The 57,671-nt window shown below is 38.1% G+C and carries 52 protein-coding genes (1 of these 52 running past the window's edge); 48 read left to right on the top strand and 4 right to left on the bottom strand.

The genetic code is table 11. From position 1 onward, the window contains the following. The 23 genes from CVS92_RS00930 to CVS92_RS00820 form a co-directional block, all read left to right on the top strand. Positions 1 to 1,214, top strand: the 3' portion of a protein-coding gene (locus CVS92_RS00930; protein ID WP_107788192.1) for a nucleotide sugar dehydrogenase. Its footprint begins 19 nt before the window's first position; 1,214 of the gene's 1,233 nt are visible here — the last part of the coding sequence; its start codon lies off the left edge, out of view; its stop codon occupies positions 1,212 to 1,214. Between the two features lie 8 nt (positions 1,215 to 1,222). Further along, positions 1,223 to 3,349 carry an STT3 domain-containing protein gene (locus CVS92_RS00925; RefSeq protein ID WP_107788191.1) on the top strand — a complete coding sequence of 709 codons (2,127 nt, stop codon included), beginning with the start codon at positions 1,223 to 1,225 and terminating at the stop codon, positions 3,347 to 3,349. Then, the gene (locus tag CVS92_RS00920) at positions 3,349 to 4,866 is read left to right on the top strand and encodes an MATE family efflux transporter (RefSeq protein WP_107788190.1); all 1,518 of its coding nucleotides are present in this window, start codon (positions 3,349 to 3,351) and stop codon (positions 4,864 to 4,866) included. Before CVS92_RS00925 ends, CVS92_RS00920 begins: the two co-directional genes overlap by 1 nt. Next, on the top strand, positions 4,867 to 5,628 hold the full coding sequence (locus CVS92_RS00915) for a glycosyltransferase family 25 protein (protein ID WP_107788189.1): 762 nt from the start codon (positions 4,867 to 4,869) through the stop codon (positions 5,626 to 5,628). Continuing rightward, complete coding sequence (locus tag CVS92_RS00910; protein ID WP_107788188.1) at positions 5,629 to 6,561, top strand: glycosyltransferase family 2 protein; 933 nt, start codon at positions 5,629 to 5,631, stop codon at positions 6,559 to 6,561. It begins immediately after the preceding gene. Continuing rightward, positions 6,558 to 7,616: a glycosyltransferase gene (locus CVS92_RS00905; protein ID WP_107788187.1), complete on the top strand. Its 1,059-nt coding sequence runs from the start codon at positions 6,558 to 6,560 to the stop codon at positions 7,614 to 7,616. Before CVS92_RS00910 ends, CVS92_RS00905 begins: the two co-directional genes overlap by 4 nt. After that, positions 7,613 to 8,656, top strand: coding sequence for a glycosyltransferase (locus CVS92_RS00900; protein WP_107788186.1), 1,044 nt, complete (start codon positions 7,613 to 7,615; stop codon positions 8,654 to 8,656). Before CVS92_RS00905 ends, CVS92_RS00900 begins: the two co-directional genes overlap by 4 nt. Then, positions 8,653 to 9,777 (top strand): glycosyltransferase, encoded by a 1,125-nt coding sequence (locus tag CVS92_RS00895; RefSeq protein ID WP_107788185.1) that lies wholly within the window; start codon positions 8,653 to 8,655, stop codon positions 9,775 to 9,777. The genes CVS92_RS00900 and CVS92_RS00895 overlap by 4 nt, the downstream gene beginning before the upstream one ends. Then, a complete protein-coding gene (locus tag CVS92_RS00890) occupies positions 9,770 to 11,869 on the top strand; it encodes an STT3 domain-containing protein (protein WP_107788184.1) in 2,100 nt (699 codons plus the stop codon). The genes CVS92_RS00895 and CVS92_RS00890 overlap by 8 nt, the downstream gene beginning before the upstream one ends. A gap of 2 nt (positions 11,870 to 11,871) precedes the next feature. Next, positions 11,872 to 12,987 carry a N,N'-diacetylbacillosaminyl-diphospho-undecaprenol alpha-1,3-N-acetylgalactosaminyltransferase gene (gene pglA, locus CVS92_RS00885; RefSeq protein ID WP_107788183.1) on the top strand — a complete coding sequence of 372 codons (1,116 nt, stop codon included), beginning with the start codon at positions 11,872 to 11,874 and terminating at the stop codon, positions 12,985 to 12,987. Continuing rightward, positions 12,980 to 13,585, top strand: a complete 606-nt coding sequence (gene pglC / locus CVS92_RS00880) for an undecaprenyl phosphate N,N'-diacetylbacillosamine 1-phosphate transferase (RefSeq protein ID WP_107788182.1) — start codon at positions 12,980 to 12,982, stop codon at positions 13,583 to 13,585. The genes pglA and pglC overlap by 8 nt, the downstream gene beginning before the upstream one ends. Then, positions 13,572 to 14,162: a UDP-N-acetylbacillosamine N-acetyltransferase gene (pglD, locus tag CVS92_RS00875; RefSeq protein ID WP_107788181.1), complete on the top strand. Its 591-nt coding sequence runs from the start codon at positions 13,572 to 13,574 to the stop codon at positions 14,160 to 14,162. The genes pglC and pglD overlap by 14 nt, the downstream gene beginning before the upstream one ends. Positions 14,163 to 14,210: 48 nt before the next feature. After that, positions 14,211 to 15,302: a UDP-N-acetylbacillosamine transaminase gene (gene pglE, locus CVS92_RS00870; RefSeq protein ID WP_107788180.1), complete on the top strand. Its 1,092-nt coding sequence runs from the start codon at positions 14,211 to 14,213 to the stop codon at positions 15,300 to 15,302. Then, positions 15,303 to 17,087 (top strand): UDP-N-acetylglucosamine 4,6-dehydratase (configuration-retaining), encoded by a 1,785-nt coding sequence (gene pglF / locus CVS92_RS00865; protein ID WP_107788179.1) that lies wholly within the window; start codon positions 15,303 to 15,305, stop codon positions 17,085 to 17,087. 2 nt (positions 17,088 to 17,089) lie between these two features. Beyond that, positions 17,090 to 17,986, top strand: a complete 897-nt coding sequence (locus CVS92_RS00860) for a PDC sensor domain-containing protein (protein ID WP_107788178.1) — start codon at positions 17,090 to 17,092, stop codon at positions 17,984 to 17,986. Then, complete coding sequence (hisH, locus tag CVS92_RS00855; RefSeq protein WP_107788177.1) at positions 17,983 to 18,594, top strand: imidazole glycerol phosphate synthase subunit HisH; 612 nt, start codon at positions 17,983 to 17,985, stop codon at positions 18,592 to 18,594. Before CVS92_RS00860 ends, hisH begins: the two co-directional genes overlap by 4 nt. Continuing rightward, positions 18,594 to 19,304: a 1-(5-phosphoribosyl)-5-[(5-phosphoribosylamino)methylideneamino]imidazole-4-carboxamide isomerase gene (gene hisA / locus CVS92_RS00850; RefSeq protein WP_107788176.1), complete on the top strand. Its 711-nt coding sequence runs from the start codon at positions 18,594 to 18,596 to the stop codon at positions 19,302 to 19,304. Before hisH ends, hisA begins: the two co-directional genes overlap by 1 nt. Positions 19,305 to 19,367: 63 nt before the next feature. Beyond that, positions 19,368 to 19,733, top strand: a complete 366-nt coding sequence (locus CVS92_RS00845; RefSeq protein WP_002939933.1) for a chemotaxis response regulator CheY — start codon at positions 19,368 to 19,370, stop codon at positions 19,731 to 19,733. Continuing rightward, positions 19,733 to 20,566: a 50S ribosomal protein L11 methyltransferase gene (locus CVS92_RS00840; RefSeq protein WP_107788175.1), complete on the top strand. Its 834-nt coding sequence runs from the start codon at positions 19,733 to 19,735 to the stop codon at positions 20,564 to 20,566. The genes CVS92_RS00845 and CVS92_RS00840 overlap by 1 nt, the downstream gene beginning before the upstream one ends. Then, positions 20,559 to 22,484, top strand: coding sequence for an ATP-dependent zinc metalloprotease FtsH (gene ftsH, locus CVS92_RS00835; protein ID WP_107788174.1), 1,926 nt, complete (start codon positions 20,559 to 20,561; stop codon positions 22,482 to 22,484). The genes CVS92_RS00840 and ftsH overlap by 8 nt, the downstream gene beginning before the upstream one ends. 2 nt (positions 22,485 to 22,486) lie before the next feature. Next, positions 22,487 to 23,113: a phosphatidylserine decarboxylase gene (locus tag CVS92_RS00830; RefSeq protein WP_107788173.1), complete on the top strand. Its 627-nt coding sequence runs from the start codon at positions 22,487 to 22,489 to the stop codon at positions 23,111 to 23,113. Next, the gene (gene pssA / locus CVS92_RS00825; RefSeq protein ID WP_021091822.1) at positions 23,106 to 23,837 is read left to right on the top strand and encodes a CDP-diacylglycerol--serine O-phosphatidyltransferase; all 732 of its coding nucleotides are present in this window, start codon (positions 23,106 to 23,108) and stop codon (positions 23,835 to 23,837) included. The genes CVS92_RS00830 and pssA overlap by 8 nt, the downstream gene beginning before the upstream one ends. A gap of 144 nt (positions 23,838 to 23,981) precedes the next feature. Then, positions 23,982 to 25,496, top strand: coding sequence for a 2-isopropylmalate synthase (locus CVS92_RS00820; protein ID WP_021091757.1), 1,515 nt, complete (start codon positions 23,982 to 23,984; stop codon positions 25,494 to 25,496). A gap of 534 nt (positions 25,497 to 26,030) precedes the next feature. Here the strand turns inward: CVS92_RS00820 and CVS92_RS00815 are convergent. Then, positions 26,031 to 26,678 (bottom strand): ThiF family adenylyltransferase, encoded by a 648-nt coding sequence (locus tag CVS92_RS00815; protein WP_107788172.1) that lies wholly within the window; start codon positions 26,676 to 26,678, stop codon positions 26,031 to 26,033. After that, on the bottom strand, positions 26,668 to 27,444 hold the full coding sequence (gene surE, locus CVS92_RS00810; protein ID WP_107788171.1) for a 5'/3'-nucleotidase SurE: 777 nt from the start codon (positions 27,442 to 27,444) through the stop codon (positions 26,668 to 26,670). Before surE ends, CVS92_RS00815 begins: the two co-directional genes overlap by 11 nt. Positions 27,445 to 27,546: 102 nt before the next feature. Here surE and lpxB point away from each other — a divergent pair, with 102 nt between their 5' ends. The 24 genes from lpxB to CVS92_RS00690 all read left to right on the top strand — a co-directional run bounded on the left by lpxB (position 27,547) and on the right by CVS92_RS00690 (position 52,975). Beyond that, on the top strand, positions 27,547 to 28,581 hold the full coding sequence (gene lpxB / locus CVS92_RS00805; RefSeq protein ID WP_107691412.1) for a lipid-A-disaccharide synthase: 1,035 nt from the start codon (positions 27,547 to 27,549) through the stop codon (positions 28,579 to 28,581). Positions 28,582 to 28,584: 3 nt separating this feature from the next. Beyond that, positions 28,585 to 29,070, top strand: coding sequence for a transcription elongation factor GreA (greA, locus tag CVS92_RS00800; protein ID WP_087579112.1), 486 nt, complete (start codon positions 28,585 to 28,587; stop codon positions 29,068 to 29,070). A 63-nt stretch (positions 29,071 to 29,133) separates the two neighbouring features. Next, complete coding sequence (locus CVS92_RS00795) at positions 29,134 to 29,925, top strand: UDP-2,3-diacylglucosamine diphosphatase (protein WP_107788170.1); 792 nt, start codon at positions 29,134 to 29,136, stop codon at positions 29,923 to 29,925. Beyond that, positions 29,925 to 30,878, top strand: coding sequence for a chemotaxis protein (locus CVS92_RS00790; RefSeq protein WP_054197033.1), 954 nt, complete (start codon positions 29,925 to 29,927; stop codon positions 30,876 to 30,878). Before CVS92_RS00795 ends, CVS92_RS00790 begins: the two co-directional genes overlap by 1 nt. 8 nt (positions 30,879 to 30,886) lie before the next feature. After that, on the top strand, positions 30,887 to 33,241 hold the full coding sequence (locus tag CVS92_RS00785) for a chemotaxis protein CheW (protein ID WP_107788169.1): 2,355 nt from the start codon (positions 30,887 to 30,889) through the stop codon (positions 33,239 to 33,241). 9 nt (positions 33,242 to 33,250) lie between these two features. Next, positions 33,251 to 33,748 (top strand): chemotaxis protein CheW, encoded by a 498-nt coding sequence (locus CVS92_RS00780; RefSeq protein ID WP_072594427.1) that lies wholly within the window; start codon positions 33,251 to 33,253, stop codon positions 33,746 to 33,748. Between the two features lie 8 nt (positions 33,749 to 33,756). Continuing rightward, positions 33,757 to 34,383 (top strand): phosphoserine phosphatase SerB, encoded by a 627-nt coding sequence (gene serB / locus CVS92_RS00775; protein WP_107788168.1) that lies wholly within the window; start codon positions 33,757 to 33,759, stop codon positions 34,381 to 34,383. A gap of 6 nt (positions 34,384 to 34,389) precedes the next feature. Next, positions 34,390 to 35,382: a transaldolase gene (locus CVS92_RS00770; RefSeq protein ID WP_107788167.1), complete on the top strand. Its 993-nt coding sequence runs from the start codon at positions 34,390 to 34,392 to the stop codon at positions 35,380 to 35,382. Positions 35,383 to 35,500: 118 nt separating this feature from the next. Next, a complete protein-coding gene (locus CVS92_RS00765; RefSeq protein WP_087579108.1) occupies positions 35,501 to 36,037 on the top strand; it encodes a 50S ribosomal protein L25/general stress protein Ctc in 537 nt (178 codons plus the stop codon). 11 nt (positions 36,038 to 36,048) lie between these two features. Beyond that, positions 36,049 to 36,597, top strand: coding sequence for an aminoacyl-tRNA hydrolase (gene pth / locus CVS92_RS00760; protein ID WP_107788166.1), 549 nt, complete (start codon positions 36,049 to 36,051; stop codon positions 36,595 to 36,597). After that, positions 36,594 to 37,658 (top strand): LptF/LptG family permease, encoded by a 1,065-nt coding sequence (locus tag CVS92_RS00755; RefSeq protein ID WP_107788165.1) that lies wholly within the window; start codon positions 36,594 to 36,596, stop codon positions 37,656 to 37,658. Before pth ends, CVS92_RS00755 begins: the two co-directional genes overlap by 4 nt. A 55-nt stretch (positions 37,659 to 37,713) precedes the next feature. Continuing rightward, on the top strand, positions 37,714 to 38,937 hold the full coding sequence (gene lysA, locus CVS92_RS00750) for a diaminopimelate decarboxylase (protein WP_107788164.1): 1,224 nt from the start codon (positions 37,714 to 37,716) through the stop codon (positions 38,935 to 38,937). Beyond that, positions 38,921 to 40,000 carry a prephenate dehydratase gene (gene pheA, locus CVS92_RS00745; protein ID WP_107788163.1) on the top strand — a complete coding sequence of 360 codons (1,080 nt, stop codon included), beginning with the start codon at positions 38,921 to 38,923 and terminating at the stop codon, positions 39,998 to 40,000. Before lysA ends, pheA begins: the two co-directional genes overlap by 17 nt. Next, positions 40,000 to 41,097 (top strand): histidinol-phosphate transaminase, encoded by a 1,098-nt coding sequence (hisC, locus tag CVS92_RS00740; protein ID WP_107788162.1) that lies wholly within the window; start codon positions 40,000 to 40,002, stop codon positions 41,095 to 41,097. Before pheA ends, hisC begins: the two co-directional genes overlap by 1 nt. Positions 41,098 to 41,101: 4 nt before the next feature. Beyond that, positions 41,102 to 42,799 (top strand): flagellar basal-body MS-ring/collar protein FliF, encoded by a 1,698-nt coding sequence (gene fliF, locus CVS92_RS00735; protein WP_107788161.1) that lies wholly within the window; start codon positions 41,102 to 41,104, stop codon positions 42,797 to 42,799. Next, complete coding sequence (fliG, locus tag CVS92_RS00730; RefSeq protein WP_021091747.1) at positions 42,799 to 43,830, top strand: flagellar motor switch protein FliG; 1,032 nt, start codon at positions 42,799 to 42,801, stop codon at positions 43,828 to 43,830. The genes fliF and fliG overlap by 1 nt, the downstream gene beginning before the upstream one ends. Further along, the gene (fliH, locus tag CVS92_RS00725) at positions 43,827 to 44,690 is read left to right on the top strand and encodes a flagellar assembly protein FliH (protein WP_107788160.1); all 864 of its coding nucleotides are present in this window, start codon (positions 43,827 to 43,829) and stop codon (positions 44,688 to 44,690) included. Before fliG ends, fliH begins: the two co-directional genes overlap by 4 nt. Further along, positions 44,683 to 46,509 (top strand): 1-deoxy-D-xylulose-5-phosphate synthase, encoded by a 1,827-nt coding sequence (gene dxs / locus CVS92_RS00720; RefSeq protein WP_107788159.1) that lies wholly within the window; start codon positions 44,683 to 44,685, stop codon positions 46,507 to 46,509. The genes fliH and dxs overlap by 8 nt, the downstream gene beginning before the upstream one ends. A gap of 72 nt (positions 46,510 to 46,581) precedes the next feature. Then, complete coding sequence (locus CVS92_RS00715) at positions 46,582 to 46,992, top strand: Fur family transcriptional regulator (RefSeq protein ID WP_054197019.1); 411 nt, start codon at positions 46,582 to 46,584, stop codon at positions 46,990 to 46,992. Between the two features lie 140 nt (positions 46,993 to 47,132). Further along, positions 47,133 to 48,539 (top strand): CHAD domain-containing protein, encoded by a 1,407-nt coding sequence (locus CVS92_RS00710; RefSeq protein ID WP_234398672.1) that lies wholly within the window; start codon positions 47,133 to 47,135, stop codon positions 48,537 to 48,539. A 12-nt stretch (positions 48,540 to 48,551) separates the two neighbouring features. Next, positions 48,552 to 49,274 carry a bifunctional demethylmenaquinone methyltransferase/2-methoxy-6-polyprenyl-1,4-benzoquinol methylase UbiE gene (gene ubiE, locus CVS92_RS00705; RefSeq protein ID WP_107788158.1) on the top strand — a complete coding sequence of 241 codons (723 nt, stop codon included), beginning with the start codon at positions 48,552 to 48,554 and terminating at the stop codon, positions 49,272 to 49,274. After that, positions 49,267 to 50,433 carry an exodeoxyribonuclease VII large subunit gene (gene xseA / locus CVS92_RS00700; protein WP_107788157.1) on the top strand — a complete coding sequence of 389 codons (1,167 nt, stop codon included), beginning with the start codon at positions 49,267 to 49,269 and terminating at the stop codon, positions 50,431 to 50,433. The genes ubiE and xseA overlap by 8 nt, the downstream gene beginning before the upstream one ends. A 2-nt stretch (positions 50,434 to 50,435) precedes the next feature. Continuing rightward, on the top strand, positions 50,436 to 51,515 hold the full coding sequence (gene serC, locus CVS92_RS00695; RefSeq protein ID WP_107788156.1) for a phosphoserine transaminase: 1,080 nt from the start codon (positions 50,436 to 50,438) through the stop codon (positions 51,513 to 51,515). Beyond that, positions 51,515 to 52,975 carry a class I SAM-dependent methyltransferase gene (locus CVS92_RS00690; RefSeq protein WP_107788155.1) on the top strand — a complete coding sequence of 487 codons (1,461 nt, stop codon included), beginning with the start codon at positions 51,515 to 51,517 and terminating at the stop codon, positions 52,973 to 52,975. Before serC ends, CVS92_RS00690 begins: the two co-directional genes overlap by 1 nt. Before the next feature lie 30 nt (positions 52,976 to 53,005). On the opposite strand, the gene CVS92_RS00685 is transcribed toward CVS92_RS00690, so the two are convergent. Further along, positions 53,006 to 53,746 carry a sulfite exporter TauE/SafE family protein gene (locus CVS92_RS00685; protein ID WP_107788154.1) on the bottom strand — a complete coding sequence of 247 codons (741 nt, stop codon included), beginning with the start codon at positions 53,744 to 53,746 and terminating at the stop codon, positions 53,006 to 53,008. A gap of 152 nt (positions 53,747 to 53,898) precedes the next feature. Between CVS92_RS00685 and CVS92_RS00680 the strand changes: the two genes are divergently transcribed. Continuing rightward, positions 53,899 to 55,170 (top strand): anthranilate synthase component I family protein, encoded by a 1,272-nt coding sequence (locus tag CVS92_RS00680; RefSeq protein WP_107788153.1) that lies wholly within the window; start codon positions 53,899 to 53,901, stop codon positions 55,168 to 55,170. On the opposite strand, the gene CVS92_RS00675 is transcribed toward CVS92_RS00680, so the two are convergent. Then, positions 55,167 to 57,671 (bottom strand): response regulator (locus tag CVS92_RS00675; protein ID WP_159070340.1); only part of this gene is annotated, 2,505 nt, incomplete at its 5' end. The two genes, CVS92_RS00680 and CVS92_RS00675, sit on opposite strands and share 4 nt — an antisense overlap.

The raw sequence follows: 57,671 nt of genomic DNA, 5'->3' as shown, positions 1-57,671 counted from the left end.
GACTTGGATATGTTGGACTTCCATTAGCAGCAGCTTTTAGCGAAAAGTACGAGGTAGTAGGCTTTGATGTAAATGCAAAACGTATAGAAGAGCTTAAAAGTGGTTATGATAGAACGCTTGAGCTTAGCAATGAGCAGATGAAAAAAGCGATCGATAATGGCATGAAATTTAGCCTAAATTTAGATGATATCAGAAGTTGCAACTTCTTCATCGTAACCGTCCCAACTCCGATAGATAAGAACAAACGCCCTGATCTAACCCCAGTGGTAAAAGCGACTGAGAGCGTAGCAAAGGTGCTTAAAAAAGGTGACATCGTTGTCTATGAAAGCACCGTTTATCCAGGCGTTACAGAAGAAATTTGCGTGCCACTTCTTGAAAAAAGTGGGCTTAAATTTAACAAAGACTTCTTCTGCGGCTACTCTCCAGAGCGTATAAACCCAGGTGACAAAGAGCACACAGTGACAAAGATCAAAAAGATCACAAGCGGTTCAACTCCAGAGATAGCGGATAAAGTCGATGAAGTGTATCGCTCGATCATCACAGCTGGTACTCATAAAGCATCAAGTATCAAAGTAGCCGAGGCTGCAAAAGTTATAGAAAACACACAGCGCGATATAAACATCGCATTTATAAACGAGCTTGCGATGCTGTTTGAAAAGCTTCACATCAACACCATAGACGTTTTAGAAGCTGCTGGTACTAAGTGGAATTTCTTAAATTTCCGCCCAGGTCTAGTCGGCGGTCACTGCATCGGCGTAGATCCATATTATCTAACTCACAAAGCTCAAGAGGTAGGCTATCATCCTGAAATGATCCTAGCAGGTCGCCGTATCAACGACGATATGGGCAGATACGCAGCTGATCAGGTTATAAAACTAATGATAAGAAAGGGTGTGCTTATCAACAAAGCGCGCGTGCTTATCCTTGGTATGACATTTAAAGAAAACTGCCCAGATATAAGAAATTCTCGCGTTATAGACGTGGTAGATGAGCTAAAAGACTTTGGCTGCAAGGTCGATGTGACCGATCCTTGGGCTGATAGTGCTGAGGTAAGACACGAGTACGGCTTTGATCTAGTAAAAGAGTACAACCTAGATGACTACAACTGCATCGTGATCGCCGTAGCTCACAATGAGTTTAAAAAGCTAAATTTAAAAGGCCATTTAGTTTACGATATAAAAAATATCTACCCAGAGGCTGACGCTAGGCTGTAAGGAATTTAGTGCACAAAGTAAGCGTAAATTGTAAAATTTTACTTATTTTTCTGGCTGCTTATCTGTTTGGATTTGCGGCCAGGATGCTCTGGGTATTGTGGGCAAAGGATATGCCAGAGTTTTATTTTAATGGCGAATTTATGCTTACGACAAATGACGCATACTATTACGCAGAGGGTGCTAGAGATATGCTGGCTGGTTTTCATCAGCAAAATGACTTTAGCCCCTTTAATCACCCAATCTCAACAATAGTTTTTTATATTTGCAAAATTTTTCATTTTAAGATCGAAAGCGTAATGTTTTATATGAGCATCTTTTTGGCCCCTCTTATAGCGCTTCCAGTTGTTTTGATATCAAATGAGTTTAAGGCGCTAAAAGCTGGGGCTGTGGCAGCGTTTATGAGCGTGATCTTGCCAAGCTATCTTTCAAGGACATCGCCTGGATATTTTGATAGCGACATGTTAAATGTCACATTTGCGCTTTTTATCATCTATTTTTTGATCAGACTTTTAAGCACAAATGAACAAAAATTTATCGTTTTGCCTGGAGTCTTTGTGTCGCTTTATCTTTGGTGGTATCAAAGCTCATATGCACTTATTTTAAGCATTTTCTTTATGTTTTTACTATATACGCTAATTTTTATGCGAGATAGATTGCAAAATTATCAAGCGATATTTTTTATGTTTATAAGCATCGTAAGCTCAAATGTTTTTACTAAAGATCCACTAATAGCAAATAAAATTTTGGTTTTTAATTTAGTGGTTATTGCTTTATTTTTCTCTCTTTTTTGTAAATATAAAAATTTACTCTCGGCTAGAAATTTAGCCATTTTTCTTACTTTAATGCTAGCTATTTTTATCTATTTTGGTGGTTTTGATTTCATTACTTCAAAAATGGGTATTTATGTTTTTAAAGGCAATGAAATTCTTAGCGATAAATTTCACTTTATAAATGAGTATAATTTCATCAGCGAAGTAAAAAGTGCTAGCCATTTGTATTTTATCTATTTCATGTCAGGAAATATTCTTATATTACTGGCAGCTATTATTGGATACTTGCTACTTTGCTTTAAAATTCGTCCATTTTTACTTACTTTGCCAATGCTTGGACTTGGACTCCTCTCTTTTTTTAGCGGAGTTAGATTTGTTATGTACGTAACACCACTTGTTGCACTTGGTTTTGGGTATTTCTTGCATTTTTTTTTAAATTTATTTGATCTTAGAAAATCTATTAAAAATTTATCATTTTTAGTTTTTGCAATAGCTGCCCTTGCTATAAATTTAGATTTTGCTTATTTATATAGGCCAAAGACTGTAATTAGCCGTGATGAAGCAGTAGCGCTTGATAAACTCAAAAAGGTCACAAAGCGCGATGATTATGTACTTTCATGGTGGGATTACGGGTATGCTATAAGGTATTTTGCTGATGTTATGACTTTAAACGATCCTGGCAGGCAAGGTGGCGAAAATAATTATTTTGTTAGCCTTGCTTTGAGAAAAGATGAGGCATTTTCGGCTAGACTTGCAAGAGTGGCAGTTACGTATAATGACATCTCGCTTGAGCAAAATATAAGGCCAATAGATAAAATTTTAAAAGAATACAACACAAGCGATATAAATACTTTTTTAAGCCAGCTTAAAAGTGAAAATTTTAATCCACCGCTGGCAAAAAAGGCGGTTTATTACTATCTTGTGCCAAATATGATTGACATCGCGCCAAATATCTTTAGATATAGCTATATCGACGTCACAACTGGTAAAAGGCAAAAAGAGGATTTTTATCATGTTAGTGCATTAAATGGCGTTAGCGAAGCTGGTATCGACCTTGGAGATGGCTATACTTTGCCTACAAATGAGCAAAAATTTATCATGCATAACGGTGAAAAAATAGCCGTAAAATCATTTTATAAGGTAAAAGGTGCCGGAAGAGATTTAAGAATAGATGAAAAAATCATAGATGAAAACGCCAAAATTTATGTGGTTTTTTTAGAAGATTATACGCGGATATTGTTGCTTGATGAAAATGCTTTTAACTCATCTTTTGTGCAGCTTTTTATATTTGAAAAGGCCGATGAGAGATACTTTGAGCCATTTGTCATCTCAAGTGGTGTAAAAATTTATAGGTTAAAAATCTAATGCTAATCAATCTAATAAGCTCAATCGTTGTTTTTGTCGTATCAATGGGCATAAATTTCTTTCTTACGCCATTTATTCTAAAAAGCCTTGGTAACGAGGCTTTTGGCTTTGTGGGTCTTAGTAACGCGATCGTTAGCTACGCAGCAGTCATAAGTGTAGCCATAAACTCGGTTAGTGGGCGCTTTGTCGCTCATGCGTGGCACAAAAATGACCTAAGCCTTGCAAACACCTACTACTCGTCAGTGCTTGTTGTAAATATCTTCTTTTGCGCCGTTGTCGTGGTGCTTAGCTCCGTTTTTATACTAAATTTGCAAAGCTTTTTAAACGTCCCTGAAAATTTACTCTTTGACGTGAGAATGACCCTTGTTTTTTACTTTATAAATTTCTGCGTTGGGCTATTTAACGGCGTTTTGACTGTCTGCGCCTTTGTGACAAATAAGCTCTATCTACTCTCCATCAGAAATGCCATCTCAAGCGCGATTCTGGCAATCCTCATCGTGGCGCTCTTTTTCTTTTTTAAGCCATTTATCTCATATATCGCCATTTCAGCGCTAGTTGCTAGCTTTTTTGTCTTTTTTAGCACCATTTTTATGTCAGCTCGCATCACACCGGAGCTAAAATTTAGCCTTAGTAAATTTGACTTTTCTAAGATCAAAGAGCTTCTAAGCTCTGGCATTTGGAACAGCTTTAATGCGCTAAACCGCATACTTTTAACAGGCATGGATCTTTTTATCTGTAATATTTTTGTAAATGCAAACGCCACTGGCCTTCTTTCAGTCGCCAAGGCCGCCCCTATCATACTTGAGAGCTTCGTGGCGCAGCTTAGTGGTATCTTTGCGCCAAAATTTGTCGAGCTTTACTCTAAAAATTTGATCACGGATCTCATAAAAGAGGCTAAATTTTCAATGAAGGTGATCGCCTTTGTGATGAGCGCTCCGGCTGCATTTTTCGTCGTTTTTGGGCTTGATTTTTACACGCTTTGGCTACCTTTTAAAAGCGCAGATGAGGTTAAATTTATCTACAACGTCTCGATGATCACGCTTGTGCCTATCGTATTTATAAGCTTTGTTTTTTCGCTTTTTAACCTTGATAGCGCGACAAACAAGCTTCGCCGACCAGCCATTGCCAACACTATCCTTGGCGTTAGCACGATCATAGCGCAGATCGCGCTGCTCAAATTTAGTGACTACGGCGTTTATGGTATCGTCATCGTCGCAGCCATTTTTTATAGCATAAGAATTCTTGGCTTTGATCTCATAAATGCTGCTTTAAATTTGGAGGTAAAACTCACCACATTTTATGGAGTTTATTTTAAAAATTTAGCTGTTTTTGCGCTTTGCGTGCTTGCGATGTTTGCCTGCAAGGACTTTGTGAGCCTAGATAACTGGCTAAAATTTGCTATCTTTGCTGCGATATACGCCGGCGCAGCTTATGTTTTGGGATATTTTTTGTTTTTTAATGCTTACGAGCGAGGCATAGTCTGGCGTAAAATTTTAAAAAAATTTAAAAGGTCTTAAATGGATGAAATTTATCTGATCTCTTTGGCAAAAGATACCAAAAGGCGCGAGCTTTTGCAGCAGAAATTTAGCTCTTATGATAGCTTTAAACTAATAGACGCAGTTGATGGCAGGGAGCTAAATGCAAGGGAGTATTACAAGATTATTTCGCCATCATTTAAAGCTTACGGCAAAATTTTAAGCCCAGCAGAGGTTGGCTGCTCGCTCTCGCACGTGAAGGCTTATGAGGCGTTTTTGGCAAGTGAGGCTAAATTTGCCCTCATCTTTGAAGACGACGTGATCGGAGATGATCAGGCCATAAAAGAGGCCTTTTTGGCAGCTAGCAAGATGCCTGAAAACAGCGTGCTGATATGCGGCATGCAAGATGGGCTAGAGGGCAGGTTTAGCGCCTTTGGCAAAAAGGTGGATACTAGCCTAAGTAAGCCACTTTGGCAGGTCTCAAAGCACTCATTTTCAAGCATTTATAGAGCAGGGGCTTATATGCTAACTAAAAAAAGTGCTAAAAATTTGCTTGAAATTCATAAGCGTGCGCTTTGCACGACAGATGTTTGGGACTATTTGCTCGGCGTTAATGATATGCAGATGTATTTTTGCGATCTCTTTTCGCACCCAACAGATCTTAGTGGCTCAAACATCGAGGGCGAGCGCCTTGAGAGGGGATACAGGGCAAATTTAAAGGCCTATATCAAGACAATTAAATTTATACTTTTCTCACGGCTTGAAAAGCTTCAAGGCTATGAGAGAATTTTTAAAAGGGGCTAAATGAGCGAGCCATTAATCAGCATCGTAACCGCGACCTATAAGCGTCCAGAGCTTTTAAAAAAGGCCATAAAAAGTGCTCTAGCTCAAAGCTATAAAAATTTAGAAATAGTTGTAACCGATGACGGCGATGACGAGAGTGCGAGTGAAATTTGGAAGAGTTTTAACGACGCTAGGATCAAATTTGTAAAAAACAGCACCCACAAAAAGAGCCCAAATGGCAATAAAAATAACGGCTTTGACAACGCAACAGGCGAGTTTGTCTGCTTACTTGATGATGATGATGAGCTTTTGCCAGAGGCGATTGCCCAGTGCTATGAAATTTTAAAAAGTGGCGAGTATTCGTGCGTTTTTGCAGATGCGATCTGCGAAAAAGATGGCGTGATGACCGAGGTGATAGCTGGTAGAAGCCCATATAGCAAGAGCGGGGCGATGAGCAAGGTTGATTATCACTGCGGGCGGATAAATGGCGAGTACTTTAAGCTTTTTTCGCGTGAATTTATAGATGATTTTAGGTTTGATGAGAGCAGTTTTGGCGGCGAAAATGAGCTTTACATCCGCTTTTTTGAAAAAAATGTCTTTTATCTTAAAAAACCACTTTACATCTACCGCATCGCAAGAAGCGATAGTGCGACGCTAAATGCCAGCAAGCACGCGCTAAATGTGGCAAACGCTTACATCAAAACAGCAAACTTGCACTACGACATCGCTATCAAAAATGAGCCAAAATTTCTAGCTATGCAGTATAAAAATGCCGCTTACTACGCCAAAATAGCGGGCGAATATGGCCTTATGCTAAGGTGCATCTTTAAAAGCCTTAGCATTAAATTTAGTAAAGAGGCGTTTATATTTTTGCTGCTTAGCCCACTTCCAAGTGGCATTTTACCAGCACTTTCAAAGCTTAGAGTGAAGATAAAACAAAGGTTTGGCGTATGAGGATATTATTTGTCACATCAACGCTTAGAAGTGGCGGTGCGGAGCGAGTTTGCGCGGTGATCGCGTCAAGGTTTAGCTTGGATCACGATGTAAGCCTTGTTAAATTTGACAAGGACGAGCCATTTTACGAGCTAGCAAGTGGCGTAAAGCTCATAAATTTAGGCGTTGGGGCTGACGAGCTTGGCTTGGTTGGAAATTTAAAAAAGAGAGTTTCAAAGGTGCTTGCCTTAAGAGCGCTCATACAAGAGGGCAAATTTGACGCCGTGATATCCTTTTTAGACGCCGTAAATACCTTGGTACTCTTTAGCTCGGCTGGGCTAAAAACGCCTATAATCATAAGCGAGCACACAAACTATCTTGCGCCAAAAAGAGCCATTTTTAAGGTGCTAAGACGCATAAGCTATCCATTTGCAAATGCACTTAGCGTCTTAAGCGACGAGGATCTAGTACATTACTCGAAATTTTGCAAAAATGTGATGAAAATTTACAACCCACTCTTTGAAGAGGCATGCAGTGAGAGCTTTGCTAAAGAAAATTTAGTCATCTTTGTTGGCAGACTAAATAAGATAAAAAACTGCGAAATGTTTGTAAGAGTGGCTGCAAGCTTAAAGCAAAGCGGCTATAAATTTGCTGTCGCTGGAGATGGCGACGAGAGAGCAAATTTAGAAATTTTAGCCAAAAATTTGGGCGCAAATGTCGAATTCTTAGGCAACGTTAGCGACATCGCCTCACTTTATAAAAGGGCAAAGGTGCTGATCTCTTGCTCAAATTTCGAGGGTCTTGGAAATACCTTGATAGAGGCGATAAACTATGACTGCGTGCGTGTTGCGACAAGAACTAGCGGGGCAAAAGAGCTTATAAAAGATGGCTTTGATGGCTTGCTTTGCGAGATAAATGACGCTGATCAGATGAGCGAAAAGCTTGCAAAAATGCTGCAAGATGAAGCAAAAATGGGCGAATTTGCTAAAAATGCAAGGGCTAGACTTGATGAGTTTAGCGTGGAGCAAATTTATAAAAAATGGCTGGAGCTTTTAAGGCTTGGAGGTGTTAAGTGAAAATTCTTTTTGTCATCGCTGCGCTTAGAAACGGCGGAGCTGAGCGAGTGCTAAATGTGCTTGCAAATGAGCTTAGCAAAGAAAATGAGATCACTATCGCCCTGCTTGAAGAGGATCTTGGGCTATATAAATTTAGTGAAAAGATAAATATCATAAACCTTAACGTCACTGGTTCGGGTGTTGCTTTAAAATTTAAGAAAATCCTAGCTCTTAGAGCGCTTTTTAAAGAGCAAAGAGCTGATCTTATAATGAGCTTTATCGACTGGACAAACGTCGCTTGCGTGCTGGCAAATTTGGGGCTAAAGAGCAAACTAATAGCGACCGAACATCACGAACACAGCTACTTAAAAAGCAAAATCGCAAGCGCTATGCGTGACTTTTCGTATAAATTTGTAGATGGCTTAAGCGTGCTAAGTAAAAGTGACTTCAACTACTATAAATTTGCCAAAAATCGTGAGGTCATACATAATCCACTTTTTATCGACGTGCCTAAAATTTGCGAGAAGCAAAACGTCATCTTAAGCGTGGCAAGGCTGGAGGCGGTAAAGGGCTATGATATCTATTTTGAGGCGCTTAGCAAGGTGGATAAGAGCTTGCTTGATGGCTGGGAGATAAAGATCGCAGGCAGCGGCAGGCAAGAGAGTGAGCTAAAGCAAATGGCGTTAAATTTAGGGCTTAGCGTCAAATTTCTAGGTCACATGAGTGATGTTACGAGCCTTTACAGCGAGGCAAAAATTTTCACTCTTTGTTCACGAAGCGAGGGGCTTTCAAACGTGTTAATCGAGTCAGGCGCCTTTGGCTGCGCTAGACTAAGTAGCGACACCGTGGGTGCAAGAGAGCTTATAGATGACGGCATTAACGGGCTTATCTTTAAAAATGGCGATACAAATGATCTTAAAGATAAACTTGAGATGCTTTTAAAAGATGAAAATTTGAGGCAAAAACTAGCAAAAAACGCCAGCGAAAGTGCAAATTTATTTAGCAAAGAAAATATCATCAAGCAGTGGCGAGAATTTATAAAAAAGGTTGTTAGCAAGTGAAAAAAATAGCCGTTTTTTTATACTCGATGGGGCCTGGTGGGGCTGAGCGAAATGTGGCAAATTTGCTGCCATTTTTGGTTAAAAGATATGAAGTTCATCTCATCTTAATGAGCAAGGTCATCGCTTACGAGATCCCAAGTGAGGTGCAAATCCACTTTATAGAAAATAGCGATCCATACGAGAGTGGGCTAAAGAAGCTTGCAAGGCTCTTTTTAGCGATGCCAATGCTTGCCTTTAAGTATAAAAAGCTCTGTCAAAATTTAGGCATCGACACGCAGTTTGTGCTGATGAACCGCCCTTGCTATATCGCTGGGGTTGCTAGAATTTTAGGGTTAAAGGCTAGGTTAGTTATCAGCGAGCGAAGCTGTCCGTCGATCCTATATAAAAACGATCTAAGCGGCAGGGTTAATAAATTTTTACTCACTCATCTTTATAAAAAAGCTGATCTAATCCTCGCAAATGCAGCCGGCAACAAAGAGGATCTGGTGCGAAATTTTGGCATGAGCGAAGCAAAAACAAAGGTGCTTTATAACGCCCTTGATCTAAAAACTATAAATTTGCTAAAAGATGAGCCGCTTGAGAGCGACTTTAAGCCATTTTTCATAAACATAGGCCGCCTTGATAGCGGTAAAAATCAAGCCATGCTAATAAAAATAATAGCTTTGATTAGCGACCCTCGCGCCACGCTTGGCATCCTTGGCAAAGGGCCTTTAAAGGATGAGCTGCAAAAATTGATAGACAAATTTGGCGTGGGTGATCGAGTAAAGCTTCTTGGCACTGATAAAAATCCTTTTAGGCATATAAAAAACGCCTCTTGCTTACTTTGTGCTTCGCGTTTTGAGGGCTTTTCAAACGTCTTGCTTGAAGCACTAGCATGCGAAAAAACTATCATCTCAACCGAGCACAAGAGTGGCGCAAAGGAGCTTTTGGGCGATAGCGAGTTTGGCATCTTAGTGCCTGTTGATGACGAAAATGCGATGAAAGAGGCGATGATAAAGGTGCTTAACGAGCGTGAAATAAGGCAAAATTTTGAAAATGTTGCGTATAATCGGGCTAAATTTTTTTATAGTGAAAATATAGCGAGCGAGCTTATAAATTTTTTGGAAAATCCTAATGAATAGAAATTTATTTTTTAAAAATTACTCTTTATACTTGATGATATTTGTCGCAGTCCTCTTTGGCATGGTTTGCAGGCTTTACTGGGTCTTTTGGGCGAGCGAGTATCCGGTATTTTTCTGGAACAACGAGCTGATGATCAGCACAAACGACGGCTACGCATTTGCCGAGGGCGCAAGGGATATGCTAGCTGGCTTTCACCAAGAAAACGACCTTAGCTACTATGGCTATCCGCTCTCGACACTTACTTACTGGATCGTGAAATTTCTAGGCGTCAAGCTTGAGACGGCGATGATTTATATGAGCGTCTTTTTCTCGTCGCTTGTGGCTGTGCCTGTTATCTTGATCGCAAACGAATACAAAGCAAAAATGGCTGGCTTCATCGCTGCACTTCTTGCAGTGATCGCAAATAGCTACTACAACCGCACTATGGCAGGCTACTACGATACTGACATGCTCATCATCCCACTTAGCGTCTTTGTCGTTTGGGGACTTGTTAGGGTGCTTGAGAAAAAGGACGCAAAGAGCCTAATAATCGCACCTTTGAGTGTGCTTATTTACATGTGGTGGTATGCGAGTGCCTTTTCGCTTATTAGCATTTTAACTGGGCTATTTTTACTTTACACGCTCATTTTTGATAGGAAAAATCCACTTTTTTACCTTGAAATTTCGCTGCTTTTACTTGCCATTTCAAATCTTGATCTAACGCTTAAATTTATCGCTATCATCGCTATTTATACGCTTTGTCTTTTTAAAAAAGAGATGATAAATTTAAAATTTGCTCTTGCTGTTTTGGTTGTTGTTTTTGCTGTTTTTGTCATCCGTGGCGGACTAAATCCGATTATTTTTCAGCTTAAATTTTACGTCTTTAGAGATGCGCCTGAAGTTGGCGGTATGAGCTTTCACTTTTTTAATGTCAATCAGACTATTCAAGAGTCAAGCATCGTTGATTTTACGCTATTTTGCGAGAGGATTAGCGCAAATGTCATCACATTTTTGATCTCGCTTGCTGGCGTTGCTCTTTTTTGCTTTAAATACCGCTCATTTGCCGTCTCGCTTGGCATGCTTGCACTTGGCTTTTTAGCATTTAAAAGTGGACTTAGATTTACCATTTATGCTGTGCCTATCATGGCACTTGGCTTTGGCTATTTGGTGGAGTTTATACTTTCAAATTTAAAGCTAAAAGGAGCGGTGCTAAATCTTGCGAGAGTCTTTATAACCGTGCTTGCCCTCGCTCCAGCGCTCATTCATATCTATGGTTACAAAGCTGAGCCGGTTTTTGTACACAAAGAGGTTGAAATTTTAAACAAGCTAAAAAGTATCACAGGACGCGAGGACTATGTGGTTGCGTGGTGGGACTATGGATATCCGATTAGATATTACAGCGATGTTAAGACGCTCATTGATGGTGGAAAGCACCTTGGACGCGAAAATTTTGCCGTGAGTTTTGCGCTTGGAAGCGATGAGATGAGCTCGGCAAATATGGCAAGGCTTGATGTAGAATACACAGAGAGAAATTTTAAAGAGCGATTTAATGGCAATTTGGCTCAAATTTTAAAAGAGAGAAATGCAAGCATCGATCAGTTTTTTAGCGATATAAAAGAGGCAAATTTTAGCTTGCCAGCAAAGACTAGGGATATTTACTACTACTTGCCAGATAGGATGCTTAGTATTTTTCCGACCATTTTGCAGTTTAGCAAGATCGATCTAAAAAGCGGTAAAAATTTAAACAACGGACTTTTTATCGTCACAAGAGCGATCTCTCAAAATGAAAATGGCATTAGGCTAAATGGTGGTTTTACGCTCACAAGTGATGTCACAAATTTAATCTATGATGGCAATATCTTGCCTCTTAAATCTTTCATAGAGACTGATTATAACGAGGCTGGCAAGCTAAATGTCAAAGAGTATAAAAATAACGAAAGCTCAAATATTTCTGTCATTTTTATGAGAGATTATGGCAGGTTTATCATACTTGATGAAAACATCTTAAATAGCGCATACATCCAGCTTTTTGTACTTGAAAGGTACGATCCAAAAATTTTTGAGCCAGTTATACTTGACGGGGCGGCAAAAATTTATAAATTAAAGAGGTAGAGATGGCAAGGATAGGGTTTTTAAGCCACGCTGATATGAGTATACACTTTTTTAGACGCCCTGTTATGCAGGCTTTAAAAGATATGGGGCATGAGGTTTTTGCTATCGCTCCAAAAGGTGACTTTACTGATGAGCTTGCTAAAAGCTTTCACGCTGTTACATACGAGCTTGACAAGGCCAGTCTAAATCCGCTAACCGTCATAAATAACTCAAAAAAACTATCTCAAATTTTAGGCGAGCTAAATTTAGACCTGCTTCAAACTGGCGCTCACAAGTCAAATGTATTTGGCACGTTTGCTGCTAAAAACGCTGGCATAAAGCACGTGATAAATTTGGTTGAAGGCCTTGGTAGCTTTTATATCGATGATGATATTAAGACAAAGGCTGTGCGTTTTGTCATGGAGAGCCTTTATAAGCTATCTTTTGCAAAAGCTGATGCTTGCATCTTCGTAAATGACGCAGATCCAGACTATCTGATCTCAAGGAATTTGATAGATAAAAGCAAGGTGTATCGCATAAAAAGTGTCGGCGTCGATACTGCTAAATTTGACCCAGCTATCACGCAGGCATCTAATCTTGGCGATAAAAAGGTGGTTCTCATGATCGCCAGAGCCATGTGGCACAAGGGCGTTCGAGAATTTTACGAGGCAGCTGAAATTTTAAATGGCTACAAAAACTGCGAATTTGTCTTTGTGGGCGAGGGTTTTGCTGGTAATAAATCAACCGCAGACGAGAGCTTTTTAAAAGGTGGCAAGGTACGTTATCTTGGCGCTAGAAACGATATCCCGCAGCTTTTAAAGGCCTCTTACTTGCTAGCACTTCCTAGCTACAAAGAGGGTTTTCCAAGAACGGTTTTAGAGGCGATGAGTATGGCTAAAGCAGTCGTTGCAAGTGACGTAACAGGCTGCAATGAAGCTGTAAAAGAGGGCTACAACGGGCTTTTATGTAAGGTAAAAGACGCAAGTGATCTTGCTGGAAAGATAAAAATTTTGCTTGACGATGAAGCGCTTTGCACTAAACTTGGGCAAAATGGCAGAGACTGGGCAGTTAGTGAGTTTGACGAGAAGCAAATCGCAAAAAGATATATAGAAATTTATAGGAAATTTATAGATGTATAGAAATTTTTTAAAGAGGGTGATTGATATTTTGGGAGCACTATTTTTGCTCATTTTAACATCGCCTATCATCATAGCAACGGCGATCTTTATCTATTTTAAGGTAAGCCGCGATGTTATTTTTACGCAGGCAAGACCAGGGCTAAAAGAGAAAATTTTTAAAATTTATAAATTTAAGACGATGAGCGACGAGCGTGACGCAAATGGCGAGCTATTGCCAGATGATCAGCGTCTTGGTAAATTTGGCAAACTGATCCGCTCACTTAGCCTCGATGAGCTGCCACAGCTTTTTAACGTGCTAAAGGGCGACATGAGTTTCATTGGACCAAGGCCACTTTTGGTTGAATATCTACCCATCTATAACGAAACGCAAAAGCACCGCCACGACGTGCGCCCTGGTATCACGGGTCTAGCGCAGGTAAATGGCAGAAACGCCATAAGCTGGGAGAAAAAATTTGAGTACGACGTCTATTACGCTAAAAATTTAAGCTTTATGCTTGATGTAAAGATCGCATTACGGACCATCGAAAAGGTGCTAAAACGAAGTGGTGTTAGCAAAGAGGGTCAGGCAACGACGGAGAAATTTAATGGCAAAAACTAAGAAAATTTACATCTACGGAGCGAGCGGCCATGGCCTTGTAGTCGCTGATATCGCTAGAAATAATGGCTATGACGAGATAGTTTTTTTAGATGATGCTAGTGAGTTTAAATTTAGCCCAAAGCTTGAAAAAGCAGACATCATAATAGCTATTGGCGAAAACAAAACAAGGCAAAAGATCAGCCAAAGGGTAGAGGCCGCTGGCTTTGAGATAGTAACTTTGATCCATAAAAGCGCGGTTGTGAGTGAGAGTGCTGTTATAGAAAAAGGTGCGGTCATCATGCCAAATGCTGTGATAAACGCAAAGGTACGCATAAAAGAGGGCGCTATCATAAACTCTGGTGCGGTGATAGAGCATGAGTGCGTGATAGACAAATTTGCTCACATCAGCCCAAATGTAGCCCTTGCTGGAAATGTTAGCGTGGGCGAATTTACGCACATAGGTATCGGCTCAAGCATCATTCAAGACATAAGTATTGGCAAAAACTGCATCATCGGTGCTGGAAGCGTGGTTGTTAGAGATATAAAAGATGGCACAAAGGCTTACGGCGTGCCAGCATGCGAGCGCGCTAAGATATAAATTTAAAAATAAGTGCTAAAATCGCCAAAAAATCACGAAAGGGATGAAATGGATAGGGTTTTTTTATCTCCACCAAATATGAGCGGAAAAGAGCAAGAATATATAAAAAAAGTTTTTGAAAGCAACTATATAGCGCCACTTGGCGAGTATGTTAATAAATTTGAAGAAAGTATAAAAAGCTACACCGGAGCAAAAGATGCTCTTGCGCTAAGCGCTGGAACAGCAGCACTTCACCTAGCACTTCGTGTCCTTGGCGTAAAAGAGGGCGATTTTGTGCTGGCTTCTAGCTTTACCTTCATGGCTTCAGTCTCGCCTATACTTTATGAAAAAGCAACTCCAGTCTTCATCGACTGCGACGAGAGCTGGAATTTAAGCCCAGAACTACTTAAAAAAGCGATCTCAAATTTACCTAAAAAGCCAAAGGCATTAGTCGTTACTCATCTTTACGGTCAAGCTTCAAAGATGAAAGAAATTTGTGAAATTTGCCAAAACGAGGGCATCGCTTTGGTTGAAGATGCAGCTGAAGCACTTGGCGGATTTTACGGCGGTAAGGCGCTTGGCACATTTGGCGTGATGGGTGCATATAGCTTTAACGGCAATAAAATAATCACCACTTCAGGTGGCGGTATGCTAGTTGGTGACAAGGAATTTGTAGAAAAAGCTAGATTTTACAGCACTCAGGCAAGAGAGCCTTTGCTTCACTATGAGCATAAAGACTATGGCTACAACTATCGCTTAAGCAACGTGCTAGGCGCTATTGGCGTGGCTCAGATGGAAGTTTTGGAAAAAAGGGTTGAGCAAAAGAGAAAAGTCTTTGAAATTTATGAAAAAGAGCTTGGCGATATTTTAGAATTTATGCCAGAGCTAGCAAATTCTCGTGGCAACAGATGGCTCACAACTGGCGTTTTTGCCAAAAAAGATGCACATTTAAAAGTTATAAAAGCACTAGCTGATGAAAATATTGAGAGTCGTCCACTTTGGAAGCCTATGCATTTACAGCCTGTCTTTAAAGGTGCGTTAAGCTTTACCGATGGATATAGCGAAGATCTGTTTTCAAGAGGAATTTGCTTGCCAAGTGGCAGCGATATGAGCGAGCAGACACAAGAAAGAGTGATAAAAATAGTCAAGGAAAATGCGTAAATGTTTCATGCAACAAAGTTAAAAAGGCTCGTATTTTTCCTTCTTGGCGATGTTTTTATATTTATCTTTTCGATATATGTGGCTTATCTTTTAAGATTTAACGCTGACATCCCAGATATCTACGCACAAGGGCTTTTTGTAACGGCTGGATTTTTGATCGTATTTAAGCTCTTTTTTATGTGGATGTTTAAAATTTACAAGGTGCCGTGGAGGTTTTTTGGATTAAACGAAGCAAGAAAAATTTTTCTTGCTCACGTTTGCTCAGCGGTTTTATTTACGATCATTTTTTTTATTATTCAAGATTTTTTAAATCCATATCCAAGAAGCGTTATTTTCATTGATCTTCTTATTTCATGCTTACTTGTTGGGCTTTTAAGAATTTCAAAACGCATGGTGCTTGACTTTTCAAACAAACCTCACAAAGGTGAGCCTTGTATCGTTATAGGCGCAACGTCAAAAGCGCTTCACGTCTTGCGTGGCTTAAAGCAGGGCTATCTTGACTACTACGCAGTTGGCGTGGTAGATGGCAGAAGTGACCTTGTTGGCACATATTGTGATGGATTTTTAGTTCAAGATAAAAAAGAGATACCAAGCCTTATAAAAGATTATGACGCAAAGACTGCTATCATCGCACTAGCACTTGATCAAGACGAGCTTCAAGCCTTAGTTGATGAGCTAAGCGGATATGGCATAAGAGATATGAAACTCTTTTCGCTTATCGAAAATGAGCCGATCAAAGATATCTCGATCGAAGATTTGCTCGCTAGAAAGCCAAAAGACCTTAATCCAGAGGCTATTTCAAATTTCTTAAAGGATAAAAGAGTGCTTGTCACTGGAGCTGGTGGTAGTATAGGAAGCGAAATTTGCAAGCAGTGCTTAAAATTTGGAGTAAGCGAGCTTGTAATGGTTGAGCACAGTGAGTTTAACCTTTATAAAATAGGCGAAGATACAAAAGATAAAAGGACTGTTAGCAAGCTTGTAAATATCACAAATTTAAAGGACTTTGAAGAAGTTTTTGCTGACTTCAAACCTGAGATTGTTATCCATGCTGCAGCATATAAGCACGTGCCGCTTTGTGAGCTAAACCCTCGCTCGGCTGTCGAAAATAATATCCTTGGTACAAAAAATGCTGTCGATCTTTCAAAAAAATATGGCGTTAAAAAATTTGTCATGATCTCATCAGACAAGGCCGTACGCCCAACAAATATAATGGGCACAACTAAGCGTGTTTGTGAGCTTTATGCTTTAAATTCAAATGAAGCAGGTGTCTGTGAGATAGTTTGCGTTCGCTTTGGAAATGTCCTTGGCTCAAGTGGCTCTGTTATACCGAAATTTAAAGCACAAATCGCTGCAAATAAGCCACTAAGTGTTACTCACCCAGAGATTACAAGATATTTTATGCTCACATCTGAAGCGTGTCAGCTGGTACTTCAAGCTGCCTCTATTGCAGAAGGTGGCGAGCTTTTTGTGCTTGATATGGGCGAGCCGATAAAGATCGTCGATCTGGCTAAAAAGATGCTGCTTCTTTCAAATAAAGAGCATTTGGGTATCGAATTTGTAGGACTTAGGACGGGCGAGAAGCTTTATGAGGAGCTGCTTATCAACAAAGACGATGTTCAAACCAAGTATGAGTCGATCTTTGTGACACATTCACAGCCATATGATTTGACGCTTTTAAATTCGCAGATCAATGAGCTTTTGGAGCTAGAAGATGACAGCGAGATCGCACCTGCACTTAAAAAGATCGTTCCTGAGTTCAATCACGCATTAAATTTAAAAGGTTAAATTTGGTTATTAAAGATATTAAGAGATTTAGCGATACGAGATATAAGGCAAGGGCGTATATTTGCTATTTATTTAGTAGAAATTTGCCAAATAGACTGCCTGGAGTTTGTTTGGAGAACATAAAAGCTGGCTTTGACAAGATCAGTCACGAGATAGAAAATTTTGACGCATTATATATCTTAGACGAAAATGGCGTGCAGATCGAAGACTCGATCAGTCTAAATGAAAAATACAAGATCCCAAAGGGTGAAAACCGTGCAAATAAGGCATACTACTATACCGCAGTGCGTGAGAAAAGGTGTGTTTTAAGCGATCCTTATCCATCAAGTCTAAATGGAAATTTATGCGTCACAGCAAGCGTGCCTATCTATAATGAAAAAAATGAGCTTAAATTTATCGCCTGCATCGACATAAGCTTAGAAAATATCCTAAAAATGGTCGATGGTGGCTTTGTTGAGGAGCACTTTGGTAGATTTTTAAAGACTGTTTACACACTATTTTGCGCCTCACTTTTTATGATCTGTGCCTTTTTGTTTTGGCATGGCGTAAAGAGCTTTATTTCAAAAAGTATCCAGCATATAAATGTTGAAGAAATTTTTGAATCAACCATTATTTTAACGCTCGCTCTTGCCATTTTTGACCTTGTAAAAACGATATTTGAAGAGGAAGTTTTAGGGAAAAATCACGATGAAAATAGTGTGATTTATAAGACGATGGTGAGATTTATCGGCTCAATTATCATCGCACTTGCGATCGAAGCGCTTATGCTTGTGTTTAAATTTGCTATAACCGCGCCCGAAAATATCATAAACGCTATCTATCTAATAGGCGGTGTCGCCGTATTGATGGCCGCACTTAGCATTTATCTTTTTAGTGTAAAAAAGCAGGATGGTAAATGATCGCGATAGTTGATTATGGTGCTGGAAATATTAAAAGTGTGATAAATGCTTTTAATTTTCTTGACAAAAAATGTGTTTTAGTAAGTGATCCTGAGAATTTAAAAGAGCACTCTCACATTGTTTTACCAGGCGTTGGAGCCTTTGGTGAAGCGATGAAAAAGCTAAAAAATAACGGCATGGATAAAGCGATAAAAGAGGCAGTAAAAAGCGGTAAAGCATTTATTGGTATCTGTCTTGGCATGCAGCTTTTATTTGAAAAAGGTTTTGAATTTGGTGAACATGCTGGGCTTGGACTGATAGCTGGCGAGGTCGTAAAATTTAATGAAGCTAATTTCGATAAACCATTAAAGATACCTCATATTGGTTGGAACGCTTTGGAATTTAAGCAAAATAGTCCATTAAATTTAGGACTAAAAGAGCTTGAGTATTTATATTTTGTACATAGCTATCATGTGGTTTGTGATGATAAATTTGCTCTTGCAAAGACGACTTACGGATATGAATTTACAAGTGCGGTTTGGCATGAAAATATCTTTGGCTTTCAGCCTCATCCAGAAAAAAGTCATGAAGCTGGACTTAAAATTTTAGAGAATTTTGCGAGGTTATGATGGAAATTTTTCCAGCGATTGATTTAAAAGAGGGACAAGCGGTTAGACTTAGCAAAGGTCTTATGCAAAGTGCAAAAATTTATAGTAACGAGCCAAGTGAACTTGCTAAGAAATTTGAAGATTATGGCGCAAAATGGATTCATGTGGTTGATTTGGATGGTGCATTTGCTGGAGAGACGATAAATTTTAAAACAATTGAAAAGATTACAAAGGCTACAAATTTAAGCGTCCAAGTGGGTGGTGGCATAAGAGATGAAGAGCGTATAAAGCGCTATTTAGACCTTGGAGTTAGCAGAGTGATTCTTGGCTCAGTTGCTCTTAGAGATCCAGAATTTACAGCAAAAATGGCTGAAATTTATAGAGTTGTAGTTGGTATTGACGCAAAAGATGGCTATGTGGCCGTGCAAGGTTGGGGCGAGATCTCAAATATAAAAGCAGTCGATCTTGCAAGAAAATTTGCAGATGTTGGCGTGGAAGCTGTGATTTGCACCGATATTAATAAGGATGGAATGCTTGGCGGAGTTAATGTTGAGTTTAGCTTGCAAATAGCTAGAAATAGTAAGCTCGAGACGATAGCAAGTGGTGGCGTGAGTGATATAAATGATATTTTGATGCTAAAAGCCACAAATGAGATTAGTGGCGTAATAGTTGGGAAAGCCTACTATGAGGGGTTGCTTGACCTAAAAGAGGCCTTTAAACTACTTAGATAGCGTTAAAGCTTTTATAAATTTAAATTAGCTAGAATAGGGCAATTTTTACTAAAAGGATATTATGTGAAGATTTTGGTTGTAGATGACAGTTCAACAATGAGAAGAATCATAAAAAATACTTTACAAAGGTTAGGACATCAAGAAATTCTTGAGGCTGAGCACGGTCTTGAGGCCTGGAATATCTTAACTCAAAACGAAGGTATCGAAGTTCTTATCACTGACTGGAATATGCCTGAGATGAATGGTCTTGAGCTTGTTAAAAAGGTAAGAGCAGAGCAAAAGTATGTTGATATGCCTATCATAATGGTAACAACAGAGGGCGGAAAAGCCGAAGTTATAACAGCTTTAAAAGCAGGTGTTAATAACTACATCGTTAAACCTTTTACGCCACAAGTTTTAAAAGAGAAGCTTGAAGACGTTCTTGGTTAATGAAAGATAAATTCTACGAATTAAGCATAAAAACATCAAATTTTTATGATGAAATTTTAGAGCTAGTTTTCTCTTTTGAAGTTACCTGTGTTGAAGAGCTAGATCACGAGATCATCATCAGGGAAGAGTATGATCTAAAAGATATAGCTTGGGGTATTGAAGAGTATGCAAAAGGGCTCTCTAGTGTTCGTAAAATTTCAAATGATTTAAAAATTTCTCTTAATTTAAAAGAAAATAAAGACTGGCTAGGTGAATATAAAAAGGCAGTTAAGCCTATTTTAGTTGATAAAATTTATGTTAGACCTAGCTGGGAAGAGCCACTTAATGGCGTAACAAATATCATAATCGACCCAGCTCTAGCCTTTGGCTCAGGGCACCACGAAAGTACAAATTCTTGTTTGCAACTTTTACAAAAATATGCAAAAAGTGGCAATACTGCTTTAGATGTAGGATGCGGAAGCGGGATATTAAGCATAGCTTTAGCAAAGCTTGGCTGTAAGGTCGATGCTTGCGATACAGACGAGCAAGCTACACAAAGTTCACTTAGTAACGCTGAGTTAAATGAGATTAAATTTAATAAAATTTGGACAGGCTCTATCGTAAATTTAGAGCAAAAATATGACATTGTCGTAGCAAATATCATTGCTGATGTCATTTTTATGCTCTCAAATGACTTAAAAAAATCGCTTAAAAAAGGCGGCTACTTGGTATTGTCAGGAATTTTAAACAAATACGAAGATAGGATTAAAGATACATTTAAGGATTTGGAGCTAATTGAGATAAAACAAAGTAACGATTGGAGTAGCTTTGTTTATAAGGAAATAGATGAATAACCAAAATAATAACCAAAATAATGGCAATAATAACGGTTTTTTTAATAAAAATCCTATTTTTATTTTCGCCATTTTTGCAATAGTTATAGTTTTAGCTTTTAGAAGTTTTAGTGGAGACGGACTAGGTGGCTCTTTTGGGCTAAATAGTAATGCTCAGAGTAAAATGGTAGCTTATTCTGAGTTTAAAGATATGTTAAAAAATAAGCAACTAAATGAGGTTGCTATCTCAGAAACTACCATAAAAGGCATAGGTAGTGACAAAACTATCTATCTTGCAAAACGTATAAATGATCCAACGCTCATTGGCATACTTGAGCAAAATGGCATAACTTATAGCGTTTATAGCGAAAATAACTGGTTTGGTGATCTTATATTTTCATGGATCATCCCGGTATTTATATTTTTTGCTATTTGGATGTTTATTGCTAGTCGTATGCAAAAGAATATTGGCGGCGGCATACTTGGCATAGGAAGTGCAAAAAAACTTATAAATTCTGAAAAGCCAAAAGTAAAATTTGACGATGTCGCAGGTGTCGAAGAGGCAAAAGAAGAGGTTCAAGAAATAGTTGATTATCTAAAAAGTCCTGATAAATATCTAAGACTTGGGGCAAAAATTCCAAAAGGAATTTTGCTAGTTGGCCCTCCGGGCACAGGCAAAACGCTTCTTGCAAGAGCAGTTGCAGGCGAGGCTAGTGTGCCATTTTTCTCTATGTCAGCATCAAGCTTTATAGAGATGTTTGTCGGTGTTGGCGCAAGTAGGGTTAGAGATCTTTTTGAAAATGCTAAAAAAGAGGCTCCAGCGATCGTTTTTATAGATGAGATCGATGCGATCGGTAAAAGTAGAAATTCTGGTCCGATGGGCGGCAATGACGAGAGAGAGCAAACGCTAAATCAGCTTCTTTCTGAGATGGACGGCTTTGATGCGGATAAATCACCAGTTATTGTTATAGCTGCTACAAATAGACCTGAAGTTTTAGATGCTGCGCTTTTAAGGCCAGGTAGATTTGATAGGCAAGTGCTTGTTGATAAACCTGATTTTAAAGGACGCTGCGACATCTTAAAAGTTCACATGAAAGATGTAAAGATTGGCAAAGATGTAAATATCGAAGATATCGCAAGGCTTACTACTGGTTTAGCTGGCGCTGATCTTGAAAACATCATAAATGAGGCAGCACTTCTTGCAGGACGTAAGTCAAAGACCTTTGTTGAGCAGGCCGATCTTGTGGAGGCTGTTGAGAGATCGATTGCTGGACTTGAGAAAAAGTCTCGCCGCGTAAATCCAAAAGAAAAAAGAATTGTCACTTATCATGAGTGCGGTCATGCCTTGATAGCTGAGCTAACAAAAGGTGCAAAAAGGGTAACAAAAGTCTCAGTCGTGCCACGTGGTCTTGCGGCACTTGGCTATACTCTAAATACGCCTGAAGAGAATAAATTTATGATGCAAAAGCATGAATTGATAGCAGAAGTAGATGTGCTTTTGGCTGGTAGGGCTGCTGAAGAGGTGTTTATTAAAGAAATTTCAACCGGAGCTAGCAACGACCTAGAGCGTGCGACTGATATCATAAAAGCTATGGTTAGTATGTATGGTATGAGTGATGTTGCTGGTCTTATGGTGCTTGAAAAACAACGTGCTACGTTTTTAAATGGCGGTCAAAGCATCAAAGATTACAGTGATAAGATGGCTGAAAAGGTTGATGAGTTTGTAAAAACACTTCTTCATGAAAGATATACAGCTGTGCTTGGTCTTCTTGAAATTTATAAAGGCGCCATTGAAAATATGGTATCAGCACTTTATGAAGAAGAAACAATCGAAGGAAAAAGAGTTAGAGAGATCATTAAAAACTATGAGATCGAAAATGATCTAGAGAGCAGACTCGTAGAGATGGAAGAAGACGATAAGAGCAAAAAAGAGGAATAAAAATGAGTGGCTATATCGCGAAAGCAGGATATAAATTTATATTATTTTTTTTAACTTTATTTGTTTTATCTTTGCTGTTTGGGATCTTGTCGCTATTTTTTGCTATTTTATTCTTTTTGAGTCTTTATTTTTTTAGAGATCCTGAGAGAGAGCCATTTTCTGATGATAAATTGGCTTTACTATCGCCGATTGATGGCAAGATAAAAGAGATTAGTGCTTCAAATTTTGATAATAATGAAGTAGCTAAGATCGTCATAAAAAAATCTTTTTTTGATGTTGGCACATTAAGGGCTGTAAGTGATATAAAAGTAGCTGAAATACGCAAAAGACATGGCTTATTCTTATGCCAGGCTATGAAAATTTCAGAATTTTTAAATGAAAGAGCTATTATTCGCTTTGAAAAAGAAAATATAAAATTTGTTATGAAAATTATAGCTGGAGTTTTCAGTCGAAGCTTAGAAATTTCAAATGTTACTAGCCTAAAAGCATCTAGAAAATTTGGTTTTTTAGGAAGTGGTGAGGTGATTTTATACTTACCAAGAGAGACTAAAATATGTGTAAGCGTTGGAGAAAGCGTAAAGGCTGCTTCACTTTTGGGATATTTTGAAGAGGGAAAAAGAGATGAATAACATACAAAAGATGCAACTAATGTATATCTTGCCAAATTTATTTACAGCAGCTAGTGCTTTTTTGGGTGTTATTAGCATTATTTCATCTATTCAAGGTAACTATTTTAAAGCCATTATTTATATAATCTTATCGCTTATTTTAGATGGACTTGATGGACGTGTGGCTAGACTTACAAAGACAACTAGCAAATTTGGCGTAGAGTTTGATAGTCTTGCAGATCTTGTTGCTTTTGGTGTAGCGCCAGCGATTTTATTTTATTTGACTATTGGTAAAAATTTTGGCAGATTCGGAGCACTTATAGCTGCTATGTTTGTAGTTTTTGGAGCTATTAGGCTTGCTCGTTTTAATGTCACTACTGGCACATATGAGCCAAATGTTTTTATCGGGCTTCCTATTCCATCAGCAGCTATTGTGAGCGTACTTTGGGTTGGAATTTATATTGACTATACTTTTTTAGAGGGATTTGAGTGGTGCTTGATGTTACTTGAAGCTACTTTGGCAGCTTTAATGGTTAGCAACATCCGCTATCCAAGCTTTAAAAAAATAAATTTAAAACAAACCCATGTGATAAGAATTTTAGTAGCTCTTGTAGTTGCATTTTCGATGCTTTATCTATATCCATTTGAAAGTGCGACTTTGGTTATGAGCATCTATATGCTTTATGGTATAGTAAGAGCTACTATAATGTTTAGTAAAAATTCCAAAAAAAAGGAGAGCGAATGAGTGAAAATGGCGTCATAAAATCACGTAAATTTTTACCTAAAATCGAAATCAAAAACTCTCTACTGCTGCTACTTAGGTAGCAAATTTCTCTTTACTTAACTCATCAAATTTAAAATTTAAATAAAAAAATAAAAAAGGACAAAAATGGATAAGAATAAAATTATAATCTTTGATACAACTTTAAGAGATGGCGAGCAAAGCCCTGGTGCATCGATGAATACAGCCGAAAAACTACAGATCGCACTTCAGCTTGAAAGGCTTGGTGTGGATGTTATGGAGGCTGGATTTGCAGCAGCAAGCCCAGGGGACTTTGATGCGGTAAATCAAATAGCAAAGCAAGCCTCAAATATCACGGTTTGCTCTCTTGCACGTGCAGTTGAGCGTGATATCAAGGCAGCTGGCGAGGCATTGGCTCCAGCTAAAAATAAGAGAATTCATACATTTATAGCAACAAGCCCAATTCATATGGAGTACAAGCTAAAAATGAGCCCAGATGAAGTAATAAAACGTGCAGTCGAGTCTATAAAATACGCAAAAACTTTTTGCGATGATGTGGAGTTTAGCTGCGAGGACGCTTGTAGAAGTGAAATGAGCTTTTTAAAAGAAATTTGTGATGCTGCCATAAATGCGGGTGCAAAAACTTTAAATATTCCTGATACAGTTGGTTATTTATATCCTGAAGAGATAACTGCTCGCATTAGTGAAATAGTAAAATTTGTAGGCGATAGAGCCATAATATCTGTGCATAATCACAATGACTTAGGCATGGCTACAGCAAATTCACTAGCGGCCATAAAAGCTGGTGCAAGGCAGGTCGAAGGCACGATAAATGGCATAGGTGAGCGCGCCGGAAATGCTGCGCTTGAAGAGATCGTGATGGCTATTAAAACTCGCCAAGACGTCTTTGCTCCATTTTATACAGACATTATCTCAAAAGAAATTTATCCAACTTCAAGACTGATTGCTAGTATTATAGGCATTGAGCCTCAACCAAACAAAGCTATCGTTGGTAAAAACGCATTTGCTCATGAGAGTGGCATACATCAAGACGGCGTGCTAAAACACAAAGAGACCTATGAGATAATTAGCGCTGAGAGTATAGGCCTTGAGAAAAATTCCCTTGTTTTAGGTAAGCATAGCGGTCGCCACGCGTTTAAAGATAAGCTTGCTAGCCTTGGATTTGACCTTGATAGCGATGCTCTTAATAAGGCTTTTGAAAAATTTAAAGAGCTAGCTGATAAGAAAAAAGAGATATTTGATGATGATATTAGGGCTCTTGTGGCTGAAGAGATTACAAAAATTCCACAAGCTTATGAGATTACGGCTCTTCTTCAAAGTAGCGGCGGAAGCCTTGCGAGTGCTTCAATTAGTATAAAACACAATGATGAGATTATTAGCGACTCAGCTCTAGGAAATGGTACTGCTGATGCGATATTTAAGGTGGTTGATCGTATTAGTGGCATTAGCGGCACGCTAAAAGACTATAAAGTGGCGTCTGTTTCTCAAGGCAAGGATGCACTTGCAAAGGTTGATGTAAAGGTCGAGTTTGAGGGTAAAACGGCTGTAATAGGCCATGGACTTGACATAGATACTATGATGGCAAGCGCAAAAGCCTATGTTGGCGCACTAAATAGCTACCTTCGCATACATAAAAACTAAAATTTTAGCCGGCTGCTAAATTTGCAGCTGGCTATTTTAAATTTAATCCAAAAAATATATAAATTTTTAAAATTTAAAGTCCTTATTTAAAAAATAGAATTTTACTATCTTTGCAAATTTTAAAATCTTACTCACTCACCTTAGCAACTTACTAATTTTAGGGCTCATAAATATTCGCCACTAAATTTATAAGCGTGATATGCCCGCTCGTAAATTTTTAAAATTTGATAAGGTTTAGACCGCATGCAGTGTAAAGCACTAGTGTATGCCTCTTGAATGTGCGAGGGATTTGGGGGATTTCTTAAAAAAAGGAGGGGGACAAGGGGATGGACTTCGCGTCTACCACGCAGTTGCGAGCCTGAGAAGTAAAATTAAGTCCCCTTGCCTCTCTTTCGAATAAAAAATTGCAAATTTAATCAAGCCATTTTGTAAATTTTAAAATATTACACTCGCCATAGCAGACTACTAAATTTATAGCCACAAAATACCAGCTTTAATTTAAAATTTTGCTCAGAGAACAAATTTTTTGACTTACTACCCAACTATCTTTTTAACAGCTAGTGAGGCTAAATTTAGCCCAAAGCAAGCAGTCACACCCATGAAGCTGCCAAGTTGTTTGCAAAGTGGCTCTTCTGTTGAAAAGACCACATCAAATTTACCGCTAAAGCCTGATTTTTTGAGTTCATATCTATATTTTCTAGCTAGTGGATCGACCGAGGTTTTCCACACGCTAGCCACCTTTATCTTGGTTGGATCGATCCTTTTTGCACCACCCATAGAGGCTATAAATTTGCTAGGATCTACCGCATTTGCAAGGGCGATCTTAGCAGTGATATCATCGATCGCATCGATCACCACGTCAAATTTACTAAAGTCAAATCCAGCAATAAACTCAGGCGTAATCAGCGTCTGAATAGGCGTGATACAAGGATAAATTTTGGCAAACTCATCTACCTTTATGCCACCAATGTTTTCGCTGTAAATTTGGCGATTTTGATTTGTTATATCAAAGGTGTCTTTATCGATCAGCGTGATGCTCCCAACCCCGCTTCTAGCAAGCGCATCTACGCACATTCCACCCACACCACCAGCTCCACAAACTAGCACTTTTGCGCTTTGAAGCTTGCTAAAACCATCCTCGCCAAAGAGCCATCTTGTCCTCGTAAATCTATCATTTTGCATCAAATTTCCCTTTTAAGCTCTCCAAACTCTCGTATGAAGTCATATTTAGTTTTATGGGCGTTATCGTGGCAAAGCCATCATTTACCTTGCTGATGTCACTAGGCTCGCCCTTTTCGTATTCAAGTGCAGCGTTTCCAAGCCAGTAGTACTCGATACCTCTTGGGTTGCGATTAAGCGTAGCATGTGTGGCGTAGGTGCGTTTGCCAGCTGGGACGACGGTGTAGCCTTTGAAATTTTTGCTTGTCACGGCTGGGATATTTACATTTAGAAATTCTCTTTGATTTAGCGAAATTTCATCCTCTAGCACCTTTGGTACGATAAATTTCACCACCTCTTTTGCTAGATTAAAGCCAAGTTCATTCAGCGAGTTGTTTGCATAAAACTGCGAAAAAGCGATACTTCTAATGCCTTGCAAAACCCCCTCCATCGCCGCTCCACACGTACCAGAATAGGTTATATCTTCGCCCAAATTTGCTCCGTGATTTATGCCGCTTATCACTAGATCTGGCTTTTTATTATAAAGTGCGTGAAGTGCGAGATAGACGCAGTCACTTGGCGTTGCGTCATCGAGTTTAAAAAAGTTATCATCAAGTTTTATAAATCTAAGTGGCCTTGTGAGCGTCAAAGAGTGAGCGCAGGCTGATTTTTCAGAGCTTGGAGCTACGATCGTGACGTTCACGCCGTCTAGCTCACTTAAAGCTTCTTTTAAAGCAAGTAAGCCAGTCGCCTCAAATCCATCGTCATTTGTTATCAAAATTTCTTTCAAATTTTATCCTTTAAAGGGTTGGATTTTATCACAGCTTTCTTAAAATTTTAAAGAATTTTTGCGTATAATGCCCCCAAAAAAAGACCTGATGAAAGTGTGTAAATGAAAATTTTAGTCTCCGCTCTTGAGCCATCGGCAAATTTGCATTTAAAAGAAATTTTGAAAAATTTCGAGGGCGAATTTGAGCTTATGGGAATTTTTAGCGAAGAGCTTGGCACGCCATATATGAAAAGTAGCGAATTTTCAGCGATGGGCTTTGTCGAGGTTTTGCCGCTCATTTTCAAAGCAAAAAAGGCGATAAAAGTGATGAGCCAGATGGCAAAAGAGGCTGATGCAGTGCTGCTAATAGACAGCCCAGCATTTAATCTGCCACTTGCAAAGGCGATAAAAAAGGCTGGTGCAAAGACGGCCGTGACATACTATATCTTGCCTCAAGTTTGGGCGTGGAAGCCAAAAAGAGTGAGCGTAGTGGAGAGGTACTGTGACAACCTGGCTTCGATCCTGCCATTTGATGCGAAATTTTATAGCCGATCGACCTACGTGGGACATCCTTTGATGGATGAGATAAAGCTTAAAAAAACTAGCCTAAGTAGCAGTGGCAAAGTGGCTTTTTTGCCAGGCTCTAGAAGGTCAGAGATTTCAAGACTTATGCCAGTTTATAGAGAGCTTGCTAAGAATATTGAGGCAAAAAGACTGCTTGTCGTGCCACCATTTTTGCTTGATAAAGTGGGTGAAATTTATGGCGATGTAAGCGATTTTGATATCGTCTTAAATACGCCTGAAGCTTTGTATGAGAGCGATTTTGCCTTTGTTTGCTCAGGCACGGCTACGCTTGAGGCAGCGCTCATTGGCACGCCATTTGTGCTAGCTTACAAGGCAAAAGCCATAGATATTTTTATAGCTAGAAAATTTGTAAAGATCAAGCACGCTGGACTTGCAAATATAATGTTTGATTTCATGGGCAAAGAGCCGCTTCATGAGGAGTTTATCCAAGAGTTTGCAACGGCTGAAAATTTGCTAAGAGCTTATGAGAGCTGCGATAGGCAGAAATTCTTAAAAGGCTGTGATGAACTAAGGGCTTATTTAGGGCATGGCAGCAGCAAAAACGTAGTAAAAATTTTAAAGAATATGGAGTAAAAAATGAGTGAACCAATGACAATGCACGGATATGAAAAGATAGAAGCTGAGCTAAAGGATCTAAGGCTGGTGCAACGCCCTCAAATCGTAACTGAGATAGATATCGCAAGAAGTCACGGTGACCTAAAAGAAAATGCTGAGTATCATGCAGCAAAAGAGAAGCAAGCCTTTATAGACGCTAGGATAGCAGAGCTAGGCTCGCTTCTTGCAAATGCCGAAGTGATCGATCCAAGTAGCTATGAGCACGATAGAGTTAGATTTGGCTCGAGTGTGACGATAATGGACGAAGAGACCGAAATAGAGCATACATATACGATAGTTGGCATTAGTGAAAGCGACATCGATAAAGGCTATATCTCGATAAACTCACCTCTTGCAAAGCAGCTTTTGGGTAAGGCTGAGGGCGATGAGGTAGTGCTAAATTTACCAAAAGGCAGAAGCGACGTTGAGATCGTAAAAATTTGCTACAAGCCTATAAAATTTGACTAAAAAGATGATGCAAAGAGCTAGAAACTGCTTTTTGGCTCTGCTAATTTTTAATTAAGGTAAAATTTGAGCGAATATCTATATGCCCCCGTTATAAAAGAGGGCGCGATCTTTTTAGCTGATGCACATGAAAACGTAAACCGAAATGGCTTTTTGAAATTTTTAAGAGCCATTGATAGTGGTGATATCAAAGAGCCGCCACAAATTTTTTTGTTAGGCGATATGTTTGACTTTCTAACGGGCGAGGGCGAATATACAAGAGAATTTTACTCTGAGCACTTAAGCCTTATAAATAAAATTTCACAAAAGGTAGAAATTGTTTACTTCGAGGGCAACCACGATTTTAGACTTTCAAATTTATTTAATAAAACAAGAGAAATTTGGGATGGGCGTGAGATGCTGCGTTATAAAAGAGTTAGGGTTTATGATATTTACGATCAGCCAGCAAATTTCAAAACGATCAATGAAGAACGCGTTCAGATCGCGCATGGCGATATATTCTTACCTTTTGTAGATAAATACGCGCTTAGATTTTTGCGAGTAAAATGGTTTTTAAAATTTATGAATGCTTTGGATAAATTTTTAAATTTTAAAATATCAAAAGCGATACTAGCCAAACTTACTAAGAAAAATTTAGACTATAAAATTCCTAATTTTAAGGAGCTAATGAGCAAGCATTTGCAAGGATATAAGGCCGGCATTGTGATAGAAGGACACTATCATCAAGGCGAGCAATTTAACATTTACGATAAGTTTTATATAAATTTACCTTGTTTTGCATGCGAGCAAAGTTATTTTGTTGTAGAATACGCCCAGCAAAAATTAAATTTGCTCAAAATGAGTTTGAAAGGACATTGATGTTTGGAGATAACGTACTAAAAACGGACTCAAACGAGATGGAACTTGTTGATTTTCGTATCTTTAAAAAGACCGAAAACAAAGTATATGAAGGAATATACGGAGTCAATGTCGCAAAGGTGCGGGAGATCATTAAGATGCCAAATCTTACAGAGCTTCCTGGCGTTCCCGAGTATATCGAGGGAATTTTTGATTTAAGGGGCGTGGTGATCCCTGTCATAAATTTGGCAAGATGGATGAATATTATCGAGCCAACCGAAGGCGTAGTTATAAAGCCACGTGTTATTATTGCTGAGTTTAGTGGTATTTTGATCGGTTTTATCGTCCATGAGGCAAAAAGGATCAGGCGTATAAGCTGGAAAGATATCGAGCCTGCAAATTTTGCTTCAGGTTCTGGCGCTTTAGATAAAGGCAAAATAACAGGTGTAACAAGAATAGAAAATGATGAAGTTTTACTTATTCTTGATCTTGAAAGCATAGTAGAAGAGCTTGGAATTTACTCACCAAAGATCGATTTTGATGTAACAGACGATCAAAAATTAAAAGGTGCTGCTTTAGTTTTAGATGATAGCTCGACTGCTAGAAAACTAGTAAAAGACGCACTTGAGAAGATGGGGCTTAGCGTAGTTGAGGCCAAAAACGGCGTTGAGGGCTTGGAGAGAATGGAAGAGCTTTATCAAAGATATGGAGATAACTTATCAAGAGAGCTTAGAGTTATCTTAAGTGATATCGAAATGCCACAGATGGATGGATACCGCTTTGCTTCAACTCTTAAAAACGATGAAAGATTTAAAGAAGTACCAATAGTATTTAACTCCTCATTGAGTAATGATTTTAGCGAAATCAAGAGCAAAGAAGCTGGTGGTGCGGCGTATCTTACAAAATTTGATGCAAGCATATTTTATCAAGAAGTGCTAAAAGTTATTGAAGCACATTCTAAATCTGCAAAATGAGGTGAAACATGGATGATATGAAAGAAATAATGGAAGACTTTTTAATAGAAGCTTTCGAACTTATTGAGCAGATAGATCATGACCTTGTTGAACTTGAGTCAAACCCTGAAGATTTGGAATTATTAAATAGAATTTTCCGTGTTGCTCACACAGTAAAAGGTAGCTCAAGCTTTTTAAATTTTGATGTTTTAACAGAGCTTACTCACCATATGGAGGATGTTTTAAATAAAGCTAGAAAAGGCGAGCTAAAGATCACTCCAGACATTATGGACGTAGTTCTTGAGTCTGTTGATATGATGAAAGGTTTGTTAAGCAGCATTAGAGATCATGGAAATGATACAGCTGCTGGCATTGATATTAAAAACATTTGCGCAAGACTTACTCAAATTTCTGAAGGTGAGGCTCCAGCAGCAGCTCCTGAAGCTCCTGCCACGCCAGTAGCTGAGCCAGCATCAGAACCGGCAAAAGAGCCAGAGCCAGCCGCGCCTGCCGAAGAGGCATCAGAGATAAGTGATGCTGAGCTTTCAAAGCTAAGTGATTCAGAAGTTGAAGCTGAGATAGAAAGACTCTTAAAGGTTAGAAAGGCTGAGGATCAAGCAAGGCGTGCTTCAAAAGGTATAGCTCCAAAATCTCCTAGCGAGATAGCCCCAGCTGCAAGTAGCACTTCAGTTCCAGCTGCAAAAGCAGAGAGCAAAGAAAAAGACGGAGATAAGAAGGTCCCAGCGGCAAGTAGCGGTGCAGTAGCTCAGGAACAAACTATACGTGTTGAGGTAAAAAGACTTGACCACTTAATGAACCTAATTGGTGAGCTTGTTCTTGGTAAAAACCGATTATTAAAAATTTATGATGACGTGGAAGAGAGATATGAGGGTGAGAAATTCCTTGAAGAGTTAAATCAAGTAGTCTCAAGTCTAAGCTTGGTAACGACTGATATTCAGCTTGCAGTTATGAAGACAAGAATGCTTCCAATAGCAAAAGTCTTTAATAAATTCCCACGTATGATACGCGATCTTAGTCGCGATCTTGGTAAGCAAATCGATCTTGAAATTTCAGGTGAAGAGACTGAACTTGATAAGTCAATCGTAGAAGAGATCGGCGATCCACTAGTTCACATCATCAGAAATTCATGCGATCACGGCATCGAGGATCCTGAGACAAGAAAGGCAGCAGGTAAGCCAGAAAAAGGCCTTGTTCAGCTAAAAGCTTACAATGAAGGCAACCACATCGTTGTTGAGATAGTTGATGATGGTAAAGGCTTAGATGCTGACATGCTTAAATCTAAATCGATAGAAAAAGGCATCATCACTGAGCGCGAAGCTGATGCGATGAGCGAAAAAGAGGCATTTGGCCTTATCTTTAGACCAGGATTTTCAACTGCAGCAAAGGTTACAAACGTATCTGGTCGTGGTGTTGGTATGGACGTTGTTAAGACAAATATTGAAAAGCTAAATGGTATCATTGATATTGAAAGTGAAGTTGGAAAAGGCACGGTTATGAAGCTTAAAATTCCACTCACGCTTGCGATTATTCAGTCGCTACTTGTTGGAACGCAAGAAGAATTTTATGCTATTCCACTTGCTAGCGTTCTTGAAACTGTTCGCGTGCCGATTGATGATATCTACACGATCGATGGCAAAAATGTACTAAGGCTAAGAGATGAAGTCTTATCTCTTGTTAGACTCTCTGATGTATTTGGTGTAGAAAAAGCATTTGATGGTGGAGATCAAACTTATGTCGTAATAATCGGTGTTGCTGAAGCAAAACTAGGTATTATCGTCGATACTTTGGTTGGACAAGAAGAGATTGTTATTAAATCAATGGGCGATTATTTACAAAATATCCCAGGTATTGCCGGTGCGACTATTAGAGGTGATGGCCGTGTGACATTGATTATTGACGTTGGTGCTATGATGGAGATGGCAAAAGATATCAAGGTAGATATTAGAGCCGAAATAGAAGATAGCACAAAAGCAAAGGAAAAACCAAGCGATTATAAAGTCTTGATAGTTGATGATTCAAAAATGGATAGAACTATCATGCAAAAAGCGCTTGAACCAACTGGGGTAACGATAATAGAAGCCACAAACGGTGTTGAGGCATTAAATATCGTAAAATCCGGAGAACACTCCTTTGATGCGATTTTGATAGATATTGAGATGCCAAGAATGGATGGATATACACTAGCTGGCGAAATTAGAAAATACTCTAAGTATAGAAATTTACCACTTATCGCTGTTACATCAAGGACGTCAAAAACAGATAGGTTGCGTGGCGTAGAAGTTGGAATGACTGAGTATATTACAAAACCATATTCAGCCGAGTACTTAGAAAATGTCGTTAGAAAGAATATAAAATTAGCTTAGGGGTAAGGGATGAACAATAAACTAAATCAAGTTTTAAGCAAGCAAAAACAGCAAATGAATGGTCCTGAGTTAAAAAATAATGAGGATATAGTTCAGCTAGTAGGATTTGTTGTCGGTGAGGAAGAGTACGCAATACCTATTTTAAATATTCAAGAGATAATCAAACCTATTGAATACACACGTGTTCCTAGTGTGCCTGATTACGTTCTTGGTGTGTTTAACCTACGTGGAAATGTTATTCCGCTTATTGATTTGCGTAAGCGTTTTTCACTAAATGTTACAAAACAAAGCCCAAGCACAAGATATATCGTTATGAAAGATGCGGATAATATCGCTGGCTTTGTGATAGACCGCTTGACGGAGGCTATCAGAATAGACCGTAACAGGATCGATCCGCCACCAGAGACTTTAGTAAAAGACAAAGGCATGATTTATGGTATCGGAAAGCGTGACCAAAATATTCTTACGATCTTGAAGGTCGAAAGCCTTTTAAAACGTGATTTTTAGGGTATAGCTTGATAAAACTTTGTGTTTTTGATTTTGACTCTACAATAATGGACGGCGAGACGATAGATATTCTCGCCGCCGCTAATAATGCTAGCGAAGAGGTAGCTAATATAACTAAGCGTTCGATGAACGGTGAGCTTGATTTTTTTGAAAGTCTTACAAAAAGAGTAAAATTTTTAAAAGGATTGCCACTTTTAAAAGTAAATGAAATTTGCAAAAATTTACCCATAATGCCAGGAGCTGGCGAGCTGATAAAAGCTCTAAAGCAAAAAGATATTAAGGTTGTGGTTTTTAGTGGTGGATTTCACAATGCAACCGATGTAATGCAAAAAAAACTTAATTTTGATGCAAATTTTGCAAATATCTTGCATCATAAAGATGGAATTTTAAGTGGTGAAGTTGGCGGAGAGATGATGTTTAGTAGTTCAAAGGGAGATATGATTGACCGCTTGTGTGGACTATTAAATTTAGGCAAGGACGAGATAATGTGTGTTGGGGACGGGGCCAATGACATATCGATGTTTAGAAAGTGCGACCTTAGCATTGCATTTTGTGCAAAAGATATCTTAAAAAAAGAAGCGACACATTGTGTTGATGTTAAAGACTTGCGTGAAATTTTAAAATTTATAAGGTAGAAATTAATGTATGACAACGAAGCTAAATTCTCTCTTTGGTGTGATTTTATAGAGAGAAATTTTTTACAAAACGAATTTAACTCTTTATTGGAAAATAATGTTATAAATGGTGCTACAAGCAACCCAGCTATTTTTAAAACAGCATTTGCTTCACCTGCTTATAAAAAGATAATAGAAGCTAGCAATAAACGCCATCCAAAAGATCTTTATGAAATTTTGGCTACTCAAGATATAAAAATCGCAGCATGTAAAATGTTAAGAAATTATGCAAACGGCGATGATGGCTTTGTAAGCATTGAGGTTGATCCAAATTTAAGCGACGATACAGCTGCAACGATAGAAGAAGGTATTAGGCTTCATAATCTAATATCAATGCCAAATGTTATGATAAAAATTCCAGCTACAAAAGATGGTTATGAGGCGATGAGCGCGCTTATGGCAAGGGGGATTAGCGTAAATGCTACGCTTATATTTTCACCAGATCAGGCTAAAAACTGTCTTGAAGCATTTAAAGAAGGTAGTAAGGCTTACGCAAGTCGCTTTATAGATACTACTATGCCAAAAGGTGTGATAAGTGTTTTTGTAAGTAGATTTGATAGAAAGCTTGATGAGGTTATGGCTGCAAAGAGCTTGCCAACGGGACAAATTGGCATAATGAATGCTGCAAATATATATCACCTTATTGAAGATTTTGGACTAGAAAATGTAAGAACGCTTTTTGCAAGCACAGGCGTAAAAGGCGGTAGTTTAAGAGAGGATTATTACGTTAGAGAGCTAATGTATAAAAATTCTATAAATACAGCACCAATAGAGACGATAAAAGAATTTATAAAAGAAAAAGCAGAGGCAAAAAATGTGCCTAGTAAAGAAAATATCTCAAGCTTTTTCCAGATTATAAAAAATAATGAGATAGATATAAATGTCGTTTATAAAGATTTATTAAGCGATGGCTTAAAGCAGTTTGTATCAGCATTTGATGATATTATGAAATCACTTTAGACAAAGAAGTCCAAGCTAATACACAAACAGTAAAAGTGATCATTCTTAAACAAGATTTATGTGAAATTTATAAAGCATTGGATAAAATCAGCACCTATTTTTTTATGAAAGGAAAACGATGTTAGAGGGTATCGTTAGAGAGAGTATCGGTAAAAAGTCTGCAAAGGCTTTGAGAAGAGATGGTTATCTAATCGCCAACATTTATGGCAAGGGATTAGAGAATGTTGCAGCTGCTTTTAAAGTAAATGACTTTATTAAAGAAGCACGCAAAAAAGAGAGCCTTGCTTTTGATGTAAAAGTAGGCGGAAAAGTTTATAATGTCGTTATTGTTGATTACCAAAGAGATGTTGTTACAAGCGATCTTAAACACGTAGATCTAAAAGTAGCACTTCCAGGCGTTTTATCAAAATATATGGTCCCAGTTAAGCCAGTTGGAACACCTATTGGTCTTAAAAATAAGGGCGTTTTGATCCAATCAAAAAGACGTCTTTGCGTAAAATGTACAGCTGAAAATTTACCAAATTCATTTGACGTTGATGTAAGCAAACTTGACATCGACGATACTATTTTGGTTCGTGATATCACAGCTCCTAAAGGCGTTACTATTGTAGACGCTGACCGTGTTGCGGTACTTGGAGTTATTAAAGCTAAATAAAAAGGGCTTTTGTGACACTAATAACGGGGCTGGGAAATCCCGGCCCCAAATATGAAAACACTAGACACAATATAGGCTTTATGCTTATAGACCTCCTAAAAGACTCAAATTACAAAGATATTAGCTCAGCCAAATTCCAAGGCGAAGTTTTTAAATTTAACGACATTATCTTGCTAAAACCAACAACCTTTATGAACCTCTCGGGACAAAGTGTAAAAGCGGTCAAAGATTTTTATAAACCAGATAGAATAATCGTAATACACGATGACCTTGATCTTAGTTTTGGTGCAGTTAAATTTAAAAAAGGCGGCAGTAGCGGCGGCCATAACGGCATAAAATCGATCGATGGACTAATAGGCAATGACTACGAAAGGGTGCGTGTTGGCATTGGGCACCTTGGTGATGCTAAAAATTTTGTTCTTGGAGAGTTTAGTGATGAGGAGAAAAAGGTTTTAGATGAAATTTTAGCCTACACAAAAAATGCAGTTTGCGAGCTACTAAAGAGTGATATCAATGAAATTTCACAAAAATTTACAGTAAAAAAAGGTCTTATCAAATGAAACTATACGCCAGATACATTGGCTGGGTCTATATAAAATCTTTTCTTATCGTATTTTTAGCGCTTGAACTATTTTATGTTGGTATCGACCTACTTACAAATTTAAAAGATCTGCCACCATCTGCAAACCTTCAGCTCCTTTATGTTGGGCTTACATCGCTTAGTGCTATTGGATACGTTTTGCCACTTTCGCTCATTTTTGCACTCATTATTTTACATGTAAATATGGTCAGATCAAACGAGCTAATCAGCTTTTATGCACTTGGTATTAGTAAAAATAGTCTAATTTTTCCACCATTTTTTATTGCACTTTTTGTAACTATTTTTTATGTTGGCTTAAATTTTACTCCATTTGCCTATGCGCACGACTATCAAAAAAGTATCGCTAAAAATACGGCTTTTTCAAAAAGCACAAATGATTCGTTTTTAAAGTTTGAAGGCAAATTTATCTATATAAAAGAGCTAAATTCTGTTAATCAAATAGCAAATGATGTTAGAATTTTTGAGATAAATGGCACAAATTTACTCTCAACTACATTTGCAAATCATGCTAATTTTAAAGACAATGAATGGATCTTAAAAGATGTTAATCAAACTCTTTTGCCGCAAATTTTAGAGCTTGGCGAGGCTGGTTTTAATAAAATACAAAGCGAGAGCTTAGATGCATTAAAAGGCTTTAAGCCAAAGAGTATTGAAAGCGCTGCTAGTGTTGAAAACTCAAAATTTAATATCCCAGATGCGATAAATTTTATAAAGACATTTAAGAATGAAGGCATCGGCCTTGATAGCGCAAAAACAGCTTTTTACAACCTTGCTATCGCACCATTTTTTGCACCATTTTTGTTGCTCATTTTTTACTATCATTTGCCTGTAACTGGTAGATTTTTTAATCTTGCACTTTCGACTTTTATCTTTGTTGTGATAACTCTTGTCGTTTGGGGGCTTCTCTTTATTCTTGCAAAATTTGCACAAACTTCTGTAATCTTGCCAGAGATTGGTATAGTTTTACCGGTCATTTTACTTTTTGCATACGCCATTTATCTCATAAAATCGCATCGTTAAGCCAAATTTTGGCAAGCTTTTTGTAAAATCAAGCCATTTTAATAAAGGCTATTTTATGGATTTTAAAGAGCTTGCACGTAGATACAAAACCCCACTTTACATTTATGATTTTAACCACATAAAAAACCGCTATGAAGCACTAAAGAATGCATTTTTTGCTAGAAAATCTCTCATTTGTTATGCGGTGAAAGCAAACTCAAATCTAAGTGTTTTGAAATTTCTAGCCGACCTTGGAGCTGGATTTGATTGTGTTAGCATTGGCGAAGTAAAAAGAGCACTTTTAGCAGGCGCAAAGAGATATCAGATCATTTTTAGCGGTGTTGGCAAGAGCGATGAAGAGTTAAAAGAGGCTTTAAAAAATGAAATTTTACTCATAAATGTTGAGAGTTTTGCTGAACTTTTAAGGCTTGAGGAGATCGCAAAAGGGCTAAACTTAAAGGCAAGAATTAGCATTAGAGTAAATCCAGGTGTCGATGCAAAAACTCACCCATATATCTCGACAGGGCTAAATGAAAATAAATTTGGCGTTGATGCTGAAACAGCCAAAAAAATGTATATTCACGCTAAAGCTTCAGACTCTCTTGAGCCAACTGGCATACATTTTCACATCGGCTCGCAGCTAACCTCGCTAAGCCCGATAATAGACGCTGCAAAGATCGTTAGCGAGCTTTTAAGAGAGCTAAGAGCACTTGAGATAGATATCAAATTTTTCGATGTTGGCGGCGGACTCGGTATCATTTATAACGATGAAAAAGAGATAAATTTATACGACTATGCTCAAGGAATTTTAGCTGCACTAAAAGGCCAAGACGTGACTATCGTATGCGAGCCAGGACGCTTTATCGTAGGTAATGCTGGCTACTTTGTTGCAAGCGTTTTATATGAAAAATTTAATGGCAAAAAGAGATTTGTCATCACTGATGGCGCGATGAATGATCTTATAAGACCAAGCCTTTATGGTGCTCATCATGAAATTTTTGTTTGTGGCAAGGATAAAAATTTAGGCCCATGCGACGTGGTTGGTCCAGTTTGTGAAAGTGGCGATTTTTTAGCAAAAGATATAGAGTTGCCAGAGTGCAATAGTGGCGATATTATCGTTGTAAAAGGTGCTGGAGCTTATGGTTTTAGCATGAGCTCAAACTACAACACAAGAAACAGAGCCGCTGAAGTTTGCGTGCTTGATGGCAAAGACAGACTTATAAGAAGACGTGAGAGCTTTGAAGATGTCGTGGCACTTGAGAGAGAATTTTTGGAGAGCGCTGATGCAAGAGCTAAATGAGCTTAGAAAAGAGATCGATGCGATCGATGATCTCATCTTAAATAAACTAAATGAGAGAATGAAGCTTGTTGAGCAGATCGGTAAGCTAAAACAAACTAGCGGAACGCCTATATATCGTCCTGAGCGTGAGCGAGCTATCATAAACCGCTTAACTAGCCTTAGCAAAGACAAAGCTTTAAATAAAGCTGCTATTGAAGCCATTTATCTTGAAATTTTTGCTGTAAGTAGAAATTTAGAGATGCCTCAAAAGATCGTCTATCTAGGACCTGAAGGCACTTACACGCATCAGGCGGCTCAGAGTAGATTTGGTGCAATGAGTTCTTATCTGCCACTTGCGACCATTGAGGCGGTTTTTATCAAGCTAGCTCAAAAAGAGGCAAAATACGGCGTTGTGCCTATTGAAAACAATACTGAAGGTGCTGTTGGCGCTACGCTTGATTGTTTGAGTAAATTTAGTGATATAAAAATAGTTGCTGAGCTTTATGTGGATATCCACCACAGCTTTGTTAGCATAAATGAAAATTTAAAAGAGATAAAGCGAATTTATTCACATCCGCAAGGGTATAATCAATGCCGTAAATTTTTAGAAGATCATATGCTAAATGAAATTGAATTTGTCCCAGCAAAATCAACCGCAGCAGCTGCATACATGGCATCAATGGATAGAAACTCAGCCGCCATTTGCTCAAAGATCGCAGCAAAAATTTATAATGTGCCGATCGTTTATGAGACGATTGAAGACAATATGGCAAATAGAACGAGATTTTTGATTTTAAGCGATTTTAAAAATGCAAGAGTTGAAAACTCAAAAACTTCGATCCTTGCAAAGACTGATCACAGTCCAGGACGTCTTGCCGATCTGCTTTCTATCTTTAAAAATGAAAATATTAATATCACAAAACTTGAGTCACGCCCTATAAAACAGCGCGAATTTAAGTCAATGTTTTATCTTGATTTTGAAGGGCATATCGACGATGAGAAGGTACAAAATGCCTTTGAACTCGCAAAAGAGAGCGGTGCTGAGATAAGCTGGTTAGGAAGTTATTTAAACGGAGAAGAGTAATGAAGTTTAATGATTTTTTAGATGATTTAGTTAATTACGAGGCTGGAAAGCCGATTGAGCTTGTAGTTAGAGAGTTTGGCATCGAGGCAAAAGATGTAATCAAGCTAGCTAGCAACGAAAACCCTTTTGGTACGAGCAAACGCGTAGAAGAGGGACTAAAAGAGGTCGCTAAAAACGCACATCTCTATCCAGACGATAGCTACTTTGAGCTAAAAGAGGGACTGGCTAAGAAATTTGGCGTAACTAGCAAAAATCTAATCATCGGCTCTGGAAGTGATCAGATCATAGAGTATGCACTCCACGCAAAGGCAAATAAGCAAAGTGGCGTTTTGATGGCTGGCGTGACATTTGCGATGTATGAAATTTATGCAAAGCAAACCGGAGCAAAAATTTATCGCACAAAGAGTGTAGAGCACAATTTGAGCGAGTTTTTAGAAATTTATAACGCGCATAAAGATGAAATTTCTGTCATCTTTCTTTGCTTGCCGAATAACCCATTAGGTGAGTGTTTGGACGCAGATGAGGTCTTTAAATTTATAAAAAGCGTTGATGAAAATACGCTTGTTGTGCTTGATTGTGCCTACAATGAATTTGCAAAATTTAAAGATAGCAAAAAAGAGATAAAGCCAAGCGAGGTGGTAAAATTTAAAAATGCCATCTATCTTGGTACTTTCTCAAAGGCCTACGCACTTGGTGGCATGCGCGTTGGATATGGCGTGGCAAATGAAGAGATCATAGGTGCTCTCTCAAAACTAAGAGCTCCGTTTAACATCACAACTCTAAGCTTAAGAGCTGCGATAGTAGCACTTGGAGATGATGAGTTTGTGCAGCAAACCATGCAAAATAACTTCGAGCAAATGAAGAGATATGAAGAATTTGCAAAGCAAAATGGCATAGAATTTATCCCAAGCTATACAAATTTCATAACTTTTAAATTTAACGAGCCAAAATCAAGCCAGATATGCGAAAAGATGCTAAAAAAGGGTATAATTTTGCGAGATCTAAAAAGCTACGCCTTAAATGCGGTGAGAATCACCATCGGTCAGGCATGGCAAAACGATAGAGTTTTTGAAGAGTTAAAGCAAATTTTAAAGTAGGGATATGGATTTTAAGGCATTACTTCATCAAATAAGTCAAATTTATCAAAAGCTTTCATTAAAGCAAAAAATCGTTGCAGCTAGCTCTATCATCTTGGTCGTGGCATTTTTGGTATTTTTAACACTTTATAAAAGCAAAAATGAAAATTTTGCAGGTTACAGCGTCCTTTTTGAAAACATTAGCCCAAATGATTCTGCCTTAATACTTGATCAGCTAAACAAAGATGGCATTAAATATAAATTAGCAAACGAAGGCACTATCCTTGTGCCAACGAGCGATGTCTATAAAGAGCGCATCGCTGTTGCAACGCTTGGAATACCAAAAGAGAGCAAAATCGGCTTTGAAATTTTTGATAAGCAAGAATTTGGTGCGACTGATGCCGAGCAGAGAGTAAAATTTCAAAGAGCGCTTGAGGGCGAGCTAGCTAGAACGATCGAGAGTCTTTCTTCTATCCAAAAAGCGACTGTTCGTATCGCTATCCCTAAAGAGAGCGTCTTTACTGAAAGACAAGCACTACCAACAGCTTCTATCGTCGTTGAGCTAAAGCCAGGCGTTAGCCTAAACGCAAAGCAAATTTTTGGTATTAAAAACCTTGTCGCTGCTTCTGTTACAAATTTAAGCACTGAAAACGTAAAGATAGTAAATCAAGATGGCGTCGCACTTGGCGATGAAGATGGTGAGTTTGATAGTGATGCTATAGCTCAGCAGATACGCTATAAACGTGAGTTTGAAAATAATTACGAGCAAAAGATCGTAAATGTACTAGCTCCTATCGTGGGCGGAGCAGATAAGGTCGTAGCAAAGGTAAATATTGACTTTGACTTTGACAAAAAAGATACAAAAAGCGAAGTTTATGACCCAAATAACGTCGTAAGAAGCGAGAGCAATATCGAAGAAAAGCGCCAAGGCTCAGCTCCAAATGAAGTGGGCGGCGTACCAGGTGCGGTTAGCAACATAGGCCCTGTTCAAGGGCTAGATGACAGCACTTTAAAAGAGCAGTACAACAAAAGCTCGCAGCAGACAAACTACGAAATTTCAAAGAAAGTAACAAATGTCAAAGGGCAGTTTGCTAGCATAAACAGAGTAAGTGCAGCTGTCGTTATAGACGGACTTTATCAGAGCAAAAAAGACAAAGACGGCAAGCCAACTGGCGAGCTTGAATTTGCCCCACTTACCAAAGAGCAAAGAGAGTCAATCACAAATTTAATCAAACAATCAATTGGCTATAACCAAAATAGGGGCGATGAAGTAAGTTTAGATAACTTTGAGTTTAAAACCGGCAAAGATATAAGCACTAGTGAGAAGATGGATGGCTTTGTGAATAACTATGTAGTGCCATTTATGCCGCTACTAAAATATATTTTTGCAGCATTGTTGCTCTACATCTTCTACAAAAAAGTCATTGTGCCATTTATGCAAAAGATGCTTGAAGAGACAAAAGAAGAAGAGGAGCAAGTTCAAGATGGCCTTGAGGATATTGAGGTAGATGCTGAAGATACGCTTGAGAAATTTAAAGCTGCTCGCAAAAAGGTCGAAGAGCAACTAGGACTTAGTGGCGAGTTTAATGAAGATGAACTAAAATACGATGTTTTACTTGAGAAAATGAGAGCGGTCATCACAGAAAGAAATGAAGAGATAGCAATGCTGCTTCAAGATATGGTAAAAAATGACAGTGACTTTAATATGCGTAAGGAAATTTGATGTCAATAAAGCTAAATGACAAGCAAAAAATGATTTATGATGATCTATCGATGCCTGAAAAGATTGCTATTTTGCTGATTCAGCTTGGCGAAGAGGCAACTGCTCTTATATTTTCTCACATGGATGTTGATGTCATCACTGAAATTTCAGGCTATATCGCAACCGCAAAAAACATAGACAAACAAGTCGCAAGTGCCGTACTAGAAGAATTTTACGCGCTAATGCAGTCAAATCAATATATGAGAAGTGGTGGTTTAGAGTACGCAAAAGAAATTCTTTACCGCACATTTGGTCCAGAGGCTGCTCAGAAAATTTTAGACAAGCTTGCAAAAAGCATGGAAAACTCAAAAAGCTTTGGCTATCTTGATAAGATAAAACCACAACAGCTTGCAGACTTTATCATAAAAGAGCACCCTCAAACCATAGCGCTAATACTAGCTCACATGGACTCAACAAGTGCTGCTGAAACGCTTAGCTTTTTCTCAGATGAGTTAAGAAGCGAAGTTGTCATTAGAATGGCAAATCTTGGTGATATTAGCCCATCGGTAATTAAGCGTGTTTCAACCGTACTTGAGGGCAAGCTTGAAAGTCTTACATCATACAAAGTCGAAGTTGGCGGTCCAAGAGCTGTGGCAGAAGTGCTTAATAGACTTGGGCAAAAAGCTAGTAAAAGCACGATCGAACGCATAGAGCAAAGTGATGATAAGCTCGCAACAACGATTAAAGAGCTTATGTTTACCTTTGAAGATATTATCAACCTTAACGCAACTGCGATTAGAGAAATTCTTAAAAATGTCGATAAAAAAGACCTCATGGTCGCGTTTAAGGGCTCAAGCGATGGCATCAAGGATAAATTTTTATCAAATATGTCTCAGCGTGCAGCAGAAGCCTTTAAAGAGGAGATGCAATATCTTGGTGCGGTGCGTGTAAAAGATGTTGAAGAGGCTCAAAGACGCATAGTGGAGACAGTGCAAACTCTAGCTGATCAAGGTGTGTTCCAAGTCGGCGAAGCAGATGAGATGATAGAATGAAAAGCAGTGTAATAACCAGTGAAACTTCTCCGGCTCACTTTATAGAAAATTACAGATTTAAAGTACTTGGAGTTGGAGAGCGAGCCGCAGATAGTGCTCCTGTATTGATAGAAGAAAATAATCTTAGTGAAGAGCTAAGTGAGCAAAATTTTGGGCAAAAGGGTGAAAATTTCATTCCTCAAGCTAGCCACCAAACGCAGACAAACTCACAAAACCACTTTGCTTCTCAGGCTCAAAGTCCACAAATACAGCAAGCAGGCGAGTCAAGCTTTGTCGAAGAACTGCTTAAAAAAACAGATGAGCTAAGCAGCAACATCATCAAACTTCAAATGCAAATAGAAAATCAAGAGAGCGAATTTGCTAAGCGCCTTGAGGCTGAAATTTCTCGTGCAAAAGAAGATGGCAAAAATGAGGGTATCGCCCAAGCAAATGCAGCAAATGAAGCAAGAATAAATGAGCTTGAGGCTAGATTTAGCGCTTCAGCTGCAAAGCTAGATGAGCAGTACGTTAAATTCGATGAGTTTTTAAAGAAGATCGAAGAAGAGCTCGGACAAACTGCTATAAAAATCGCAAAAGAAGTAATCGATAAAGAAATTTCAACCTCTTCAAATCAGATCGCTCATCATTTAGCAAGCTCTCTTATAAAAGAGCTAAGTAATGTCAAAAATATAGAAATTCGTGTAAATCCTGAAGATAGTGAGTATCTAAAAGAGCAATTTAGCAAGAATGAACACGTCAAGATAAGCGCTGATGATGCTATAAGCAAAGGCGGTGTGGTTATTATAAGTGATGGTGGCAATATCGATGCAACTATGCAAACAAGGCTAGAAAAACTAAAAATGCTGGTAAATAATGAATAAAGACGTTAAAAGTTTAGATGTTGATGAACTAAACGCACTTTGTCATGACATCAGGGATAAAATTTTAGCCACCGTTAGCAAAAATGGCGGTCATCTTAGCTCAAATATTGGTGCAGTCGAGATCATCGTTGCGATGCATAAAATTTTTGATGTGACAAAAGATCCATTTATTTACGACGTGAGCCACCAAAGCTATGCGCACAAGCTGCTAACTGGGCGCTGGGAGAGCTTTGATACGCTTAGAAAATTTAATGGCATCAGCGGCTATACAAAGCCAAGCGAGAGTAAATTTGACTACTTTGTAGCAGGGCATAGCTCGACGTCCATATCTTTAGCAGTTGGTGCTGCAAAGGCGATAAAACTTAAAAACGAAGATCGTATCCCAGTAGCTGTCATAGGCGATGGCTCACTAAGTGGCGGCATGGCGTACGAGGCGCTAAATGAGCTAGGGGATAGAAAATATCCTTGCGTCATCATCCTAAACGACAACGAGATGAGTATAAGCAAGCCAATAGGCGCACTTAGCAAGTATCTAAGCCAAATGATGGCAGGGCAGTTTTATCAAAAATTTAAGGGTAGGGTTGAGAAATTTCTAAGTTATATGCCAGATTCGGCTGCATATATGGCTAGACGTATCGAAGAGGGCATTAGACTCATCACTCCCGGTATGTTTTTTGAAGAGCTTGGGCTTGAGTACATTGGGCCAGTTGATGGACACGATTTAGCCGCGCTTCTTAGTACATTTGAAACTGCCAAAAATATGAAAAAACCAGTCATAGTGCATGTACAGACGCTAAAGGGCAAAGGATATGAATTTGCTGAGGGGTGCTATGAGAATTGGCACGGAGTTGGGCCATTTGATCTAAAAAGTGGCGAATTTATAAAAAGACAGTCAAACAAGTCAGCCACTGCAATCTTTAGTGAACAGCTTTTAAAAATGGCAAGAGAGCATAGCGATATCGTTGGTGTGACGGCTGCGATGCCAACAGGTACTGGTATGGATGCCTTGATACAAGAATTTCCAGATCGTTTTTGGGACGTGGCGATAGCTGAGCAACATGCAGTTACATCGATGTCAGCCATGGCAAAAGAGGGGTTTAAACCATTTGTTGCAATATACTCGACATTTATGCAAAGAGCCTATGATCAGGTCATTCACGATGCTTCTATTTTAAATTTAAACATCACCTTTGCGATGGATAGAGCGGGTATTGTTGGCGAAGATGGCGAAACGCATCAAGGCGCTTTTGATATCAGTTTTTTAAACGCTGTGCCAAACATGGTTCTTTTTGCCCCAAGATGCGAAGAGAGCATGAAAAATGTTATGGAATTTGCCTACTCTTACAAGGGTGTTAGCGCATTTAGATATCCGCGTGGGGCATTTATCTTAAGAGATGAGTTTGAAGCTCAGCCACTTGAGTTTGGCAAGGGTGTAATTTTAGCTGATGCAAAGAGTGATATTGCATTTTTAGGCTATGGTAACGGCGTTGGCAGAGCAAATTTGGTCAGAAATTTACTAACTGGCAAGCTTGATGTGATATTGGTTGATCTTGTCTTTGCAAAGCCGCTTGATAGTGAGCTTTTATTAGATCTGGCAAAACGCACTAAAAAGTGGTACATATTTAGCGATAGTACCAAAAAAGGCGGTATTGGCGAGATAGTAAGTGCATTTTTACAAGAAAATAAAATTTCAAATATAAGCGTCATTAGCTTTGAGTACGAAGATAAATTTATCCCACATGGTTCAACTGCTGAGGTTGAAAAATATCTTGGTATAAGTGCCGAGCAGATTACCAAAAATTTACTAGAAAATAATTAATATCATTTAATAAAGTAACGTTTAATATTATTTTTGCTAGCATAAGCCAAAATAAAAACAAGGAAAAGCACTATGCAATACGTATCATTATTAAAGCAATCTGGGCTAAAAGTCACGCCACAGCGACTTAGCGTTTTAAGAATTCTTGATCGCCACACGCATCCAACGATTGATGAGCTTTATGATGAAATTTTAAAAGAGAGTCCATCGGTTTCTCTAGCGACAGTTTATAAAAATTTAAATACTTTAAAAGACGAAGGTCTCGTAGTTGAAGTAAATATCGTCAATCAAAAGGCTAGATACGACATCTACGAATATCCACATATCCATGTTGTCTGTGAAAGCTGTGGAAGCGTCGAGGACGTGAGCTACGATGATGCTGAGCTTGGCAAATATCAAGAGGCACTAGAAAAGAAGATTGGAAATATAATAGAACGTCTAAATATCGTAGCTAGCGTAAAAAGCTGTAAACATTGTAAATAAAATTTATGTTGCTATTTGGCAGCATAAATTTCATCTTTTTTCCTAATAAAAATACTTTTAAAATAAGCCTAAATTTAGCATTTTTCTCATTGTTTTAAGCACTAACTTGCTAAAATGAACAAAAAATTTTGGAGAAAAATGTGAGTTTGGAGATAGAGCGTAAATTTTTACTCAAAAATTCTCAAATTCTAGGTTTTTTAAAAGAAGCTGGAGTAGTCTTTAAACATCTTGAAATTTCTCAATTTTATACCAAGATAACGCAAAATGAAGAGATCCGCTTCCGAAGTGAAGAGGATAAATTTATAAAAACTGTAAAGATCGGCAAAGGTCTAATCAGAGAAGAAAATGAAGAATTTTGCGAAAAAGCGGAGTTTAAAAAGGCTCTTAAAAACCGCATCGGTAGCGTCATCTTAAAAGATAGATACATTTTTAAACTAAATAACAATCCTTGTAATATCGATATTTTTAAAAATGAATTAAACGGGCTTTGTACATTTGAAATCGAATTTAGCGATGAAAATGAAGCCGTCTTTTTCAAACTACCACCATTTTTTGAAAATTTTTGCTTAAGTGACGTAACTTGTGACAAAAGATATAAAAACAAATTTCTTGCCATCCACGCTAACGAAAATGAACAAATTGACTATAAAAGAGCCTATAAGATCATAAAAGAAAAAGAAATTCTGCCAAATTTTGCAGCAAATTTAAAAAGTGGAGAGGCGCTAAGAATCCTTTTTGTTAGTATTTTTAAAGTAATAAAAAGGCTAAAAAGCCAGTATTTGATAGATAAAGATGAAGAAGTTTTGCATGAGCTTCGCGTAAATTTAAGAAAGGTTAGATCGATCCTTAAAATTTTTAGTGGCGTTTTTGATGAGAAAGTGACACTTTTTTTTGGCGAGAATTTTAAAATGCTTGCAAACTCGACAAATAAAAAGCGAGATTTGGATGTATTTTTAAGCTTTTTAAACGAGCAAAAACATGCAAATGAGCCTATTTATTTTGTAAAAAAGGCTCTAGATTTAGAGTATGAAAATGTAAAAAGCTACCTTGGCGACGAAGAAAACTACGCATTTTTAAAAGAGTGGGAGATATTTTTAAATGAGGGTGAATTTTATAAATCAAAACTCTTTGACGTAAGTCTTTCGCGCCTTGGTTCGTTTAAGCTTAGAACTCTTTTAGTTTTAGCTCAAAAAAGGCTAAAAAGCCTTAATCAAGACTGCCCAAATGAGAGCTTTCATGATCTTAGGATAGAGCTTAAAAAGATGAGATACACATATGAGTTTTTATGTGAAATTTTCTATTTTGAAGGGCTTAAAAAGTATGAAGAGAAGCTAAAACAGATGCAAGAAATTTTTGGTAATCTTCAAGACTATGACGTCTGGCTCGGTATCCTTAAAAGACTTCCAGAAATGCCAGATAAAGAGAGGCTCGAGAGTAAAATTTACAAACAAATTTATAAAAGTAGAGAAGAGATACTAAAAAAGCGTCTTAAATTTATAAAAGCAACTCGCAAAATTTCAAGAAATTTAAAAATTTACTACATATAAAAGGGCAAATTTATGCAAAAACAAGAAAAAATAGTTGATATGTTTAACCAGATCGCTCCGACTTATGACGTCGCAAACAGAGTACTAAGTCTTGGTGTGGACGTGAGTTGGAGGAAATTTGCCTGCAGATATATGCTAGAAATTTTTAAAAATAAAAGCATAAATATTGTAGACGTGGCTTGTGGTACTGGCGATATGATGGGGCTTTGGAGTGAAATTTCAAAAGAATTTGGCGTTGAGGTGAAAAGCCTTACTGGCATCGATCCCTCAAGTGGTATGCTAAAAGAGGCTAGGGCGAAATTTCCAAATTTTAAATTTATAGAGGCCTACGCTGACAACACTACACTTGCAAGCGGAGAGGCTCAAATTTTAAGCATAAGCTACGGCATTAGAAATGTGGTCGAGCGAAAGGCGGCGCTTAGGGAGTTTAACAGAGTGCTTGCTTTAAATGGCTACGTAGTCGTACTTGAATTTACAAAACGCCAGAAAAAAGGCCTTATAACCTCACTAAGAGATTTTTACCTAAGTAAAATTTTGCCAAAAATTGGTGGCTTTATCTCAAAAAATAAAGAGGCATACGAATATCTGCCAAGCTCGATCGAAAACTTCTTAGACGCAAAGAGCTTTTGTGATGAGCTAGCCACGGCTGGCTTTGAGATAGAGCTTTGCAAGGGCTTTAGCATGGATATCTCGACACTATTTATCGCTAAAAAGGTAAGAGAAATCAATGCTTAGCGTATCTGAGCTAAACGAAAAAGCAAAAGCGCTGCTTGAAGCCACACTTGACTACATCGAGGTAAGTGGAGAAATTTCGCGCCTGACAAAGCACGCTTCTGGGCACTGGTACTTCACACTAAAGGATGAAAAGTCAAGCATTTCAGCCGTGATGTATCGCATGAACAACCAAAAGGTGAAATTCTTGCCAAAAGATGGACTAAAAGTAAAAATTTATGGCAAAGTGACCATTTATTCGCCAAGTGGGTCGTATCAGCTAGTGGCTAGTGCGATGCTGCCTGATGGCGAGGGTGAGCTTGAGCTTGCGTTTAGGCAGCTTAAAGAAAAGCTCGAAAATGAGGGCCTTTTTGACATTGCTGCAAAAAAAGAGATACCAAATTTGCCTAAAAAAATAGCCCTTGTTACAAGTGCTACTTCGGCGGCACTTCAGGATATGCTAAAGGTCGTGACGAGCCGTTGGAAATTAAGCGAAATTTATATCTTTGATGCCTTGACTCAGGGTGAAAATGCCCCAAGCTCGCTCATAAGGGCTTTACGAAGTGCCGATAGATACGGCGTTGATGTGATCGTTTTAGCTAGAGGAGGTGGCAGCAAAGAGGATCTTTGGTGCTTTAACGACGAGGGCTTGGCTCGTGAAATTTACGCCACCAAAACGCCAGTCATAAGTGCTATCGGACATGAGATAGACTATGTTATAAGTGACTTTGTAGCAGACCGCAGATCGCTTACGCCAAGTGCAGCTATGCTTGATCTGCTGCCTGATGAAGAGGCGTTTTTTCAGTATCTTGACAGGCTAAGCGATGATCTTGATAGTGCTTTAAGCTTAAAGATCACCAAAAAGCAAAATTTGCTAAATTTACTACTTTCTAAATTTTCATCAAACGCTCTAAAAGCTAGGATCGAGTTAAAATTTAGCGAGGTAGCAAATAAGCAAAACGCCCTAGCAAACGCTGTCCAAAGAAAAATTTTAGTCCTTGGCTCAGCTCTTGGCTCGCTAGAGAAGGCTTATGAGATGAGGGAGCTCTTTTTTGAGAGTATAAAAGGGCTTATCGAGGTTAGAAAAGATGGTAAGAGAGCCGATCTTAGGGATTTAAAAATAGACGATGAGATAGAGCTTATCTCGCAAAATACACATAAAAAAGCAATTATCAAGGAGTAAAAATGAGTAGAAAAATCAACTTTAGCGCAGGCCCAAGCGCGATACCACTAAGCGTTTTAGAGCATGCAAAGGCCGAATTTACCGACTACAGAGGCGAGGGCTACTCTATCATGGAGATCAGCCACAGAAGCAAGACCTTTGAGGAGATCCACTTTGGCGCGATGGATAAGATAAGGAAGCTTTACGGAATTGGCGATGAGTATGAAATTTTATTTTTGCAAGGCGGCGCGCACTTGCAATTTAGCATGATACCGATGAATTTATATCAAGGTGGCAAGGCCGAGTACGCAAATACTGGCGTTTGGACAAACAAAGCCATCAAAGAGGCAAAAGTGCTTGGTGTAAACGTAGATGTCGTCGCAAGTAGCGAAGATGAAAATTTCTCTTACATCCCTGATGTAAAATTTAGTGACGATGCCGACTACGCCTACATCTGCTCAAACAATACGATTTACGGCACGCAGTATAAGGCTATGCCAAAGACTAAATCGCCCCTAGTTGTCGATGCCTCGAGCGATTTTTTCGCTAGACCGCTTGATTTTAGCAGTATCGGATTGCTTTATGGCGGCGCTCAGAAAAATGCAGGTCCAAGTGGCGTGACTATCGTTATTTTAAGAAAAGACCTAGTTGATCGTGTGAGCAGTCAAAATGTCCCTATGTTTTTACGCTACAAAACGCACGTAGACGCAAACTCGCTTTACAATACACCACCAACTTTTGGAATTTATCTTTTAAATTTAACCATGCAGCACCTACTAGATCTTGGCGGACTTGCCGAGGTTGAGAAGATAAATGCCAAAAAAGCAAGCACGCTTTATGACATCATAGACGGCTCAAATGGCTTTTATCTAGGTCACGCTAAAAAATCAAGCAGATCAGATATGAACGTGAGCTTTACGATACCAAAAGATCACGCTCTTGAGCCAGTTTTCGTCGAAGAGGCACTAAAAGAGGGCATGCTAGGGCTAAAAGGTCACAGACATCTTGGTGGCATAAGAGCTTCTATCTACAATGCCGTTAGCCAAAGCGACGTTGAAAAACTTGGCGAGTTTATGAGAGAATTTGTAAGAAAACATAGCTGATGAATAAAACAAAGAAAGCTTACGACGAAATTCCTTATTTTTCGGCCGCATTTAGCGACTGCTCGCCAGTTAGGATAGAGGCGGTTGCTAAATTTCTGGGGCTTAAAGCAGCTAGCCTAAAAGAGGCTAGGGTGCTTGAGCTTGGCTCATCATATGGTGGCAATATCTTGCCATTTGCCATTTCGCACAAAAGCGCAAAAGTCGTTGGTATCGACATCTCAAGCCATCAAGTGACTGAAGGTAACAAGATAGCAAAGCAGATAGGTTTAGAAAATTTTACTCTGCTTGAGCGAAATTTTTTGCACATGAACGAAAGCGATATAAAAGAGCTTGGGAAATTTGACTATATTATCGCTCATGGCGTTTATAGCTGGGTGAGTCCAAATGTAAGAGATGCGCTGCTTGCCACGATTAAGGCACTACTAAGCGAGGATGGCATCGCTTATGTTTCGTATAATACCTATCCTGGCTGGAAGAGCCTTGATATTTTAAGAGATTTTATGCTTTTTGTTAGCTCAGGCAATGACAGCAAAGAAGCACTTGCTTATGTGAAAGATGAGTTAAATTTCTTGCAGGATTATTTGAAATTTAGCCTGCAAAGCCAAAGCGATGTCGTATACAAAGATAGCATGAAGCTTCTTTTAACACAGCTAAATTTCTTGCAAGGCATCATCGCAAAGGGTAATGATTATTATATATTGCATGACTTTTTAGAGGCAAGCAACGAGCCAACTTACTTTCATAAATTTGCTAAACATATCGATAAGCATGGACTTTGCTACGTCATAGACGCTTCGTTAAATGATATCTTTGCAAGCTCAACTGGAATTTACCGCTTTGACGCACATATCGAGCAAAATTACAACTCTCGCATCAAAAAAGAGCAACTAAACGATTTTTTATTTAATAGATCATTTAGAAAAAGTCTCATCGCTCACAAGGAGAGGCTTGGTGGTGCTGAGGACTTTGATGTGGTACTTGGAGAGAGCGAGCTTGATAGGATTTATTTTGCATATTTTAGCGAGCAGCCAAGGACAAAAACGCAAGAAATTTTAAGCAAAAGCTATCCACAAAGCTTAAATTTAAGCGAAGTAAAAACGGCGCTTGGCGAGAATGCAAATGAAGCTTTTGTGGGACTGCTTGAAATTTTAAATGATCAAAACACTAAAATTTCTTCTTTAAAACTTAAAGCACTCACATATGAGCCTTGTAAAACCAAACTAAAGCCTAGAACTGCTGCGTATCTTGAGTATTTTTTAAATGCTAACTCGCCAGTTATCTCTTTGGCAAATGAGCTAAATGGCAAGCTAAGCTTAAGCCATGAAGAGATCAAAATCGCTTTAAAATTTGATGGCAAAGCTAGTTTAGTAGATATCGCAAAGAGCGTAAATTTAAGTAAAGACGAACTAGATAAACTTGCTTTTAAATTAAGCGAAGCCTACTTTTTTGAAGGAATTTAAGACTAGCTAGCCTAGCCTTAAATTTTTAATTTAGCCAAATATCATATCTTTTAAGATTAGAATTATCATCAAAATATAAAAGAGTAAAAACCATTTTTTAAGCGCTTTTTTATCCATAGCTTGTGTCTTTTTGGTGCCAAAGTATGCGCCTATTAGTGAGCCAAGGCCTAGAAAAGTACCTTCTAGATAAGAGATATGGCCACTTAATGAAAGTGAGATAAAGCCAGAGAAGGCTGCAAACATCACAAAAAATACTCCCATTGAAACGGCTTTTTTTAGCTCATAACGCAAAAAGCCAACCAAGATAGGAGCGATAAAGACGCCTCCGCCGATGCCGATGCTAATGGCAAAAACGCCAACAAAAACGCCAACTAAAAATAGCAAAAAGAGTGAATTATTAGCATTTGAGCCGTCGCTGTTTGGCGAAAAGTATAGTTTTATAAGCGAAAAGACAAATGTCGCAAGTAGCATAGACTCAAGTAAAAGTGCAGGTGCGTGCGATACGATGATACCGCTAAAACTTGCCCCAACAAGACCGCCAAGCCCCAAAAATACGCCACGGTTTAGCTTTAAAAACCCAGCTTTGTAGTTTAGATACGAGCCAAAAGTCGCACTAAATATCATTTGCATGACGCTTATGCCAATAGCGGTTTTTATGTCATATCCAAAGGCGACCATTATAGGAACAACTACTGTGCCGCCACCGATGCCAAAAAAGCCAGCGATGTATCCAACGCCGATACCGATTATAAAAAGTTCAACAAAAAGCATAAATTTCCTTTTATGAGTGCCAAATTTTAGCCAAGCGGTGTTAAAAAAATAGTAAAAAGGTGAAATTTGGGCATAAATTTAGAAATTTGATAAAAATTTTAAAAACTAAAAGCGAACTTTTTTTATAATCATCAAAAAATTAAAGGAAAAAAATGCTCTTAGAACAACCACTGTTTTATTATGAAGTGATTAGAGAAAAATTTAAAAATAGCTACCTAGCCGAGGATAAGACGCAAACTATTATAGGCATTGATTGCGAATACATCGATGAAAAGGATATGGATTTTTATGGGCTTAGAAGTTATTTTGATACAAATCGTAATAAATCTTTAGCTCCGTTTGCGGGACTCTTTGGTGTTTTTGCTTATGATGGTGTGAGATATTTTGAATATATCGGAGAAGAGAAAGCTAAAAAGTATGAATTTCCAAAATTTATCTATGCCGATGCAAAAGCCTATCTGCACTTTGACAAGATGAGTAAAATTTATACATTCTATGGAGATAAGAATAAATATTATGACTTTTTGCTTGATGCGAAAGTTGAATGCAAAAGTAAAGAGCAGAGTAAATTTAGTATAAAAACTGATCTTAATAAAGAAAAGAAACACTTTGAGGATATGGTTGAGTTAGCAAAAGAGTATATAAGAAGCGGCGATGTCTTTCAGGTGGTGCTTGGTGAATTACTTGAAATTTCAACGAATATGAGCAGTCTAGACTTTTATAAAAAGCTCTCACTTACAAATCCAAGCCCATATATGTTTCATTTTCCTACACCTTATGGCGATGTGGTTGGCTCTTCGCCAGAGCTTGTTTTTGAGATGAAAAGTGAGCAAATTTTTGTGGCACCAATTGCAGGCACAAGGCCTAGAGGAAGCGATGCAAATGCAGATGCAGCACTTGAAAGTGAGCTTTTAAGTGACGAAAAGGAACTGGCTGAGCACAAAATGCTAATTGATCTTGCTAGAAATGACATCGGCAGGGTTTCGGAACCAAAAAGCGTAGCTGTAAAAAATGCTATGCATATCCAAAAATATGAAAAAGTAATTCATATCGTAAGCGATGTCTATGGCAAGTGCGCCAAAGGGCTTGATCTTTTTGATGTCTTAGCTAGTATCTTTCCGGCTGGCACACTAAGTGGTGCCCCAAAAATAAGAGCTATGCAGATAATTAATGAGCTTGAAATTTCTGAGCGAAATATCTATGGCGGCGGCATTGGATTTTTACATTTTAATGGCGATGCTCAGGTTGCTATTCTTATTCGCTCAGCCATCTTTGTGTCAGGTGAAAATGGCTTTAGTGATGTATTTGTGGGGGCTGGAGCTGGTATAGTTTACGACTCAAAGAGCGAAAGAGAATACGCTGAAATTTGCCATAAGCGAGCAAGCGTGCTAAATGTATTTAAAAATAACGCAAAAGAGTTTTAGGCGTTAAACTTAATAAATTCATAAGAGCTTTTAGCGTAGCTAGTGCCCATAGAATCGATTTGCTCTCTTACGGTAGCTGAAAGCTCTGCTTTTGTGATATTTTTAGCTAGCACTTTTACAAAAGGAAATTCACTTCTTTCTTGTGCGCCAAATATCAGCACTCTTGTATCAACCTTTTGGCTTTGTCTTATCTTATCAACAACTCTTATTAGCTCTTCGTAGTTGAAGTCTTTTACATTTTCATCTACAAGAACGATGCCGTAAGTTTTGGTTTTTATCTTTGTTAATAGCTCATCAAAGCTATTTGTGGTTTCAAGTGTGTTGTAAAATTCCCCTAAAGCTGAGCTAAATATTTTATTCTCCATTGGTGATTTCTTAAATAAAATAATATTTTCGCTTTTTGCTAGATAGCTTTCGTCTATTGCAATCTCGCCAAAATTTGGCAAAAATTTTCTAAAAATTTGAGCCAGTTCGTCGCTATTTATTGGCGTTTTTATATAGGCATTGAAGTATTCTTTGACGCTGTCTCCATCTATATTTGAAGTATTTGAAAGCATTAGTATAATTGGAATTTTCGCATTTTGTATGGCTGTTTTTATAAGATCAAGATTTTTTTGAAGGCTATTTTTTTCAGCTTCGAAAAATTTCGAGCCAACAAATATAAGGTCAAAATCGCCTTGCTTTATGGCTTGTTTGAGATCTTTTTTATTGCAAACTCCAACAACTTCACAGTTAAATTTACTAAAGCCACTTGCTGTTATATCTATGTAAATTTCATTAGTATCGCAGATTAAAATTTTTGGTTTATCGTTTAAATTTTTATTCATAATATCAGCTTCGCCTAAGCAAAGTAGCCTTGTAATGCTTAACGGAGTTAGCGGATCTTTTAAAATGAGCGGATTTTTAATATCTTGGCCTTGCTTATTGGTGTTTCTTAAAAATATAGCATCATAATTTTTTGTAATAGATGGACTAGTGCTTGTTAGCATATCCACTTTGAGCCCAAGGTCTTTTGTGGTCTGCTCAAAAGCTTCGTTGTAAGCGACATTTACGTCTTGCAAGAATGCTAATTTATGATTGCATTTTATATCAAAGTCTTTATAGTTTGATGTTGTTTTAAAAATGACTACAAATTTAAACTCATTTCCGACACTTGGAAACGAGTTAATCTCCAGCTTACTTTCTAAATTTTTTAAATAAATTTGAGCGATTTTTAGATAAAACTCGCTCTCATCATCTGAAAATATATCTGAAATTTGCTTTTCGCTCATGGCAGCTGAGCTATTTTTTATGCTAAAGCTTACAGAACAAAGTCCGCTTCTATCAAACTCTTTTTGAACTTTTTTGATAGCGATGATAATATTTTGATGTCTTAAAGACATTGATAAAGACGCCAAAAAGATAGAGTTAAATGCGGTTTTTAATGAATTTAGATTTCCTTCTAGTTCATTTGTAAGGCTTGGATCAAGGTAGCTTATAAAATTTATCTTTTTGCTTTGCGAATAGACGATATTTGCTTGCAAAATTTCTTCAAAGCTTTTTTGAGGATCAAATATCTCGGTTTTATTGCATTCGCTATATTTTTTAACATTTGAGATATTTTTAGCATTGTTATAAAGCGAAGTCATGATATTTGCATTTTTTTCTATTGTGTCTATAAATACTTGCTTTTTGCTATTATTCGTTTCTATTTTTAAAGCCGCAGTCGATGTAAAAATTTCTTTATTGATAGACTCTAGCTTCTTGCTAACTGATAAAATATATCTATCTTTTATCTGAAAAAAGCTGCTATCTTTTATATAAGTTTCTTTTAGATCTTCATAAGCTTTTATAAGTTTTGATATCGCATTATCCGCACTTGTCTCTTTTGATGATAGGATATAATTCGATATGTATTTTGACTTATCGATAAGCACCTTTAAAAATTTCAACCTAGCAGAAATACTAAGCAAAGATAAAATGAGCAAGCCACAAAGCAAAAACTCAAAAAAGGTCTTTATGCCAAAGCTTATTTTCTCGCTCTCGGTAAGTTCTAACAGCTTATTTTTTATGTTTATGGCACTATTTAATAAAAGTATAAATTTATCATCTTCATACTGTTTTATTAAGATTATATCTTCGATGTTTAGCTTATCAGAAAATGCGATCTTGGCTTTAGCTTCTCTTATCTTTTTAGCTTGATAGTTGGCTTCAAACTGGTTAAAGTCTTTATAAATATTCTCTTTTAGCTCACTTTTTGGAAGCATATCAAGATTTGGCGTGTTGTCCTTTACGGAATATATATTTTCTCTCACATTACTGTTTATTGAAAATAAAGGGCCATTTATAAAGATATTTTTTACGTAGTATTTAGTGTTGTTTGCTAAAGAGAGTTGATTGTAAATTTTACTTAAAGTTGCGGCATAAGCTTTTATTATAAGCGAAAAGTCTCGGTCTAAGACTTGTTTAAAATCGCTATCTATTTCTCCATTTATATTTTGGAAAAATTCATAAAATAGTTC

It is taken from the genome of Campylobacter concisus (genome assembly GCF_003048555.1).
GTDB lineage: Bacteria > Campylobacterota > Campylobacteria > Campylobacterales > Campylobacteraceae > Campylobacter_A > Campylobacter_A concisus_AO.
This window is presented reverse-complemented; position numbering and strand designations above follow the sequence as displayed.

Coding starts and splice junctions, on each gene's coding strand:
- CVS92_RS00920 (WP_107788190.1), top strand. CDS start 3,349: ATGCTAATCAATCTAATAAGCTCAATCGTTGTTTTTGTCGTATCAATG.
- CVS92_RS00915 (WP_107788189.1), top strand. CDS start 4,867: ATGGATGAAATTTATCTGATCTCTTTGGCAAAAGATACCAAAAGGCGC.
- CVS92_RS00910 (WP_107788188.1), top strand. CDS start 5,629: ATGAGCGAGCCATTAATCAGCATCGTAACCGCGACCTATAAGCGTCCA.
- CVS92_RS00905 (WP_107788187.1), top strand. CDS start 6,558: ATGAGGATATTATTTGTCACATCAACGCTTAGAAGTGGCGGTGCGGAG.
- CVS92_RS00890 (WP_107788184.1), top strand. CDS start 9,770: ATGAATAGAAATTTATTTTTTAAAAATTACTCTTTATACTTGATGATA.
- pglA (WP_107788183.1), top strand. CDS start 11,872: ATGGCAAGGATAGGGTTTTTAAGCCACGCTGATATGAGTATACACTTT.
- pglC (WP_107788182.1), top strand. CDS start 12,980: ATGTATAGAAATTTTTTAAAGAGGGTGATTGATATTTTGGGAGCACTA.
- pglD (WP_107788181.1), top strand. CDS start 13,572: ATGGCAAAAACTAAGAAAATTTACATCTACGGAGCGAGCGGCCATGGC.
- pglE (WP_107788180.1), top strand. CDS start 14,211: ATGGATAGGGTTTTTTTATCTCCACCAAATATGAGCGGAAAAGAGCAA.
- pglF (WP_107788179.1), top strand. CDS start 15,303: ATGTTTCATGCAACAAAGTTAAAAAGGCTCGTATTTTTCCTTCTTGGC.
- hisH (WP_107788177.1), top strand. CDS start 17,983: ATGATCGCGATAGTTGATTATGGTGCTGGAAATATTAAAAGTGTGATA.
- hisA (WP_107788176.1), top strand. CDS start 18,594: ATGGAAATTTTTCCAGCGATTGATTTAAAAGAGGGACAAGCGGTTAGA.
- CVS92_RS00840 (WP_107788175.1), top strand. CDS start 19,733: ATGAAAGATAAATTCTACGAATTAAGCATAAAAACATCAAATTTTTAT.
- ftsH (WP_107788174.1), top strand. CDS start 20,559: ATGAATAACCAAAATAATAACCAAAATAATGGCAATAATAACGGTTTT.
- CVS92_RS00830 (WP_107788173.1), top strand. CDS start 22,487: ATGAGTGGCTATATCGCGAAAGCAGGATATAAATTTATATTATTTTTT.
- pssA (WP_021091822.1), top strand. CDS start 23,106: ATGAATAACATACAAAAGATGCAACTAATGTATATCTTGCCAAATTTA.
- CVS92_RS00820 (WP_021091757.1), top strand. CDS start 23,982: ATGGATAAGAATAAAATTATAATCTTTGATACAACTTTAAGAGATGGC.
- CVS92_RS00815 (WP_107788172.1), bottom strand. CDS start 26,678: ATGCAAAATGATAGATTTACGAGGACAAGATGGCTCTTTGGCGAGGAT.
- lpxB (WP_107691412.1), top strand. CDS start 27,547: ATGAAAATTTTAGTCTCCGCTCTTGAGCCATCGGCAAATTTGCATTTA.
- greA (WP_087579112.1), top strand. CDS start 28,585: ATGAGTGAACCAATGACAATGCACGGATATGAAAAGATAGAAGCTGAG.
- CVS92_RS00790 (WP_054197033.1), top strand. CDS start 29,925: ATGTTTGGAGATAACGTACTAAAAACGGACTCAAACGAGATGGAACTT.
- CVS92_RS00785 (WP_107788169.1), top strand. CDS start 30,887: ATGGATGATATGAAAGAAATAATGGAAGACTTTTTAATAGAAGCTTTC.
- CVS92_RS00780 (WP_072594427.1), top strand. CDS start 33,251: ATGAACAATAAACTAAATCAAGTTTTAAGCAAGCAAAAACAGCAAATG.
- CVS92_RS00770 (WP_107788167.1), top strand. CDS start 34,390: ATGTATGACAACGAAGCTAAATTCTCTCTTTGGTGTGATTTTATAGAG.
- CVS92_RS00765 (WP_087579108.1), top strand. CDS start 35,501: ATGTTAGAGGGTATCGTTAGAGAGAGTATCGGTAAAAAGTCTGCAAAG.
- CVS92_RS00755 (WP_107788165.1), top strand. CDS start 36,594: ATGAAACTATACGCCAGATACATTGGCTGGGTCTATATAAAATCTTTT.
- lysA (WP_107788164.1), top strand. CDS start 37,714: ATGGATTTTAAAGAGCTTGCACGTAGATACAAAACCCCACTTTACATT.
- pheA (WP_107788163.1), top strand. CDS start 38,921: ATGCAAGAGCTAAATGAGCTTAGAAAAGAGATCGATGCGATCGATGAT.
- hisC (WP_107788162.1), top strand. CDS start 40,000: ATGAAGTTTAATGATTTTTTAGATGATTTAGTTAATTACGAGGCTGGA.
- fliF (WP_107788161.1), top strand. CDS start 41,102: ATGGATTTTAAGGCATTACTTCATCAAATAAGTCAAATTTATCAAAAG.
- fliG (WP_021091747.1), top strand. CDS start 42,799: ATGTCAATAAAGCTAAATGACAAGCAAAAAATGATTTATGATGATCTA.
- fliH (WP_107788160.1), top strand. CDS start 43,827: ATGAAAAGCAGTGTAATAACCAGTGAAACTTCTCCGGCTCACTTTATA.
- dxs (WP_107788159.1), top strand. CDS start 44,683: ATGAATAAAGACGTTAAAAGTTTAGATGTTGATGAACTAAACGCACTT.
- CVS92_RS00715 (WP_054197019.1), top strand. CDS start 46,582: ATGCAATACGTATCATTATTAAAGCAATCTGGGCTAAAAGTCACGCCA.
- ubiE (WP_107788158.1), top strand. CDS start 48,552: ATGCAAAAACAAGAAAAAATAGTTGATATGTTTAACCAGATCGCTCCG.
- xseA (WP_107788157.1), top strand. CDS start 49,267: ATGCTTAGCGTATCTGAGCTAAACGAAAAAGCAAAAGCGCTGCTTGAA.
- serC (WP_107788156.1), top strand. CDS start 50,436: ATGAGTAGAAAAATCAACTTTAGCGCAGGCCCAAGCGCGATACCACTA.
- CVS92_RS00690 (WP_107788155.1), top strand. CDS start 51,515: ATGAATAAAACAAAGAAAGCTTACGACGAAATTCCTTATTTTTCGGCC.
- CVS92_RS00685 (WP_107788154.1), bottom strand. CDS start 53,746: ATGCTTTTTGTTGAACTTTTTATAATCGGTATCGGCGTTGGATACATC.
- CVS92_RS00680 (WP_107788153.1), top strand. CDS start 53,899: ATGCTCTTAGAACAACCACTGTTTTATTATGAAGTGATTAGAGAAAAA.